The organism is Flavobacterium sp. (genome assembly GCF_040383245.1).
Lineage (GTDB): Bacteria > Bacteroidota > Bacteroidia > Flavobacteriales > Flavobacteriaceae > Flavobacterium.
In genome coordinates this window covers 1-57,671 of record NZ_JBEIDX010000007.1, presented here as the reverse complement: position 1 = coordinate 57,671, position 57,671 = coordinate 1, and the positions used below count along the sequence as shown (strand labels likewise).

The 57,671-nt window shown below is 31.9% G+C and carries 48 protein-coding genes and 1 tRNA gene (1 of these 49 running past the window's edge); 26 read left to right on the top strand and 23 right to left on the bottom strand.

Annotation, left to right across the window (positions count from 1 at the left end):
- From ftsZ to ABWO08_RS04750, 3 genes are all read left to right on the top strand, one after another.
- On the top strand, nt 1–292 hold the end of the coding sequence (gene ftsZ, locus ABWO08_RS04760) for a cell division protein FtsZ (RefSeq protein ID WP_353083911.1). The gene continues 1,631 nt to the left of window position 1, outside the view; only the last 292 of its 1,923 coding nucleotides appear in the window; its start codon lies beyond the left edge, outside the window; it ends in the stop codon at nt 290–292.
- A 133-nt stretch (nt 293–425) separates the two neighbouring features.
- Nucleotides 426–875: a GatB/YqeY domain-containing protein gene (locus ABWO08_RS04755; RefSeq protein WP_353083910.1), complete on the top strand. Its 450-nt coding sequence runs from the start codon at nt 426–428 to the stop codon at nt 873–875.
- A 23-nt stretch (nt 876–898) separates the two neighbouring features.
- A tRNA-Arg gene (locus ABWO08_RS04750) sits at nt 899–972 on the top strand.
- Between the two features lie 186 nt (nt 973–1,158).
- Here ABWO08_RS04750 and rpe read toward each other — a convergent pair.
- The 8 genes from rpe to purH all read right to left on the bottom strand — a co-directional run bounded on the left by rpe (nt 1,159) and on the right by purH (nt 10,171).
- Nucleotides 1,159–1,821, bottom strand: coding sequence for a ribulose-phosphate 3-epimerase (gene rpe, locus ABWO08_RS04745; protein WP_353083909.1), 663 nt, complete (start codon nt 1,819–1,821; stop codon nt 1,159–1,161).
- Nucleotides 1,822–1,869: 48 nt separating this feature from the next.
- A complete protein-coding gene (locus tag ABWO08_RS04740; protein WP_007804760.1) occupies nt 1,870–2,733 on the bottom strand; it encodes a sigma-70 family RNA polymerase sigma factor in 864 nt (287 codons plus the stop codon).
- Between the two features lie 85 nt (nt 2,734–2,818).
- Entirely contained in the window at nt 2,819–4,081 is a 1,263-nt protein-coding gene (rodA, locus tag ABWO08_RS04735; RefSeq protein ID WP_353083908.1) for a rod shape-determining protein RodA, read from the bottom strand.
- On the bottom strand, nt 4,081–6,042 hold the full coding sequence (mrdA, locus tag ABWO08_RS04730) for a penicillin-binding protein 2 (protein WP_353083907.1): 1,962 nt from the start codon (nt 6,040–6,042) through the stop codon (nt 4,081–4,083). Before mrdA ends, rodA begins: the two co-directional genes overlap by 1 nt.
- Nucleotides 6,039–6,545: a rod shape-determining protein MreD gene (locus ABWO08_RS04725; RefSeq protein WP_353083906.1), complete on the bottom strand. Its 507-nt coding sequence runs from the start codon at nt 6,543–6,545 to the stop codon at nt 6,039–6,041. Before ABWO08_RS04725 ends, mrdA begins: the two co-directional genes overlap by 4 nt.
- Complete coding sequence (gene mreC / locus ABWO08_RS04720; RefSeq protein ID WP_353083905.1) at nt 6,538–7,365, bottom strand: rod shape-determining protein MreC; 828 nt, start codon at nt 7,363–7,365, stop codon at nt 6,538–6,540. Before mreC ends, ABWO08_RS04725 begins: the two co-directional genes overlap by 8 nt.
- A gap of 56 nt (nt 7,366–7,421) precedes the next feature.
- On the bottom strand, nt 7,422–8,450 hold the full coding sequence (locus ABWO08_RS04715; protein WP_353083950.1) for a rod shape-determining protein: 1,029 nt from the start codon (nt 8,448–8,450) through the stop codon (nt 7,422–7,424).
- Between the two features lie 194 nt (nt 8,451–8,644).
- A complete protein-coding gene (gene purH, locus ABWO08_RS04710; protein ID WP_353083904.1) occupies nt 8,645–10,171 on the bottom strand; it encodes a bifunctional phosphoribosylaminoimidazolecarboxamide formyltransferase/IMP cyclohydrolase in 1,527 nt (508 codons plus the stop codon).
- 245 nt (nt 10,172–10,416) lie between these two features.
- Here purH and ABWO08_RS04705 point away from each other — a divergent pair, with 245 nt between their 5' ends.
- The 3 genes from ABWO08_RS04705 to ABWO08_RS04695 all read left to right on the top strand — a co-directional run bounded on the left by ABWO08_RS04705 (nt 10,417) and on the right by ABWO08_RS04695 (nt 14,150).
- Complete coding sequence (locus ABWO08_RS04705; RefSeq protein WP_353083903.1) at nt 10,417–11,298, top strand: phosphatase PAP2 family protein; 882 nt, start codon at nt 10,417–10,419, stop codon at nt 11,296–11,298.
- Complete coding sequence (gene eptA, locus ABWO08_RS04700) at nt 11,270–12,805, top strand: phosphoethanolamine--lipid A transferase EptA (RefSeq protein ID WP_353083902.1); 1,536 nt, start codon at nt 11,270–11,272, stop codon at nt 12,803–12,805. Before ABWO08_RS04705 ends, eptA begins: the two co-directional genes overlap by 29 nt.
- 94 nt (nt 12,806–12,899) lie before the next feature.
- Nucleotides 12,900–14,150, top strand: coding sequence for an ABC transporter permease (locus ABWO08_RS04695; RefSeq protein WP_353083901.1), 1,251 nt, complete (start codon nt 12,900–12,902; stop codon nt 14,148–14,150).
- A gap of 78 nt (nt 14,151–14,228) precedes the next feature.
- On the opposite strand, the gene accD is transcribed toward ABWO08_RS04695, so the two are convergent.
- The 3 genes from accD to tamL all read right to left on the bottom strand — a co-directional run bounded on the left by accD (nt 14,229) and on the right by tamL (nt 18,829).
- Nucleotides 14,229–15,083, bottom strand: coding sequence for an acetyl-CoA carboxylase, carboxyltransferase subunit beta (accD, locus tag ABWO08_RS04690; RefSeq protein ID WP_353083900.1), 855 nt, complete (start codon nt 15,081–15,083; stop codon nt 14,229–14,231).
- A gap of 71 nt (nt 15,084–15,154) precedes the next feature.
- Nucleotides 15,155–16,222 carry a class II fructose-bisphosphate aldolase gene (gene fbaA / locus ABWO08_RS04685; protein WP_353083899.1) on the bottom strand — a complete coding sequence of 356 codons (1,068 nt, stop codon included), beginning with the start codon at nt 16,220–16,222 and terminating at the stop codon, nt 15,155–15,157.
- Between the two features lie 51 nt (nt 16,223–16,273).
- Nucleotides 16,274–18,829, bottom strand: coding sequence for a translocation and assembly module lipoprotein TamL (gene tamL / locus ABWO08_RS04680; RefSeq protein WP_353083898.1), 2,556 nt, complete (start codon nt 18,827–18,829; stop codon nt 16,274–16,276).
- A 35-nt stretch (nt 18,830–18,864) separates the two neighbouring features.
- Here tamL and ABWO08_RS04675 point away from each other — a divergent pair, with 35 nt between their 5' ends.
- Nucleotides 18,865–19,596, top strand: a complete 732-nt coding sequence (locus tag ABWO08_RS04675) for a TrmH family RNA methyltransferase (protein WP_353083897.1) — start codon at nt 18,865–18,867, stop codon at nt 19,594–19,596.
- Here ABWO08_RS04675 and porT read toward each other — a convergent pair.
- From porT to ABWO08_RS04635, 8 genes are all read right to left on the bottom strand, one after another.
- Nucleotides 19,593–20,297, bottom strand: a complete 705-nt coding sequence (gene porT / locus ABWO08_RS04670; protein WP_353083896.1) for a type IX secretion/gliding motility protein PorT/SprT — start codon at nt 20,295–20,297, stop codon at nt 19,593–19,595. The genes ABWO08_RS04675 and porT overlap by 4 nt on opposite strands.
- 34 nt (nt 20,298–20,331) lie before the next feature.
- Nucleotides 20,332–21,063: a bifunctional demethylmenaquinone methyltransferase/2-methoxy-6-polyprenyl-1,4-benzoquinol methylase UbiE gene (gene ubiE / locus ABWO08_RS04665; RefSeq protein WP_353083895.1), complete on the bottom strand. Its 732-nt coding sequence runs from the start codon at nt 21,061–21,063 to the stop codon at nt 20,332–20,334.
- Between the two features lie 52 nt (nt 21,064–21,115).
- Nucleotides 21,116–21,598, bottom strand: coding sequence for a dihydrofolate reductase (locus ABWO08_RS04660; protein WP_353083894.1), 483 nt, complete (start codon nt 21,596–21,598; stop codon nt 21,116–21,118).
- 11 nt (nt 21,599–21,609) lie between these two features.
- Nucleotides 21,610–22,434: a thymidylate synthase gene (locus tag ABWO08_RS04655; RefSeq protein WP_353083893.1), complete on the bottom strand. Its 825-nt coding sequence runs from the start codon at nt 22,432–22,434 to the stop codon at nt 21,610–21,612.
- 62 nt (nt 22,435–22,496) lie between these two features.
- Nucleotides 22,497–22,856, bottom strand: a complete 360-nt coding sequence (locus ABWO08_RS04650; RefSeq protein WP_353083892.1) for a four helix bundle protein — start codon at nt 22,854–22,856, stop codon at nt 22,497–22,499.
- A gap of 47 nt (nt 22,857–22,903) precedes the next feature.
- Complete coding sequence (locus ABWO08_RS04645; RefSeq protein WP_353083891.1) at nt 22,904–23,518, bottom strand: bifunctional nuclease family protein; 615 nt, start codon at nt 23,516–23,518, stop codon at nt 22,904–22,906.
- 276 nt (nt 23,519–23,794) lie between these two features.
- On the bottom strand, nt 23,795–24,763 hold the full coding sequence (locus ABWO08_RS04640; RefSeq protein WP_353083890.1) for an electron transfer flavoprotein subunit alpha/FixB family protein: 969 nt from the start codon (nt 24,761–24,763) through the stop codon (nt 23,795–23,797).
- Nucleotides 24,764–24,800: 37 nt separating this feature from the next.
- On the bottom strand, nt 24,801–25,547 hold the full coding sequence (locus tag ABWO08_RS04635) for an electron transfer flavoprotein subunit beta/FixA family protein (protein WP_353083889.1): 747 nt from the start codon (nt 25,545–25,547) through the stop codon (nt 24,801–24,803).
- A gap of 247 nt (nt 25,548–25,794) precedes the next feature.
- Between ABWO08_RS04635 and ABWO08_RS04630 the strand changes: the two genes are divergently transcribed.
- The 6 genes from ABWO08_RS04630 (at nt 25,795) to ABWO08_RS04605 (ending at nt 34,846) form a co-directional block, all read left to right on the top strand.
- Nucleotides 25,795–26,772, top strand: coding sequence for a pyruvate dehydrogenase complex E1 component subunit beta (locus tag ABWO08_RS04630; RefSeq protein WP_353083888.1), 978 nt, complete (start codon nt 25,795–25,797; stop codon nt 26,770–26,772).
- Between the two features lie 68 nt (nt 26,773–26,840).
- Nucleotides 26,841–29,321, top strand: a complete 2,481-nt coding sequence (locus tag ABWO08_RS04625; RefSeq protein WP_353083887.1) for a DUF5686 family protein — start codon at nt 26,841–26,843, stop codon at nt 29,319–29,321.
- 109 nt (nt 29,322–29,430) lie between these two features.
- Entirely contained in the window at nt 29,431–32,010 is a 2,580-nt protein-coding gene (locus ABWO08_RS04620) for a sodium-translocating pyrophosphatase (protein WP_353083886.1), read from the top strand.
- 146 nt (nt 32,011–32,156) lie between these two features.
- Entirely contained in the window at nt 32,157–33,851 is a 1,695-nt protein-coding gene (gene lysS / locus ABWO08_RS04615; protein WP_353083885.1) for a lysine--tRNA ligase, read from the top strand.
- Between the two features lie 72 nt (nt 33,852–33,923).
- A complete protein-coding gene (locus ABWO08_RS04610) occupies nt 33,924–34,274 on the top strand; it encodes a hypothetical protein (RefSeq protein WP_353083884.1) in 351 nt (116 codons plus the stop codon).
- A gap of 131 nt (nt 34,275–34,405) precedes the next feature.
- Entirely contained in the window at nt 34,406–34,846 is a 441-nt protein-coding gene (locus ABWO08_RS04605; RefSeq protein ID WP_353083883.1) for a Spy/CpxP family protein refolding chaperone, read from the top strand.
- Nucleotides 34,847–34,926: 80 nt separating this feature from the next.
- On the opposite strand, the gene ABWO08_RS04600 is transcribed toward ABWO08_RS04605, so the two are convergent.
- Together ABWO08_RS04600 and ABWO08_RS04595 are read right to left on the bottom strand one after the other, a co-directional pair.
- A complete protein-coding gene (locus ABWO08_RS04600; RefSeq protein ID WP_353083882.1) occupies nt 34,927–37,635 on the bottom strand; it encodes a carboxypeptidase-like regulatory domain-containing protein in 2,709 nt (902 codons plus the stop codon).
- 141 nt (nt 37,636–37,776) lie between these two features.
- Nucleotides 37,777–38,688 (bottom strand): GLPGLI family protein, encoded by a 912-nt coding sequence (locus tag ABWO08_RS04595; RefSeq protein ID WP_353083881.1) that lies wholly within the window; start codon nt 38,686–38,688, stop codon nt 37,777–37,779.
- A 129-nt stretch (nt 38,689–38,817) separates the two neighbouring features.
- Between ABWO08_RS04595 and ABWO08_RS04590 the strand changes: the two genes are divergently transcribed.
- From ABWO08_RS04590 to lipB, 3 genes are all read left to right on the top strand, one after another.
- Nucleotides 38,818–39,609, top strand: a complete 792-nt coding sequence (locus ABWO08_RS04590) for a hypothetical protein (protein ID WP_353083880.1) — start codon at nt 38,818–38,820, stop codon at nt 39,607–39,609.
- Nucleotides 39,609–40,223 (top strand): deoxynucleoside kinase, encoded by a 615-nt coding sequence (locus ABWO08_RS04585; protein WP_353083879.1) that lies wholly within the window; start codon nt 39,609–39,611, stop codon nt 40,221–40,223. The genes ABWO08_RS04590 and ABWO08_RS04585 overlap by 1 nt, the downstream gene beginning before the upstream one ends.
- A gap of 63 nt (nt 40,224–40,286) precedes the next feature.
- On the top strand, nt 40,287–40,985 hold the full coding sequence (gene lipB, locus ABWO08_RS04580; RefSeq protein ID WP_353083878.1) for a lipoyl(octanoyl) transferase LipB: 699 nt from the start codon (nt 40,287–40,289) through the stop codon (nt 40,983–40,985).
- A gap of 17 nt (nt 40,986–41,002) precedes the next feature.
- Here lipB and rnhB read toward each other — a convergent pair whose 3' ends face one another.
- The gene (rnhB, locus tag ABWO08_RS04575) at nt 41,003–41,584 is read right to left on the bottom strand and encodes a ribonuclease HII (protein ID WP_353083877.1); all 582 of its coding nucleotides are present in this window, start codon (nt 41,582–41,584) and stop codon (nt 41,003–41,005) included.
- 198 nt (nt 41,585–41,782) lie between these two features.
- Here rnhB and ABWO08_RS04570 point away from each other — a divergent pair, with 198 nt between their 5' ends.
- The 5 genes from ABWO08_RS04570 to ABWO08_RS04550 all read left to right on the top strand — a co-directional run bounded on the left by ABWO08_RS04570 (nt 41,783) and on the right by ABWO08_RS04550 (nt 52,120).
- Nucleotides 41,783–44,821, top strand: a complete 3,039-nt coding sequence (locus ABWO08_RS04570) for a SusC/RagA family TonB-linked outer membrane protein (RefSeq protein WP_353083876.1) — start codon at nt 41,783–41,785, stop codon at nt 44,819–44,821.
- A gap of 13 nt (nt 44,822–44,834) precedes the next feature.
- On the top strand, nt 44,835–46,586 hold the full coding sequence (locus ABWO08_RS04565) for a RagB/SusD family nutrient uptake outer membrane protein (RefSeq protein WP_353083875.1): 1,752 nt from the start codon (nt 44,835–44,837) through the stop codon (nt 46,584–46,586).
- 93 nt (nt 46,587–46,679) lie between these two features.
- The gene (locus tag ABWO08_RS04560; protein ID WP_353083874.1) at nt 46,680–48,533 is read left to right on the top strand and encodes a S8 family serine peptidase; all 1,854 of its coding nucleotides are present in this window, start codon (nt 46,680–46,682) and stop codon (nt 48,531–48,533) included.
- A gap of 96 nt (nt 48,534–48,629) precedes the next feature.
- On the top strand, nt 48,630–50,576 hold the full coding sequence (locus ABWO08_RS04555) for a putative porin (RefSeq protein ID WP_353083873.1): 1,947 nt from the start codon (nt 48,630–48,632) through the stop codon (nt 50,574–50,576).
- 182 nt (nt 50,577–50,758) lie between these two features.
- Nucleotides 50,759–52,120 (top strand): pyridoxal-phosphate dependent enzyme, encoded by a 1,362-nt coding sequence (locus ABWO08_RS04550; RefSeq protein ID WP_353083872.1) that lies wholly within the window; start codon nt 50,759–50,761, stop codon nt 52,118–52,120.
- Between the two features lie 33 nt (nt 52,121–52,153).
- On the opposite strand, the gene ABWO08_RS04545 is transcribed toward ABWO08_RS04550, so the two are convergent.
- A complete protein-coding gene (locus ABWO08_RS04545) occupies nt 52,154–53,809 on the bottom strand; it encodes a GLPGLI family protein (protein ID WP_353083871.1) in 1,656 nt (551 codons plus the stop codon).
- 103 nt (nt 53,810–53,912) lie between these two features.
- On the opposite strand from ABWO08_RS04545, the gene ABWO08_RS04540 reads away from it, so the two are divergent.
- The 5 genes from ABWO08_RS04540 to rpsU all read left to right on the top strand — a co-directional run.
- Nucleotides 53,913–55,190, top strand: a complete 1,278-nt coding sequence (locus tag ABWO08_RS04540; RefSeq protein ID WP_353083870.1) for a DUF2851 family protein — start codon at nt 53,913–53,915, stop codon at nt 55,188–55,190.
- On the top strand, nt 55,183–55,404 hold the full coding sequence (locus ABWO08_RS04535) for a PspC domain-containing protein (RefSeq protein ID WP_353083869.1): 222 nt from the start codon (nt 55,183–55,185) through the stop codon (nt 55,402–55,404). Before ABWO08_RS04540 ends, ABWO08_RS04535 begins: the two co-directional genes overlap by 8 nt.
- 3 nt (nt 55,405–55,407) lie before the next feature.
- Nucleotides 55,408–56,289, top strand: coding sequence for a ComEA family DNA-binding protein (locus ABWO08_RS04530; protein ID WP_353083868.1), 882 nt, complete (start codon nt 55,408–55,410; stop codon nt 56,287–56,289).
- A 26-nt stretch (nt 56,290–56,315) separates the two neighbouring features.
- Nucleotides 56,316–57,485 (top strand): acyl-CoA dehydrogenase family protein, encoded by a 1,170-nt coding sequence (locus ABWO08_RS04525; protein WP_353083867.1) that lies wholly within the window; start codon nt 56,316–56,318, stop codon nt 57,483–57,485.
- A gap of 73 nt (nt 57,486–57,558) precedes the next feature.
- On the top strand, nt 57,559–57,671 hold a 113-nt coding region (gene rpsU / locus ABWO08_RS04520), incomplete at its 3' end, for a 30S ribosomal protein S21 (RefSeq protein ID WP_353083949.1).

The following is a 57,671-nucleotide window of genomic DNA, read 5'->3' as shown; positions in this document are numbered from 1 at the left end:
ATATGCAACCCATACCGAAGATATTTCTCCATTAGACATGACTATAGAAGAGACTTTAAAACTTCGCGCAGACGAGAGAAGAAGAAAATTAAAAGAGTTTAATTATAAGTTTCACAATAACCCTTCAAGAGTAGAAGAATTAGAGAGAGAACCAGCTTATAAAAGACTTGGAGTTGAATTATCAGATAATGGTGGTTTAAATTCTAATTCGAGAATGTCTTTAGGAACTGATAGTAATGATGATGTACAATTGCGTTCTAATAATTCTTTTTTACATGATAATGTAGATTAAACAAGTTAGTTATATTTTTTTTAACCCGAAGTTTCTACAGAGATTTCGGGTTTTTTTTTATCTTTACGCCTGCATTTGCGTAAGTTCAGTGCGTTTAATTTTAGCTTTAAATTTAATTTATAAATAAAAAAATATGAGTTTATCTGTAAAAATCATGGATGAAATGAAAAATGCCATGAGAACAAAAGACACCATTGCATTAGAAGCTTTGCGTGCTATTAAATCAGAATTATTGTTAGCGCAAACTTCAAGTGGGTCAAAAGAAGAAATTACAGAGGCAGAAGAAATTAAAATCTTGCAACGATTGGTTAAAATGAGAAAAGACAGCGCAGAGATTTTTACTACTCAAAACCGTCCTGATTTAGCTGAACCCGAATTGGCTCAAATTGTTGTAATTGAAAAGTTTCTTCCTGCGCAATTATCAGAAGGTGAAGTAGAGGCAATTGTTGCAAAAATTATTGCTGATACAGGAGCTGCAGGAATTGCTTCTATGGGAAAAGTTATGGGCTTGGCATCTGCTCAAATTGGCGGTCAAGCAGAAGGAAAAGTGATCTCAGCTATCGTTAAGAAGTTATTGGTATAATAAGACGTTAGCGCTAAGAAAAAGGCTGCGTAGTTCAACTGGATAGAATATCAGATTTCGGCTCTGAGGGTTGGGGGTTCGAATCCCTTCGCGGTCACTTGTACCAATAGCCTCTAAATTTAGTTTTAGGGGTTATTTTTTTACAACATATTTGATGTAAAAAATTCTAAAAAATCGGTAATTTCTTTGGAAAATAGATCTATAGAGTTCACGAATAAATAGAAAAAAATAAAAAAAAGTCCAAGTGTTAACTTGGACTTTTTTAATTTAATTTCTAAAATAATTATAATGAAGTAATTTTTTTCAAATCCGCTATCGTTGCAATAGGATCTTCTGCTTTAAAGACATAATTACCGGCTACTAAAACATCTGCTCCAGCGCGAACTAATTCGGCGGCATTTTTATTGGTTACTCCGCCATCAATTTCAATTAGAGTTGAAGCATTGTTTCGAACAATAAGCTCTTTTAATTGGGTTACTTTTTTATAAGTATTTTCAATAAATGATTGTCCTCCAAAACCAGGATTTACACTCATAATACAAACCATATCGATATCCTTAATAACGTCTTCTAAAAGGCTAACATTAGTATGCGGATTTAGCGCAACTCCAGCTTTCATTCCTTCAGCTTTAATGGCTTGTAGTGTTCTATGTAAATGAGTACACGCTTCGTAATGAACGGTTAGAATATCGGCGCCTAAGTTTTTGAATGTAGTAATATAACGATCCGGATCAACAATCATTAAATGCACATCGATAGTTTTCGTAGCATGTTTAGTGATTGCTTCTAATACGGGCATCCCAAAAGAGATGTTGGGTACAAAAACTCCGTCCATAATATCAATATGAAACCAATCGGCTTGGCTGTTGTTTATCATTTCGATGTCACGCTGTAAGTTTGCAAAATCGGCTGCAAGTACGGATGGGGCAATAAGAGTATTTTTCATTTTTATATAATTAAAAAACTCCGGTATGGAGCCGGAGTTTTATAAGGTTTAACCTAAATATGTTTTTAATATTTTACTTCTAGAAGTATGTTTTAATCTGCGGATTGCTTTTTCTTTTATTTGACGCACACGCTCACGAGTTAAATCGAAGGTTTCTCCAATTTCTTCCAAAGTCATTGGGTGTTGATCGCCTAATCCAAAATACAAACGAACCACGTCGGCTTCTCTTGGAGTTAAAGTCTCTAAAGAACGCTCAATTTCGGTACGCAATGATTCGTGAATTAATTCTCTATCAGGATTTGGAGATTCTCCAGATCGTAATACATCATAAAGGTTAGAATCTTCTCCTTCAACAAGCGGAGCATCCATAGAAAGGTGACGTCCAGAATTTTTCATCGACTCTTTTACGTCATTCACAGTCATGTCCAACTCTTTTGCAATTTCTTCTGCAGAAGGTGGTCTTTCGTTAGATTGCTCTAACAAAGCATACATTTTATTGATTTTATTAATCGAACCAATTTTATTTAATGGCAAACGAACAATACGAGATTGTTCTGCAAGTGCTTGAAGTATCGATTGACGAATCCACCATACCGCATAGGAAATGAATTTAAATCCACGAGTTTCATCAAATCGTTGCGCAGCTTTAATCAAACCTAAGTTTCCTTCGTTAATCAAATCAGGAAGCGTAAGTCCTTGATTTTGATATTGTTTAGCAACAGATACCACGAAACGTAAATTGGCTTTTGTTAATTTTTCTAAAGCGCGTTGGTCTCCAGCTTTAATTCGTTGCGCTAATTCTACTTCTTCATCTGCAGTAATTAAGTCAACTTTTCCAATTTCTTGTAGGTATTTGTCTAAGGAAGCAGTTTCACGGTTGGTAACCTGCTTGGTGATTTTAAGCTGTCTCATTTATTTTCCTTTGCTTTTTAATGGTTCAGTTTGTTATACGCTATACTTTGATAAAAAGTTACAAAAAGTTTAAATTAACTTTTAGCTACCATTCGTTTACTTTATTGGCGTCCATTTTTAAGAAAATGAACAACAATATGGTAAAGCCCCAAAGCCCGGATCCTCCATAGGAAAAGAAAGGAAGCGGAATACCAATAGTTGGGAAAATACCCACAACCATGGCGATATTTACAAAGAAGTGAATGAATAAAATTCCGGCTACACTATAGCCATAAATTCTACTGAATTTTGTTTTTTGCCTTTCGGCTAAATAGATTACTCGTAAAACCAAGGTAACAAATAATCCGATTACAATGACCGATCCAAAAAATCCCCATTCTTCACCAACGGTGGTGAAAATATAATCGGTATGCTGCTCTGGAACAAAACCTCCTTTGGTTTGAGTTCCTTCGAGATATCCTTTTCCAAACCAACCACCCGATCCAATTGCAATTTCCGATTGGTGAATGTTGTATCCAATTCCTTTCATATCAACTTGCTTTCCTAGCAGAATATTGAAACGATCTCGATGATGTTGTTTAAAAACATTATTAAAAACAAAGCTCACCGAAAAAGAGAAAATTGCTACTAAAACAAGCATAATTCCACTGGCTATGATGTTTCGTTCTATAAGTCTACTTCTTAAATAATTGATTACTAAGGCGATCGTTGCTATTCCAATAACGATATATGGATTATTAGTAATTAGCATTAAAATGAATAATAAAATAGCTGCAAATCCACTAAATAAATACCATCCTGGTAAGCCTTCTCTAAATAATACTACTAAGAAAACAATGTAGATTAAAGCACTTCCTGGGTCATGCCCGGCAATTAATACCATTGGAAAAAATACTATAGCCAATGCTACAATTTGGTCTTTTACAAGTTTTAAATTCACTTGAACATCCGATAAGTATTTAGCCAAAGCCAATGCCGTAGCTGCTTTAGCAAATTCTGACGGTTGTAAACCAAAAGATCCAAATGAATACCAGTTGGCCTGACCTTTAACCGATTTTCCAAATACATATAAACCTGCAATAGAAAGCACCGAAATGGTATAGATAATTGAGGAATATTTTTCATAAAATTTACCTTCAACAAAAAGTATAATTAAAACAAGTGGGAAGGTTAAGGCAATATATAAAAGTTGTTTTCCGTAAAACTGAGAAAGATCAAAAATAGTTGAATCTCCAGTAACTGCAGATAATGAAGAAGAGTAAATATTTAGCCAACCCATTAATACCAAGGTAATAAATAGTGCTACGCTAATCCAATCGATGTGGTTTGTAATACTCTGATTTTTCATTAGTGTTCCTCCTTATTGGAATCTTTTTTTTCTTCTTTTGAATCGTCTCCATTTTTAAATTTAGCAATGCTATCTTTAATTTTAGAATTCATTATAGATAAACTATCTTGATGTTTCTGCGGATATAATTTATTGTATTGATCTTTCAAACTTCCTTCTAACATTCGTTTTTCAAAATCAACTTTGGTAATTTTCTTTCTTAAATATTTTTCAATCATTAAAGAAGTAATAGGTCCTGCCCATCGTTTACCCCAATAACCGTTTTCTACAAATACTGCTATAGCAATTTTTGGATTTACTTTTGGTGCAAAGGCAACGAAAATAGAGTGATCCTGAAGTTTCACCCGCTTCCCGTTTACTTTTAAATAATTTTCGGCTGTACCCGTTTTTCCACAAATTTCAATTCCATCTAAACCTAGCCCCGAAGCAGTTCCGCCCGGTCCATAAACTGCATTCATTCCTTCAATTACGGGTTCAAAATGTTTTCGATTTATTGAAGTAACATGTTTAGTTCGGAATTTTTTATCTAAGAGTTCGCCTTTAATTTTTTTCACAATATGAGGGGTATAATAATAACCTCTATTAGCAACTGCTGCCATTAAATTGGCTAGTTGTATTGGCGTCATTAATACCTCTCCTTGACCAATTGCATTGGAAACAATTGTTTTACTATCCCAATGCCATCCTGGATATAATCTTTTATAGGTCTTGGATGTTGGAATTTTTCCTCGTTTACCAATAGGCAAATCATAACCCATGAAATCACCTAATCCAAAACTTTTTAAGTGATTACTCCAAACATCTACAGCATAGGAAGGGCTGTTGTATTTATTTATTGTTTTCATGTAGATACTTGAAAAATAAGTATTACACGATTGATAAATACCATCGTTTAATCTTTTTGCGCCACCTGTACAATGGCAACGCATAAATCGTCCTCTGGCATAACTAAATCCATGGTTACAGTTAAAAGAAGTATTTTGGTCAATTACTCCCTCTTGAAGCGCAACTAGTGCAGTCAGAATTTTAAAAGGAGAACCTGGAGGATATTCAGCCAATAATCCTCTATCGTATAATGGTTTTGCAATAGAATCGTTATGAAGTAAGGTATAGTTTTTAGATCTTTTTCTGCCTACTAGCAGCGCAGGATTATAATCTGGTGCACTTACTAAGGCAAGAATTTCTCCAGTTTTTGGTTCAATTGCAACAATCCCTCCCCATTTATTTACCATTAATTCCTCGCCATATTTTTGAAGTTCACCGTCAATGGTTAATGTAATGTCATCACCTTGTTTAGCAACCGTGTCGTATTTTCCTTCTTTGTAGGAAGCGATTTCTCTATTGAATTTATCTTTTAAAATGTATTTAACTCCTTTTTGGCCTCTCAGATAGGTTTCGTAACTTTCTTCAATTCCTTGTCTACCAATTAAATCACCTCCAATATAGTATGGATTTTTCTTTACGATGTTTTCATTTACCTGAGTGATAAATCCAAATACATTTGCACCATATGATACTTGGTAGTCTCTAAGTGATCTTTTTTGGATATAGAAACCGCTAAATCTTCTAATTTTTTCTTGAAAAGCAGCAAATTCCAATTTGTTTAATTGGGATAAAAATACCGAGGGAAGCATTGGGCTAAACACCTTTGCTTTTCTCATTTTTTCTTTATAAAAATCTTCAGTAATCTCTAACAAGGCACAAAATTTCTTGATATTTAATTCCTTTTCATTAACATCTTTTGGTATTACCATGATGTCATATGAAGGTTGATTAGCGATTAATAATCGTCCATATCGATCATATACATAACCTCTTTCGGGATATTCATATTTGATTTTGATTGCATTATTTTCTGATTTCAATTTAAATGTATCATCAATAATTTGCAAATAGAAAAGCCGAATAATCAACAAGCCGGCTGTTACAATTATTAGGGTAGGAAGTAAAGCTTTTCTCATCGTTTACTTGGCTTTATTAAGTAAATAATAAAAATACAAATAAGTGTGGTGAAAATGGTGCTAACTATTGTTCGAAGAATGATATTCCAAAAATAGCTAAGTGTAAAAATCTCTAATACAAACAAGGTAATGTGATGTATTACAACTCCGAGAAGTATGAATGAAAATCGTTCTGGCGTAAGTACATCATTGATTCGTACTGTTTGGTATTCATAACTTAAACCGAATGAGAATTTAAAAAGTGAAGGTCTAAAATAAGCAAGTAAAACACATGCTGCAGTATGAACTCCACCTGAATTGCAGAATAAATCCATTATAATTCCCAATAAAAAACTAGCGCCAAGTAAGGCGTATTTATTTCCATTAACTGGAAACAATAAAATAAATAAAAGGTAAGGATATGGATTAATAAACCCTAGAAAGTTTAAATTATTGAAAACAAGTATTTGAGCTGCAAGCAGCAAAATGAACCGAGCTATATTATATAGGATGGCACTATTCATCTTTTTTAGATTTGTTTTCTAAATTAGTAATTTCTGGTGTGTCCTTATTTTTGATAATATAAACATGACCTAAACTGGTCATGTCATTAAATAATTTTACATCTATGGTGTAGAAATTTGTTTGATTATCAATGTAAATTTTATCAATAGATCCAATATTTATATTTTCTGGAAATATTGTAGACTGCGCTCCGGTTACTATTGTGTCGCCCTTTTTAACAGATGCCAGTCTTGGCACATCAACCAATTGTACATAGCCCGTATTTTTTCCGTTCCAAGTTAAAGATCCAATATGGTTTGATTTTTTAATCTTAGCATTTATTGGAGATTCCGTGTTTAATATACTTAATACAGTGCTGTATTTTGGTGAAACATTTTCAATTACACCCACAATTCCAAGGCTATTAATTACTCCCATTTCTGGTTGAACCCCTTGTTTTGAACCTGAATCTAAAGTTAAAAAATTAACTTGAGAACTGTAAGAGTTCTTAATTACTTTAGCAATAATAATGTCAATTTTCTTAACACCATTAATTGAATCTATTGAAGGAACTTTTGTGCTGTCTTTAATATTGAAAAGCAAACTTTTAAGACGGGCATTTTCTTTAGCTAATTCTTCGTTTTGAATTTTTAAATCAAAATAACCTTCAATGTTATTTGTCATTTGGTATACTCCACCCGTAAATGAATTAGCAGAACTAATTATTTTACTTTTATGGTAAGAATGAGACTGAATCGTTAGTAATAAGGATATTAACATAAGCAGCAAAAACAGCATACGATAGCTGTTTTTAAATACAAAATTAAATATTTGCTGCATCTTTTAAGTATTCAGTGATTTGGAAATACGTTTTAAATTTTGGTGTTTACTAAAAACTATTTTATTAGGATACTTCTAAATTTAGGTATGTTTTTAAGCGCCATTCCAGTTCCTCTAACTACGGCTTTTAATGGATCTTCTGCGATATAAACAGGTAAATCCGTTTTTAATGAAATACGTTTATCTAAACCACGCAACATTGATCCACCACCTGCTAAATAAATACCCGTATTGTAAATATCGGCAGCTAACTCTGGAGGAGTTTGTGATAGGGTTTCCATAACTGCATCTTCAATTCTTTGAATTGATTTGTCTAAAGCTTTAGCAATTTCTCTGTAGGATACTTCAACTTGTTTTGGTTTACCCGTAAGTAAATCTCTACCTTGAACCGACATTTCATCTGGAGGAGAATCTAATGAATCGGTTGCAGCTCCAACTTGGATTTTAATTTTTTCTGCAGTGGTTTCTCCAACAAATAAATTGTGTTGGGTACGCATGTAATAAATAATATCATTAGTGAAAACATCCCCAGCAATTTTAACCGATTTATCACATACAATACCACCCAAAGCGATAACTGCGATTTCGGTAGTACCACCACCAATGTCAACAATCATATTTCCTTTAGGTTGCATAATGTCAATTCCAATTCCAATTGCTGCAGCCATTGGCTCGTGAATTAAGTATACTTCTTTACCGTTTACACGCTCACAAGATTCTTTTACCGCACGCATCTCTACTTCAGTAATTCCAGATGGAATACATACTACCATTCTTAATGCAGGCGTAAACATTCTTTTCTTTAATGCAGGAATGCTTTTAATGAACATGCTGATCATTTTTTCTGAAGCATCAAAATCAGCAATAACACCGTCTTTTAATGGGCGGATAGTTTTAATGTTTTCATGGGTTTTACCTTGCATCATGTTGGCTTCTTTACCAACAGCAATGATTTTTCCAGTTACTCTATCTCTTGCAACGATAGATGGGCTATCAATTACAACTTTGTCGTTGTGAATGATTAGCGTATTTGCGGTACCAAGGTCAATTGCAATATCCTCGGTCATGAAATCAAAAAATCCCATAATTATATAGATGGTGTTTAGTTCGTAAAATTTTTTAGCTAACAAAAATACTAAATTAAATGTTGCTTGAACGCATTAATTTAGAAAATCCAAAAGCAAATATTTTATGATTTTACTGATGAAATTTGAAATTATTTTTGTTTCGTAAATTAACGATTAATTTTCTAATTTCTTATCAGTTTTTTTTATTTTTTTTAATGCTTAAAATGACGCGTTCCTGTAAAGACCATTGCCAACTTATTTTCATTGCAATAATTAATGCTCAAATCGTCTTTAATTGATCCTCCTGGTTGAATAACGGCAGTAATTCCAGCTTGATGCGCAATTTCTACACAGTCAGGAAATGGGAAAAAGGCATCACTTGCCATTGAAGCGCCTTTCAATTCAAATCCAAAAGTATGTGCTTTTTCAATTGCTTGTTTTAATGCATCAACTCGAGAGGTTTGTCCAGTACCTGAAGCGATTAATGTATTGTTTTTTGCAAATACAATCGTATTCGATTTCGTGTTTTTACAAATTTTAGAAGCAAATAATAAATCTTCTACTTCTTGATTAGTAGGGCTAACTTGAGTAACCATTTTTAAATCTTCCTTAGAGTCAGTTATGTTGTTTCTATCTTGAACTAATAAGCCGTTTAAGCAGGTTCTTACTTGTCTTTCAGGTAAAGGAACTTCATTAATTGTTAGTATAATTCGATTCTTTTTTTCTTGTAATATTTCGATTGCTTGAGCATCATAACTTGGAGCGATTACTACTTCACAAAAAAGTGAATTTATTTCGGCAGCAGTTGCAGTATCAATTTTTCCATTCGCCATTAATACTCCACCAAAAGCAGAAGTAGGATCGCAGGCTAAAGCAGCAAGATAAGCCTCTTTCATATTATTTCTAGTTGCTAATCCACAGGCGTTATTGTGTTTTAATATAGCAAATGTAGGCTCGTTTTCTTTGAATTCAGCAATCAAATTCACCGCTGCATCTACGTCTAATAAATTGTTATAAGACAATTCTTTTCCGTGTAGTTTAGTAAACATAGCATCAAAGTCTCCAAAGAAAAATCCTTTTTGATGTGGATTTTCCCCATAACGCAACACTTGACCGTTAGCAATACTTTCTTTGTAATAGGTGTCTTCAGTATTGAAATAATTGAAAATAGCAGTGTCATAATTTGACGAAACATGAAAAGCTCTTGTAGCCAAATATTTTCTTTGTTCTAAAGTTGTTGCTCCGTTACCTTGCGTAATCATCTCTAAAAACAATTCGTATTCTTCTACTGAAGGAACAATAACAGTGTCCTTAAAGTTTTTTGCAGCAGCACGAATTAATGAAATTCCACCGATATCAATTTTTTCAATTATATCCGCTTCGCTTGCGCCTGATGCAACTGTTTTTTCAAATGGGTATAAATCTACAATTACCAAATCAATTTGTGGAATATCAAACTCCTTCATTTGCTCCACATCGGTTGGGTTGTCTTGACGGTTTAAGATTCCGCCAAAAACTTTAGGATGTAGTGTTTTAACTCGACCACCTAAAATAGAAGGGTACGAAGTAACGTCTTCTACTGCAACTACAGGAATTCCAAGGTTTTTTATAAAATCTTCGGTTCCGCCGGTTGAATAAATGGTTGCGTTTTGCTTGTGAAGTTGTCTCACAATTGGCTCTAAACCGGTTTTATCAAATACCGAAATAAGAGCAGATTGAATGGTTTTTGTAGTGTTCATTTTGATGTGTTGTTAAGCATGCAAAAGTAGTTTATTACATGGTATTAAGCAATTGCATTTTTATTTTTTTATAAAAAATACTTAACAATTGTTCAAATTAATTGACAATGTAATTTTGATAAAGAAGTATTGTAAATATATTTATATATTTGACATTTAAACGCTACTTTGATATAGAATTTCTAAGGAGAAATTAGATTTTTTCAATTCATATCAAGTGCCTTAAGAGTTTATAATTATTTTTTATGTTTAGTAAATTTATTGCATTAAATCCGGAAGTTAGTATCAGAATCAATTCGAATGTAATTGCAAATTATTCTAAACTCAAATTTTCTTTATTTGTAATTCCATTTTTCTTATTAATTGCAATTGCTTTATTTTTATATAGTCAAGATGCTATATCTGTTGAGGGGTACATAGGAGTTCAAAAGGATTTATTTTATTTTATTAATTCTAATTACGCTCAATTTCCACAAATTATTTACAATCTAACTCAAATAGGGGACGCCATGATTTTTATGTCGTTGCTTTCTATTTTTATTTTGTATGCTCCTAAATTATGGGAGAGTTTATTGTCTGCCTCCATAGTTTCGGCTTTGCTATCAAGTGTGTTAAAGAAACTATTTTTAATTCCGAGACCTGCTGCTGTTTTTGAACCGGATACTTTTATAATTATCGGAAATAAATTAGTAGGACACAGTAGTTTGCCTTCCGGTCATTCCATCACATTTTTTACCGTACTAACGGTTTTGTTATATGCTTTTATGCCTAAAAAAATAAGCAGTAAAATCATTTGGCATTTTTTTATTATCTCTATTGGATTGTTACTGGTGTTTACAAGAGTGGGTGTTGGAGCACATTATCCATTAGACACTATAAATGGAGCAATAATAGGATATATTTCGGGGCTTATTGGTATTTTTATCAGTCGAAAATATAAAATTTGGGAATGGGTAAATCAGGTGAAATACTATCCCGTTTTTATAATTCTGTTGTCTGTTTGTGCAGTGGTTACCCTGAATAAAATAAATGACGAAAATTTATTCATTTATTATATCACCTTACTTAGTTTGATTATTTCAATTATTAAAATTAGCTATGTTTACATTAAAGACATTAAAAAGTAATATCAAAATCACTCATTTTGTTGCAATACTGAGTGTTTTAAATTTTCTATTCTTTCACTTTCCGTTTTTCAAATTTGTTTTTAACAATCTAGATTACCAAAGTTTTAGTGGCATTACCATAATTATAAGTTTGATTATCTTAATGTTGGTTTTGAATGCTTTTATGTTCTACTTGTTTTTTTCAATTTCTAGTTATTTTGGAAAATTTTTATTGACCTTATTTTTCATTATTAATTCTATTTCGGTCTATTTTGTCAATACTTATGGGGTAATTCTAGATGAATCGATGATTGGTAATGTGTTGAACACCAAATTTGAAGAATCAAGCAGTTTTGTATCGGTGAAACTATTTGTTTACCTAATTTTTTTCGGAATAGTTCCTAGTATATTTATAATAAAAGCGAAGATTATTGCCGTTCCATGGAAGAATTTTTTAAAGACTATTTCGTTAACTTTATTGTTTCTTTTAACTATAATATTTGCAAATGCTAGCAATTGGCTTTGGATAGATAAAAATTCTAAAACACTCGGTGGGCTAGCAATGCCATGGTCTTATTCTGTTAACATTTCGCTTTTTTATGCTCATCAATATCAGAAAAATCAGAAAGAAATTATTTTACCAAATGCTACGATTAAAGACAATCAAAAATCGGTTGTAGTGTTAGTAATTGGAGAATCGGCTAGAAGTCAGAATTTCTCTTTATATGGATATGATAAAAATACCAATCCACTACTTTCAAAAATACCTAATGTAGTTCATTTAAATGCAACTTCTTGCGCTACCTATACTACAGCAGGAGTGAAGGGAATTGTATCGCATTCTGATTCGGGTGATTTATATGAAATTCTACCTAATTATTTATTTAGAAATAATGTTGAGGTGGTATGGCGAACTAATAACTGGGGTGAGCCGCCTGTTCATATTAAAGACTTTCAGGATAGGGCATTTTTAGCGCCAAATTGTGAAGGAGAAGGCTGTAATTATGATGAGTTACTTTTAACTGGATTAAAAGAACAAATTCAATCAAGTAAAAAAAATAAAGTATTAATTGTCCTACATGCAAGTACTAGTCATGGCCCGACTTACAGTAAGAAATATCCACCACAATTTGAAACATTTAAACCAGTTTGTAATAGCGTTGAATTAGGGAAATGTTCGCAAAAAGAACTGATTAATGCTTACGATAATACCATTGTTTACACCGATTATATTTTATCTAAAATCATTACTGATTTAAAAGAATTGAAAGACTATAAAAGTTCAATGATTTTTGTTTCAGATCATGGAGAATCATTAGGTGAAAAAAACTTGTATATGCACGGATTGCCTTTAAGTATTGCGCCTAAGGAACAGTATGAAATTCCATTTATTGTTTGGACTTCAGAAGGATCAAAAAAGGTTAAGTCGGTAAAATCGGTTACTCAATATCATGTTTTTCATAGTGTATTGAATTTCTTGAACATAGAAAGTCCAATATATGATGAGAATAAGAACCTGTTTCAATAATGCTGTATTAAAAAAATAAGTCTTATTATTTTTGTAACAAATGCCACTTTCTAATTACTAATGAACTAAATTTGATAAAGAAAAATTAGCTACTATGCTTGTATACCTTCGTTTACTAAAAGAAAGTTTTGGGTTTGCAATGAATGCATTAAGAAACAATAAGTTGCGAACTTTGCTTTCGCTACTTGGCGTTACTATAGGTATATTTTCAATTATTGCAGTGCTTGCTGCGGTAGATTCGTTGGACAGAAAAATCAAAAAAGATTTAAGTAGTTTAGATAAAAATACCATTTACTTATTCAGCGGATCTTTTGGTCCAACCTCTGTTCCAAAATGGAAAAGGGAACAATTTCCAGATGTAACTTACACCGAATATGAGTATTTAAAATCGGCTATGCCAGATGCTCAAGAAATGTGTTATCAATTGTTTGTAAATATGGAAACTATAAAATACGAAACCAAATCGGTTAGTAGTGTTAATGTCGTTCCGGTTTCACATGAATTTATTGATATTCAAGGTTTGGAGTTTTCAAATGGTAGGTTTTATAATGAATCGGAATCCAATTCAGGGACCCCAGTTGTGGTTATTGGAGATGAGTTGGCTAATAGTTTATTTGAAAATACAGATCCTATTGGCAAACAGGTGCGTTTATATGGACGCCGATTTACAGTAATTGGTGTGTTAAAAAAACAAGGTGAGGGAATGTTTGGCGATAGTAATGACACTTCGGTTTTTATTCCTGTAAATTTCTTGCGTAGGTTGTATGGAGATAACACCAATTATTATACTCCAGTAATCGTTATTAAACCTGTGAAAGGAATTGATATGGATGCTTTTAAAGCTGAATTAGCTCAAAAATTAAGAGCATTGCGTGGTGTTAAAACTGGTGAAATAGATAATTTTTTCATCAATGTATTATCAGGATTCACTGATTTATTAGATGGTATAATCGCTAATTTAAATTTAGGTGGGTGGATTATCGCTGGGTTTTCACTTCTTGTAGGCGGATTTGGAGTGGCCAATATTATGTTTGTATCAGTTAAAGAACGCACTAATTTAATAGGCATTCAAAAATCACTAGGAGCCAAAAATAGATTTATACTTTTTCAATTCTTATTTGAAGCTGTAATCTTGTGTTTAATTGGAGGTTTAATCGGAATTTTATTAGTTTGGTTTATATCAATGGGATTAACCAAAATGCTTGATTTTGAATTTGTATTAAGCTTCTCTAATGTTATGTTAGGTTCCGGATTAGCAATCTTAATTGGACTAATTGCTGGAATCTTACCTGCAATTTCTGCTTCTAAATTAGATCCAGTTGAAGCTATTCGTAGCGGAATGTAATTTAATTTAAATAATATTTAGATATAAAAAAACACAAAGCATTGCTTTGTGTTTTTTTTATTTGAATCAACGTTAATCTTATCTAATTTCTTGATTTAATATCAAGTCAATGTATAAATTAATTTTGTCTTTTAGCTCTTTTCTTGGAGCAATAAAATCTAAAAATCCATGTTCTAATACAAACTCTGCAGTTTGAAAACCTTCAGGTAAATCTTTTCCAGTTGTATCTCTAACCACACGAGGTCCTGCAAATCCAATTAAAGCACCTGGTTCAGAAATATTAATATCTCCAAGCATTGCATAAGAAGCAGTAGTTCCTCCTGTTGTAGGATCGGTACATAAAGAAATATATGGAATTTTAGCTTCAGCTAATTGCGCTAATTTTGCTGAAGTTTTTGCTAATTGCATCAATGAATAAGCAGCTTCCATCATACGAGCACCTCCCGATTTAGAAATCATGACAAACGGTACTTTGTTTTTGATAGAATAATCAATTCCACGAGCAATTTTTTCTCCAACTACAGCTCCCATAGATCCACCGATAAAAGCAAAATCCATACAGCAAACTACAAGCTCTTTTCCTTTCGATTTTCCAACGCCTGTTCTTACCGCATCTTTCAATTTGGTTTTGTCCATTACATCTTTCAATCGGTCTGAATATTTTTTGGTATCCACAAATCCAAGTGGATCTTTCGAAGTCATTTTGGCATCTAATTCTTTAAATTCATTATTGTCAAATAAGATTTCAAAATATTCTTTACTACCTCTTCTAACATGAAAACCATCTTCTGGACTAACCCAAAGATTGCGTTCTAATTCATCGGCATCTACAATTTTTCCAGTAGGTGATTTATACCAAAGTCCTTTTGGCACATCTTTTTTATCCTCTGTTGCAGTAGTAATTCCTTTTTCTGTTCTTTTAAACCAAGCCATAGTTTATAATTATGAATTATAAATTATAAATTATGAATTATGAAAATTTCGTAATTCGTAATCCGTAATTTTTATAATGTGTTTACGTTGTTTAAGTCAGCAAATGCTTGCTCTAATCTTGTGTTGAAAGTCACTTCTCCTTCACGAACCCATTTTCTTGGATCGTAATATTTTTTATTTGGTACATCTGCACCTTCTGGATTTCCAATTTGAGATTTTAAATACTCAATATTGTTTACCATATAGTCACGAATTCCTTCAGTGAAAGCAAATTGTAAATCGGTGTCGATATTCATTTTGATTACTCCGTAAGAAATTGCTTCTCTAATTTCTTCTAATGTTGAACCTGATCCTCCGTGAAAAACAAAGTCAACTGGATTTGCTCCTGTATTAAATTTTTCTTGAACATAATCTTGAGAATTTTTCAAGATTTTTGGAGTTAATTTCACATTACCTGGTTTGTATACACCGTGTACATTTCCAAAAGAAGCTGCGATTGTAAATCTTGGGCTTATTTTAGATAATTCTTCATATGCATAAGATACTTCAGATGGTTGTGTGTATAATTTTGAACTATCTACATCAGAGTTATCTACTCCATCTTCTTCACCACCAGTAATTCCTAGTTCTATTTCTAAAGTCATTCCCATTTTACTCATACGAGCTAAATAGGTTTTACAAATTTCGATATTTTCTTCAATTGGCTCTTCTGATAAGTCAATCATGTGTGAAGAGAACAATGGTTTTCCTGTTTCTGCAAAATGTTTTTCAGAGGCATCTAATAAACCATCAATCCAAGGCAATAGTTTTTTTGCACAGTGATCAGTGTGTAAAATAACAGTAGCTCCATAAGCTTCTGCTAAAGTATGGATGTGTTTTGCTCCAGCAATACCACCAGCAATAGCTGCTTTTTCACCAGCATTTGAAAGGCCTTTACCAGCATTAAATTGGGCACCACCATTAGAAAATTGAATAATTACAGGAGCATTTAATTTTGCTGCTGTTTCTAATACTCCGTTAATAGTGTTGGATCCTGTTACATTTACTGCAGGTAATGCGAATCCCTTTTGTTTTGCATAAGCAAAAATAGCTTGAACTTCATCTCCTGTAGCAACTCCCGGTTTAATGTTGTGTGACATCTTGTAGTTATATTTTTTAAATTAAGTTTACAAAAGTAATAATTTCTAAAATTAGAACGGATAATTTATACCAATATTTAATACTGATTTGGCTAAATTAATTTCTTTAAACCATTTTTCATTTTCTGAATTTGCAGGATTGTAGGTTTTAAATCCTACATCGAAACGCACAACAAATAGCCCTTGATCATATCGAAGACCAACTCCTGTTCCTAATGCAATGGAATTTAGCGAACTTATTCCGTTGAAGGTATAGGTGTCATCCTCAACATTGTCAAAAACATTCCAAATATTTCCAGCATCGGCAAATAAAGCTCCGTTAAATTTTCCAAAAATGTTATAGCGAAGTTCTGCACTCAAAGTAAGTTTTAAATTTGCTTCATTAAAATCATTCAATCCACCACTTTTTCCAGGTCCTAAGCTATATGGTTGCCATGCTCTAATGTCATTTGATCCTCCCGAAAAATAACTTCGAGAAAACGGTATACTATTGGAGTTTCCATAAGGAATTGCCAATCCGGCAAAGCTTCTAATTGCAAAAACTTTTTTGCCAGGTAATGGCCAATGTTTAATATATTCTACTTCTCCTTTTAAATATTGTGAATATTCCACCTCAAAAAAGGTACTTACTTCCCCTTGATTGTTCAGTTGCTTTGAAATTCTTGCTAGTAAAGAAAGAAAATTTCCTGCCGATTCAAATTTGGTTTTAAAGGCATGAAATGAATTATCGTAAAGATCTTTTCTAGTTGTTTGAGAATAGCTAATGCTTGTTGCAAAAATTAAATTATTTTCTGTTAATCTTTTTCGACGCTCTTCAATGCTTCGAATAGATTTTAAGTCATCTTCAGTTAATGAAATTATACTAGGATTTGCTAATGCATCTGCTGTAAAACCTGAAGTTCCACTTTCAATTATTAATTGATTGGTATCAGTTGAAAAATAATTTGGATTTACAGAAGCGTAATTATTTGCAATTGCGTTTAAAGCTCTATAAGAAGATTGATATATATTGAAATAATTGCTTGTATTTAAATTATTTACATATTGAATATTAAATAAATCAAGTCTAATAGATGAATTTGGTTTTGGTGTCCAATTGTATGAAAACGAACTAGTGAAATTTTGTTTATCCAATCCAATATTTGTTTGTTTGGCATAACCCACGCTAATTACCGTTGAAGGAATCATACTTTTTTGAATGATCTTATCCAGATTAAATGGGAAAAAGAGTCTAGGAAAACTCAATTTTGCGTCAACCCCGATTTCAGAAATATTGAAGAAATTATTGTTTGGATTTGCCAAGTCTTTAGAAGCTCCAACATTTCCTCTAAATCCTATTTGAAAAGTTTCTGCGCCATTAAAAACATTACGAATTCCAAGTGATGTATTGCCTGAAATACCAAAATCTTGAATGTTAGAATGAATAAAATCGGCAGAATAACCAAAACTAAATTTATCTCTAGGTTTTAAATATATGTTTGCAATTAATGCTTTGCTGTCTTTTGGGTCAATTTTATATTCAATTGTAGGGTAATTAAATACTCTTAGATTACTTAAATACTTTGTAGTAAGTTGAGTATTGATGTCAGAAAACAAACTCCCTTTAGTTATAAATACCGCATTTGTTATTGATTTTGGACGGTATTTAAGCTTGTTTTCACTGTAAAGCATGAAATCATTATACTGTAAACTATCTTTAATTGGCTTTTCTATTTTATTGGTTGCTCTATCGGTATATATAGCAACTTTACTTATCTTATATAGTTCAAAAGGAGCGGTTTTGGAAGAATCATTTTCTCTGTAGGAATAATCTTTTACAATTAATTTTACATTAACCTTTTTACTGGTGTTAATGGTGTCCAAAGCATAGGAAATGTAATTCTGCTGAAATAAATAAGCCCCATTGTTCCTAAATTCAGTTGTAAGTCGATTTCTTTCTTCTTCTAAATTTACAGTTGCATATTGCTTGTTTCTTTGAATTAATGAATTTGTAACTTTGGTTTTGTATAAAGAATCTAGTGCTGGAGTTTCTATTTGCGTGGATACGCTATCTATTAAATACGGTTTTTTAAGTGCGATTTGATATTTAATATTGGTTTTTTTCTTTTGAGTAGTATCGCTCGTAAAATTTGCTTTTACATCAAAAAATCCTTTGTTGTAATAATAAGCCTCTAATCTTTTTAGAGATTTTTTTGAATAATCTGCATCATAAATTACAGGTGCTTCACCAGTTTTTATTAAAAAATTACTCCATCCAGAAACAATAAATGATTTACCAAGTCGGTCAACTTGTTTTTGAGAAAGAAGTTTTGATAAATTGGCTTTTCGATTTGGTTTTTTATTTAGCCAATTAGCATAGGTTGAATCGGCATTTAATTTTGATAGATTAAATAAATTCAATCGTAATCGGTAGCCTAAAATGGAACTGTTGGGTTTTTGATACAATTGAAAAAACACATTTTCATCTTTAATTTCTTTGCCGTCAACAGAAATCTCGTTTTTCATCAACAAGCGTTTTCCCTCGGTTACTCGTTTTGTTGTGTTACAAGCAACAAATAAGAGTAGAATTAAAATAATAAATGATATTTTTGTAAGGTGTTTTTTCAAGAGATGCAAAATTTAATCCAAAAGTACATTTTTTTATGGTTAGTAAAAACCAAATTAAGCTAATTACTAGTTTGCAACAAAAAAAATTTAGACAACTTCATAAATTATTTATTGCAGAAGGGGTGAAAGTAATTCAGGAATTACTGGATTCTAATTTTGTTTTAGAGCATTTATATGTTACCGAATCTATTTTTGAATCCCTAAACAACGAATCTAAAACGTTAATTACTGAATCAGAATTAAAGAAAATATCTTGCCTGTCAACTCCAAATAATTGTTTGGCTTTATTTGCAATTCCGGAAACGGAAAAACCTATAGCAAGCGGATTAATAGTTGCCTTAGATGCTGTTAGAGATCCTGGAAACTTAGGTACGATTATTCGATTATGCGATTGGTTTGGTGTAGAGCAATTGTGGTGTAATGAGCAAACGGTAGATTTATATAATCCAAAAGTGGTGCAAGCAACTATGGGTTCGCTTGCAAGGGTAAAAGTGCACTATTTGGATCTTGAAAAAGAAATTCAAAAGTCAAATCTTCCTGTTTTTGGAACATTTATGGATGGTGAAAATATCTACCAAACAACGCTTCCAAGTGAGGGGATTTTAATTTTAGGAAATGAGGCAAATGGCATTTCAGGCTCAATAGAAAAGTTAGTTACTTCAAGGTTGGCAATACCAAGGTTTGGTAATTTACAAAAAACAGAAAGTTTGAATGTTGCTACTGCAACTGCAATATTTTTAAGTGAATTTAAAAGAAGTGCTTCCTAGTGGAAAGTGAAATTCACAAAAATACCTCTAGTTTTCATTGATTCAATATTTCCAGTCCATGGACTATCTGGGTTGTTGTCGCGAATTAATTCATCATTCAATCCAAAAACACCTCTAATAGAAGGTGAAAATTTAAAGTATTCTAAAAATAAATCGATCCCAAACCCAAGTTGGTAGTTTTGTGTCCAAGTTCTTAATCTAAATCGTTGTTGGTAATTGTCATCGGTAGATTTTGCATTACTAGCTAAATTTAAGGTAGATGAAACTCCGCCAACTAGAAAAGGTCTAATATTTCCTGTTCGTTTAGAAGAAAATTTTAATAATAAAGGAAAATCAATATATGTTGAGCGTATTTCTCTTTCAGAATCAATTTTTCGGGTAAATCCAGTGTAGTTAAGGCTTCTCTGTGCATAGTATAATCCGGGTTCAAATCTAAGATTTACATATTCAAATAATCTTAAATCTCCAACAATGCCTACGTTAAATCCTGAAGTTGCATTAACAATAATATCTGCTCCGGGGGTATTTATGTAATCAATTTTAAAATCATAAGAGTTAAAACCAAGAAAGTAGCCAAAGTAAACGCGTTGTTTATCGAAGTTCTCTAAATTAACTATTGGATCACTAGAAAAGATACCTTTTGTTTGCGCATTGATTTGCAAACAAATTAATAGAAAAAGAGAATAAAATAGTTTCTTCATAATACTGTAATTCCAGTCTTTTTTGAATGGAGAATTATTTTTTGGTTGCAGTGTAAATTGTTGCTACACCAAAAGTTTGTGGCATAGCCACCACATCTATAAACCCAATTTTTCGTAAAATATTGTTTAATTGTTCTCCAAATGGAAAAACTGATGCCGATTCAGATAAATAGCCATAGGCTACATTGTCTTTAGAAAATAGCTTGCCGATTACCGGCAATATGAATTTTGTGTAAAAACGATACCCTTGTTTAAAAGGAGTTTTAACCGGTACCGAAGTTTCTAAAATAACAAATATTCCGTTTGGTTTAAGGACTCTTAAAATTTCTTGTAGTCCTTTTTCTAATGTTTCAAAATTTCGGATTCCAAAAGAAACAGTGATAGCGTCAAAATGGTTGTCAGGAAAGGGCATATTTTCACTATCACCCAAAACCATTTCAATTACTGAATCTAATTTTTTTTCTGCAATTTTTTTCTTCCCAACTTCAAGCATTCCCGAAGAAATGTCTAATCCAATAATGTTTTTTGCATTTGTTTTAGCCATTAATATAGCCAAGTCACCAGTTCCTGTAGCAATGTCTAAAATAGTTTCTGGATTTTTTCCAGCTACTAATTGCAAAACTTTTTTACGCCATTTCACATCAATTCCAAAAGAAATCACACGGTTTAATCCATCGTAATTCCCAGAAATAGTATCAAACATTTGGGTAACCTGTTCTTTTTTTCCTAAAGAAGAATCTTTATACGGAGTGACATTTTTTGACATTATAAAAAGTGCTATTTAATCGCGCAAAAATACAAATAATAAATGGAACTGCTTATTTTTTTATATAAGTCTCAAAGGTGAAATCGTATTGGTGTTTTTCGTCTTTGAAATGCTTTTCAGAGAAAACTAAATTCCATTCGGAGGTATTAAATTCTGGAAAAAATGCATCGGCATCCAATTCAATATGAACGCGAGTAAGGTCGATTTTATCTGCAAATGGAAGTGCTTGCTCATAAATTTGGGCTCCACCAATGATGAAAACTTCTTCGTTTTGAGGGGAAATCTCCAAAGCTTCTTCTAAAGAATGTACAACAAGGCATCCTTCAACAAGATATTCTTCCTGTCGGGTTATGATAATATGGGTACGATTGGGTAATGGTTTTGGAAAACTCTCAAAAGTTTTTCTCCCCATTATAATGTAATGTCCAGAGGTAATTTGCTTGAACCGTTTAAAATCTTCAGGCAAATGCCAAAGCAAGTCATTGTCTTTTCCTAATGCATTATTTTCGGCTGCCGCAGCTATAAGTGTAATCATATTTTTATAAATTAAACTGCTACAGCTCCTTTAATATGAGGATGTGGATCATAACCTTCAAGGGCAAAATCATCAAAATCGAAATCTAAAATATTTTTTATTTTCGGATTAATTATCATTTTAGGTAACGCTCTACAATCTCTAGAAAGTTGCAATTCAAGTTGCTCAATGTGGTTGTTATAGATGTGTGCATCCCCAAAAGTGTGAATGAAATCGCCTGCTTCTAAGTTACAAACTTGCGCAATCATCATAGTAAGTAGGGCATAGGAAGCTATATTAAATGGAACTCCCAAGAAAATATCGGCACTTCGTTGGTACAATTGACAAGATAATTTTCCTTCTGAAACATAAAACTGGAAGAAAGCATGGCAAGGAGGTAATGCCACTTTTCCGTTAGCAATATTTTCTGCAAATGATTTGGTTGTATCAGGTAAAACCGAAGGATTCCATGCAGAAACTAGCATTCGTCGGCTGTTTGGGTTGGTTTTTAAGGTTTCGATTAGCTCAGTAATTTGATCGATTTCCTCGCTGTTCCAATTGCGCCATTGGTGTCCATAAACCGGACCTAAATCACCATTTTCATTAGCCCATTCATCCCAAATTTTTACTCCGTTTTCTTGTAAATACTTTATATTGGTATCCCCTTTTAAAAACCACAACAATTCATAAATTATTGACTTCAAGTGCAGTTTTTTAGTAGTTACCATTGGAAAACCTTCACTTAAATCAAAACGCATCTGATAACCAAATACACTTTTGGTTCCGGTACCGGTGCGATCGCCTTTTTGGGTTCCGTTTTCTAAAACATGCTTTACTAAGTCGTGGTATTGTTTCATATTAGGTATTTAATTTAGGTATAGGGTTTTGGGTGTTGGGTCCTGGGTGTTTTGTCCTGGTTTTATATTTGGGTTTTTACATATTTTATTAAAGATGAAATTCTCTTTTGTAAGAGTTCAATTGCTTCTAAATGAATTTTTGTTTTTTCAATTTTTAATAAATTTAAATCATTGCAAAGTAATAATTGTGTTTCTAATTCAAAACTAGATCCAAGACTAATTTGTAAATATCTTAAAAAGTCTTTTTGTGAATCTTTAGCAGATCCTTCAGCTATATTTGATGGGATTGATATAACACATCTTCTAATTTGAGATACCAATCCATATTTTTCATCTTCAGGTAAATCACCAGTTAGTTTATAAATGTCTTTTGCAAGAATTCTTGACTCTTTCCATACTTCTAGTTCTTTAAAATTCCGCATATTCATTTTTTTCTTAACCCTAAACCTTGAACCCTGAACCTAGCACCTTACAAATCCTCTCTTTTTGATATTTCGTCTCGAATTCTAGCCGCTTTTTCATAATCTTCTTCTTGAACTGCGACCTCTAATTGATCGTGCAATTCAATCATACTTAATTTTTTATATGGCGAGTGATTTTCCTCTTCATTTCCAAAGGTTTCTGGCTCAGTCAATGCGCCATCTTCCATGGTGGTATTTCCTTCAGTGTCTGCAGTGTTATAAAACCCTGCTTTTTCTAAAATATTTTCATAAGTAAAAATTGGTGCTTGAAAACGCAGTGCTAAAGCAATAGCGTCGGAAGTTCGGGCATCAATAATTTCTTCAATTTTATCTCGTTCACAAATTATGCTCGAAAAGAAAACACCATCAACCAGTTTGTGAATAATTACTTGTTTGATTACGATGTCAAAACGATCAGCAAAACTTTTAAATAAATCATGAGTGAGTGGGCGAGGGGGCTTAATTTCATTTTCTAAAGCAATGGCAATTGATTGTGCCTCGAAAGCACCAATTACAATAGGTAATTTTCGTTCGCCATCAACCTCATTCAAGATTAATGCATAGGCACCATTTTGCGTTTGGCTGTAAGAAATCCCTTTAATTGTTAGTTTTACTAAACTCATAATTTTGTCATTGCGAGGTACGAAGCAATCTCATCCCCGACTCTTAATTTGGTTACAAAGCATTCTTGTAAAAGATGAATTATTTACAACAAAGTTTGTCGCTTAGCCCTGATTGAAGCAAGTATCCTTTGTTGTTTTTCTTAAAACAATAAAGATACTGCGTAAAGCAGGAAAAGGCTTTGCAAAGTAACAAAAAAGTTTCGCTTCAAAAAACAAAAAAATAAGCTATCTGAAATTTTATTCGGATAGCTTATTAATTATTTATATAAAAGGATTTTAGCTATTTTGAGCCTTAAATTCTTTTAGTTTTTGAGTTAATCGAGGCACAATATCAAAAGCGTCGCCTACAATTCCGTAATCAGCAACTTTAAAGAAAGGCGCTTCTGGATCGGTATTGATTACTAATTTTACTTTAGAAGAGTTGATTCCGGCAATGTGTTGAATCGCACCTGAAATTCCGATTGCAATGTATAAATTGGTTGCCACTGGTTTTCCTGTTTGTCCAACGTGCTCACTGTGAGGGCGCCATCCAATGTCAGAAACTGGTTTAGAACAAGCGGTTGCAGCACCAAGTACCGAAGCTAATTCTTCAAGCATTCCCCAATTTTCTGGACCTTTCATTCCGCGTCCACCAGAAACTACTACATCGGCATCGGCGATGGTAACTTTTCCTGATGATTTTTCAACCGATTCTACTTTTACAGAAAAATCAGCATCGTTCAAGCTTGGCGCAAAATCTTCTTCAGATAAAGAAGCAGCATTTTCAACCAATCCAAATGAATTTTTACTTATTGCAAGGACTTTAATATCGGTTGCAATTTCGGTAATGTTGAATGCTTTATTTGAAAAAGCAGTTCTTTTAACTTGAAACGGACTTGTAGAAATTGGTAAGCCAACTACATTGCTCGCTAATCCCGCTTCTAAACCAATAGAAACTAAAGGAGCTAAATACAAACTATCTGTTGTAGAAGAAAGAACCACTACTTTTGATCCTTCTTTTTGAGCAGCTTGTTTAAGCACATCAGCATAAGCTTTTGCATTAAAATTGGCTAATTTATCGTTGGTTACTTTTAATACTTTAGATACACCATATTTAGATAATTCTGAAGCATCACCGCAATTTATGGTTACCGCTGTAACAGATGTTCCTATTGAATCGGCCACTTTTTTTGCGTAAGAAGCTAATTCAAAAGCTACTTTTTTGATTTTGCCTTCAGATGATTCTGCGTATATTAATATTGACATTTTATATTATTTTAAATGTTGAATTATAAATTTGAAATTAAATAACTTTTGCTTCGTTGTGCAAAGCGTTTACCAATCCGTCTATATCGTCTGCTGAGAATAATTTTACTGCAGATTTAGCAGCAGGTTTTTCAAATTTTACGATTTTAGTTTGATTGTCAGCTCCAACAGGCTCTAAAATTGTAAGTACTTTAGTTCTTGCGGTCATAATTCCACGCATATTTGGAATACGCAAATCTTTCTCTTCAACTAATCCTTTTTGTCCTCCAATAATTAAAGGTAGACTAGCTGAAATAATTTCTTTACCACCGTCAATTTCTCTAGCTGTTTTGGCAGAATTTCCATCAATTGTGATTTCGGTACATGAATTTACAAAGTTATAGTTTAGTAGTCCTGCTAACATTCCAGGAACCATTCCGCCATTGTAATCTAACGATTCTTTACCGCAAATTACTAAATCATAACCTCCAGCTTTGATCACTTCTGCCAATTGTTTGGCAACAAAAAAACCATCGGTTGGATTTGCATTTACACGAATTGCTTCGTTTGCACCTATCGCTAAAGCTTTTCTTAATGTTGGTTCGGTATCGGCTCCGCCAACATTTACAACAGTTACTGTTGCTCCTTGCTGTTCTTGAAACCAAATAGCTCTTGTTAAACCAAATTCATCATTTGGGTTAATTACATATTGTACGCCATTGGTATCAAATTCAGAATCGCCATTTACAAAGTTGATTTTTGATGTAGTATCGGGTACATGACTTATGCAAACTAATATTTTCATGGTATAAATTTTATTTTTTTCTGACTGTAAAAGTATAAAATATATTTCTATTTTTAATATGCGTGCATAATAAAAAAAATAAAATTATCCCTATTATATCGATTTCGCTGACGACCTATTCAATCCTTTGAATAAAAGATTTTATAAAGCACTTATTTGTATTGATATAATTTAAGTTTATTATGTTTTTTTATCATTTAAAATTTTTACTTTTGCTATCCAAAATTGACATTAAGAATTTCTATATATGAGAACTATACAATTTAGAGAAGCTATTGCTGAAGCGATGAGTGAAGAAATGCGTCGCGATGAATCTGTTTATTTAATGGGAGAAGAAGTTGCCGAATACAATGGTGCTTACAAAGCTTCCAAAGGTATGTTGGATGAATTTGGACCAAAACGTGTTATTGACACTCCAATTGCTGAGTTAGGTTTTGCCGGAATTGCGGTTGGATCTGCTATGAATGGATGTCGTCCAATTGTGGAATACATGACTTTTAACTTTTGCTTGGTTGGTATTGATCAAATTATCAATAACGCAGCTAAAATGCGTCAAATGTCGGCTGGACAATTTCCAATGCCGATGGTTTTTCGAGGGCCTACTGCTTCTGCAGGTCAATTAGGTGCAACACACTCGCAAGCATTTGAAAACTGGTTTGCAAATACTCCAGGGTTAAAAGTGGTTGTTCCTTCTACCGTTTATGATGCCAAAGGATTATTAAAAGCTGCTATTAGAGATAACGATCCAGTTATTTTTATGGAATCAGAACAAATGTATGGGGATAAAGGAGAAGTTCCAGAAGGAGAATATATTATTCCGCTTGGTGTTGCCGATATAAAAAGAGCAGGTACCGATGTAACTATTGTTTCATTTGGTAAAATCATTAAAGAAGCTTTTATTGCTGCAGATGAATTAGAAAAAGAAGGTATTTCTTGTGAAATCATCGATTTAAGAACGGTTCGTCCAATGGATTATGATGCGATTATTAATTCAGTTAAGAAAACAAATCGTTTAGTTGTTCTTGAAGAGGCTTGGCCATTTGCAAGTGTTGCTTCAGAGATTACATACATGGTTCAAGACAAGGCATTTGATTACTTAGATGCGCCAGTTCAAAGAATAACTACTGCCGATACTCCAGCGCCTTATTCTCCAACACTTTTAAAAGAATGGTTGCCTAATGCATCCGATGTTGTAAAAGCAGTAAAAAAAGTAATGTATAAATAATATTAAACTATTATATTTGGAGCTTCATCAGAGAAATCTTGATGAAGCTTTTTTTTATTTTATTTAGCATGTTTCAAAAATTTACTTGCCTTTTATTTTTCTGTTTTTCTACTATATTATTTTCTCAAACAAAAATAAGCGGTATTGTAGTTGATAAAAAAAACAAACCAATTTCCTATGCGAGTCTGGTTTTTAAAAGTTCAAATGAAGGAACGTTAAGTGATGAAAACGGAAAGTTTTATTTAGAATCCAAAAATACTTACACAGCTTTTAAAGTTGCCTATGCTGGTTATACCACAAAAGATGTAACCCTTTCAAAAACCGTAAACTACAATATGAAAGTGGTTATGGATGGGGAGATTGTCTTGAAAGATGTAGTGATTTACAAAGGCAAAACATCCAAAAAGAACAATCCAGCATTAGTAATTCTCAGAAAAATTTGGGCTCGAAAAAGAAAAAATGGTCTACGAATTTTTGATCAATATCAGTATGAAAAATACGAAAAGATTGAATTTGATTTAAATACTATTGATAGTGCTTTTATGAAAAGCAAGGTGTTTAAAGGAATGGAATTTATCTTTAATAAGCTTGATACTTCCAAAGTTACTGGAAAAACTTATTTACCAATATTTATTAATGAATCTTTATATGATGTTTATGGAGATAATAAGATAAATAAAGAAAAATCCATTTTAAAAGCAAATAAAAATTCGGGATTAGGAAATGGAGAAGGAGTAAATAATTTCATGAAGGATTTGTATAATGACTACAATATCTATAATAATCACTTAACTTTTTTTGACAAAAGTTTCACGAGTCCGCTTTCTACAACGGGTATAGATGTTTATAATTATGTGTTAAGAGACAGTTCCTACATTGATAATAAATGGTGTTATAATATTGAATTTTACCCTCGACGCAAAAACGAGCTTACCTTTAAAGGAGATTTTTGGGTAAACGATACCACATTTGCAATTAAAACAATTAATATGGCAGTTTCTAAAAGTGCCAATATTAACTGGATTAAAGATATTTTTATTGAACAAGAATTTGAAGTTCAAAACGATTCGGTATTTTTATTAACTCGTGATTATATAATGTCGGATTTTTCATTTAGTAAAAAAGAAGAGTCAAAAGGGGTATACGGGAAGCGAACTACCTTAGCTCGGAATCATAAATTTAACGAGCCTAAACCGGATAAATTCTATAGAGAAGAAGTTAATTTTTTAGATAATTCTGTATTCAAAAAAGATAATGATTATTGGGAGAAAAACCGATTTGAAAAATTAAATAAAGATGAGGTTGGAGTCTATAAAATGATTGACACCTTGAAAAAGGTCCCTAAATTTAAGCGTATGTATAATCTAGTTTCTATTTTAGGAAGTGGTTATATTAATTACGATTGGTTTGATTATGGCCCTATTCTTTCTACTGTAGGTTATAATGAGGTAGAAGGATTTCGTTTAAGAGTAGGAGGTAGAACCTATTTTGGACATAATGATAAATGGCGCGTTCAAGGTTATACTGCTTATGGATTTACTGACAATAAAATTAAATATGGCATTTCTGGTAAATGGATGTTAGAACCTAAAAATAGGGTAATTATTTCTGGCGGAAATCGAAGAGATGTTGAACAAATAGGAGCAAGTTTGATGAGTTCAAATGATGTTTTAGGAAGAAGTTTCGCATCTTCAAGTCTCTTTAGTTTTGGCGCTAATGGAAAACTAACCAATGTTAATTTTTCTAATTTATCAATTGAAATTGAGCCAATAAAAAATTTAATTTTTGAATCTAGTATTTCCCATAAAATATTAGAATCAGCATCGCCTTCGTTTAGTTTAGATTATTTTACAGATGACACCTATACTACGACTCAAAGTTCGGTCACACAATCAGAAATTGGATTTCAAATAGAATATACGCCAAATAAAAAAACTTCGGGCTACGGAGTGGAGCGATCCATTGTTGACAGCCCATATAGTAGGGTATTTTTTAATTTCAGCCAAGGAATTAAAGGGCTATTTAACAGTGATTTTGATTACAGTAAAGTACAATTGTTTTATAAACAACATATTTTAATTGGTCCATTAGGAAGAACCAATTTAACACTTGAATTAGGTCAGACTTTTGGAAAAATTCCATTAGGATTGATGAGTATCATACCAGGAAATCAAACCTTATTCATGATTAAAAATACGTTTAATAATCTAAATTTTTATGAGTTTGTGTCCGACAGATATGCTACGATTCAGTGGGAGCACAATTTTCAAGGAAGACTACTCTCTAGAATTCCGTTTATGAGAGATTTAAATTGGAGGGAAATAATTGGTGTAAAATCTGTTTATGGTGAAATTTCAAATGAAAACAATCTACTTAATGCCTCTGATTTATTGTATAGATCCCCAACTAATCCTTATTGGGAATATAGTGCAGGTATTGGAAATATTTTTAAAGTTTTAAGATTAGACGCTAGCTTTAGAGGAAATTACCGAGATATTCCAGAGTCTAACAATTTTACAATTAAGGCTCAAATTGGTTTTTACTTCTAAAACTATAAAAATTAGCTTTTTTTAATAGTAAAATTAGACAATTTGCATTAGTTCCTAAAAAATTGTTATTTTTGCACCCGATAAAATTTATAACAAATATTTTAAATTTATGGAATCATTGATGATTTATGTGCCTATTGTAATGGCACTGATTGGATTAGCTTTTATGGCAATCAAAAAATCTTGGGTTTTAAAACAAGATGCTGGGGATGGAAAAATGAAAGAAATTTCAGATTACATCTACGAAGGTGCCTTAGCTTTTCTTAAAGCAGAGTACAAATTATTAGCAATTTTTGTTGTTGTAGCAAGTATTGTTTTAGCTGGAATTACTTTTATTCCTGGAGTTAAAACAGATATATTAATTGTTGTAGCATTCGTTTTCGGAGCATTTTTCTCAGCACTTGCTGGAAACATGGGAATGAAAATTGCAACCAAAACTAATGTTAGAACTACGCAAGCAGCTCGTACAAGTTTACCTCAAGCATTAAAAGTTTCTTTTGGTGGTGGTACTGTAATGGGTCTTGGTGTTGCTGGTTTAGCAGTATTGGGATTAACTGGATTTTTTATTGTTTTCTATACCATATTTATGGGTGGAACATGGACTAATGGTGAAGACATGACCAAAGTTCTTGAGACACTTGCAGGATTCTCTCTTGGAGCAGAATCGATTGCTTTATTTGCTCGTGTTGGTGGAGGTATTTATACTAAAGCTGCCGATGTAGGTGCTGACTTAGTAGGTAAAGTTGAAGCAGGTATACCTGAGGATGATCCACGTAACCCTGCTACAATTGCAGATAACGTTGGAGATAACGTAGGTGACGTTGCTGGTATGGGTGCCGATTTATTTGGTTCTTATGTTGCAACAGTTCTTGCTGCAATGGTATTAGGTAACTACGTAATTAAAGATATGGGTGGTAAAATCGAAGACGCTTTTGGTGGAATCGGACCAATTTTATTACCAATGGCTATCGCAGGTTTCGGAATTTTATTCTCAATCATCGGAACCATGTTAGTGAAAATTAACAGTGATGATGCAAAAGAAGCTCAAGTTCAAAAAGCATTAAATATTGGTAACTGGGTATCTATTGTTTTAACAGCTGTTTCTTGTTATTTCTTAGTAGACTTAATGTTACCAGAAGTAATGACAATGGAATTCTTCGGAGAAGGAGCACAAAAGATTTCTTCAATGCGTGTTTTCTATGCTACATTAATCGGATTAGTAGTTGGTGGAGCTATTTCATCAGTAACTGAATATTATACAGGTTTAGGTACAAAACCAGTTTTGGCAATTGTACAAAAATCTTCAACAGGTGCAGGAACAAATGTAATCGCTGGTTTAGCTACTGGTATGATTTCTACATTTCCGACAGTATTATTATTTGCAGGTGCTATATGGGCATCCTATGCATTAGCTGGTTTCTACGGAGTGGCTTTAGCTGCTTCTGCTATGATGGCTACAACTGCTATGCAATTAGCAATTGACGCTTTCGGACCAATTTCTGATAACGCTGGAGGTATAGCTGAAATGAGTGAATTACCGAAAGAAGTTCGTACTCGTACAGACATCTTGGATTCAGTTGGTAACACAACTGCTGCAACAGGAAAAGGTTTCGCTATCGCTTCTGCTGCATTAACTTCATTAGCATTATTTGCTGCTTATGTAACTTTTACAGGAATTGATGGTATTAATATCTTCAAAGCTCCAGTATTAGCAATGTTATTTGTTGGAGGTATGATTCCAGTAGTTTTCTCAGCATTAGCAATGAACTCTGTTGGTAAAGCTGCCATGGATATGGTTTATGAAGTGCGTCGTCAGTTTAAAGAAATTCCAGGAATTATGGAAGGAACTGGCAAACCAGAATATGGTAAATGTGTTGAAATTTCTACTAAAGCTGCATTACGTGAAATGATGTTGCCAGGAGTTATGACAATTGGTTTCCCAATTGCAATCGTATTATTAGGTAAATTAGTTTACGGAGATAACAACCAATTAATCGCTGAAATGTTAGGTGGTTATATGGCTGGAGTTACTGTTTCAGGTGTGCTTTGGGCTGTGTTCCAAAATAATGCTGGCGGTGCTTGGGATAATGCTAAAAAATCATTCGAAGCTGGTGTTGAAATTAATGGAGAAATGACTTACAAAGGTTCTGATGCGCACAAAGCGGCAGTAACTGGAGATACAGTTGGAGATCCATTTAAAGATACTTCAGGCCCATCTATGAACATCTTAATCAAATTAACTTGTTTAATTGGATTAGTAATCGCTCCTATTTTAGGAAATGGTTCTTCATCTGAAGGAAAAGAAATGAAATGCGTTATCGAAATGAATTCTTCATGTTCTGAAGAAAATATGATCGGTAAATGTGATATGAGCAAATGTGCTACTATGACTAAAGACGAATGTGCAGCAATGTGTGATAGTCTTAAATGTTCACCAGAAGAAAAAGAAATGTGTTTATCTCACTATGATGCAAACGGTAAATTCGTTGCTGCAAAAGAGTGTGATGAAAAAGAAGGTGAGTCTTCTTGTTGTGCAAAAACAGAAGATAAAAAGGTTAAAGTAATTTTAGTAAATGAAAAAGGAAGTGCTAAAGCTACTGTAATTACTACCGAAAAAGGTAAAGCTACCACTCAAGTTTTCGAAGGATCTATTGATGAGGTGAAAGCTAAAGTTGAGTCAATGAAGTAATCTTCAATACCAATATACTTTTAAATGCCTCACTTTGTGAGGCATTTTTTTTGTACCATCTATATTAAATCTATCCAATAAAATATTAATTCATAATTCTACAATACCCAATCTTTTATTATCTTTGAACGCTTAAAAAATATCCTATGCAACTTTCAGAACAAGAAATCATTAGAAGAGAAAAACTAGATGCATTGCGTGCTCTAGGAATCAATCCTTATCCAGCCAATTTATTTCCAGTAACGCATACTTCTAAGCAAGTAAAGGAAAGCTTTGAGGAGGGTAAGAAGGTTGTGCTTTCTGGACGATTGATGAGTGTGCGTGATCAAGGAAAAGCTTGTTTTGCTGAATTGCAGGATAGTGAAGGTAGAATGCAATTGTACCTTAACAGAGATGTGATTTGCCCAGGTGAAGATAAAACTACTTACAATCAAGTATTTAAAAAATTAACCGACTTAGGAGATTTTATAGGGGTTGAAGGTGAATTGTTTACAACCCAAGTTGGTGCAAAATGTGTACGTGTGGATGGATTTACTTTTTTAAGTAAAACGTTACGTCCATTACCAATGCCAAAAACCGATGAAGAAGGAAATGTACACGATGCCTTTAACGATGCTGAATTAAGATATAGAATGCGTTATGTTGATTTAGTTGTAAATCCGCAAGTAAAAGAGGTCTTTATTAAAAGAACGAAGCTTTTTACTGCTATGCGTAATTATTTCAATGCAGCGGGTTATATGGAGGTTGAAACTCCCGTATTACAATCTATTGCGGGTGGTGCAGCAGCTCGACCTTTTATTACCCATCATAATAGTTTGGATATTCCATTGTATATGCGAATTGCAAATGAATTGTATTTAAAACGATTAATTGTAGGAGGATTTGACGGGGTATTTGAATTTTCTAAAAATTTCCGAAATGAAGGTATGGATCGTACCCACAATCCGGAATTTACAGCAATGGAAATTTATGTTGCCTACAAAGACTACAATTGGATGATGGAATTTACCGAAAACTTATTAGAGCATTGCGCTATGGAAGTGAACGGAACAACCGATGTTGTTTTTGGTGAAAATAAAGTTAGCTTTAAAGCACCTTTCGCTAGAGTAACTATGACCGATGCTATTAAAAACTTTACTGGTTTTGATATCTCTGGGAAAAGCGAAGCCCAACTTTTTGAAGCTGCAAAAGGCTTAGGAATTGATGTGGATGAAACTATGGGGAAAGGGAAATTAATTGATGAAATATTCGGAGCAAAATGCGAAGGAAATTTCATTCAGCCAACATTTATTACTGATTATCCAAAAGAAATGTCGCCGTTATGTAAAGAACACAGAGACAATCCTGACTTGACAGAACGCTTTGAATTAATGGTTTGTGGTAAAGAAGTTGCAAATGCCTATTCGGAATTAAATGATCCAATAGATCAAAGGGAGCGTTTTGAGGCGCAATTAAAGCTTGCAGAGCGCGGAGATGACGAAGCGACTCAATTTATCGATAACGACTTTCTAAGAGCCTTAGAATACGGTATGCCGCCAACTTCTGGATTAGGAATTGGAATGGACCGATTAATAATGTTCTTAACCAATAATGCATCCATTCAAGAAGTGTTGTTTTTTCCTCAAATGAGACCAGAAAAAAAACAAGTAGAATTATCTGAAGAGGAGAAAATGATAATTAGCCTATTAAAAGCTGAAAACAACCAGTCTTTGGCGCAATTAAAAGAGCGTTCTGCTTTAAGCGGAAAGAAATGGGATGCTGCAATGAAAGGTTTGTCTAAACTTGGATTGATTAAAGTTGTTGTAGAGGGCGAATCTAAAACAGTGGAATTAAAATCATAATTTCTTGATTTTTATACTATTTGTAAAAAAAAATATTAAATTAGCATCTTAAATAATCAACAAAAGAAAATTATGAAAAAAATCATTGCAATAGCAGCCTTATTTTTAGCATTTAGTTTTAATGCAAATGCACAAACACCTACAGCAGTTAAAGGATATAAAGTTGAAGTTATAACTCCAGAGAGTATTGCTAAAGATCATGAAGCTTTAACTAAAACCGTTACAATGAACGAAAGCTTAAAGAAAGATATGATGACACTTTTAAGCATGAGAATGGAATCAGTAAATGCAGCTGCTTCAATTGATGATAAAAAAGTGATATTTGCTAGATACGGACAAAAATTACTTGGAGGTTTCACTAAAGAGCAATTAACTCAATTAAAATCTAATGTAGAGTTATATACAAAATTGATTGAGTATTAATAAATATTCATATAAATAAAAAAAAGAGGTCGCAATTGCGAACTCTTTTTTTTTGCTTCATATTTTAAACGTTCTCTTAAACTATTTTAGTTTTTTGAAGTCAAAGAAGCATAACATTAAAAAATAGTAGTATGAAAAAATTATTTGTAGTGGCATTGTTATTAGTTGGAACATCAACTTTTGCACAGGAAAGAATGGGAGAAAATAATGATAAATTAACTCCAGAGCAACGTGTTAATCTTCAGGTTAAGAAATTAACTAAAGAATTAAATCTATCTGATAAACAAGCGCAAGAGTTAAAAGAAATTGTGGTAAAAGAAATCGAACAGAGAGAAGCGAGAAAAGCTGAAATTCAAGCGAGAAAAGCAGAAAAGAAAAGAATGGCTTCTGAGGATATGAATGCGCGTAAAATGAAATTTGAAGAAGAAAAAATGCAAGCTGAGGAGCGTATGAAAAAAATCCTTACTCCGGAGCAATTTTCAAAATGGACTGAAATTAGAAAAGCTAGAAAAGAAAAAATGGCAGACCGAATTGAGAACCTAAAGGGAGAAAAATTAGAAGACGGAAAATAGTTAATATTGAATATTTAAGGTTGGTTTAAACAAAAAAAACAGTTGCAATGCAACTGTTTTTTTTATTGGGTTAATTTAGATTATAAATTATATTTTAAACTAAAGATCACATATCTCGGTTGAACGGAATATTGTGAAGTCCGTGTAGAAAATTGCGAAAAACTATCGTCGTTTAAGGATGTTGTATTTAGTAAGTTTGTTACAGCTATTTTATATTCTAACTTACTGTCTTTCTTCTGATAAATTAAGCTAGCAGATAGAAAGTCATATTCGTTTTCAACTGTTTTTTCTTCATTATAATAATGGTAAAATTCATATTCAGAAACAAACGAAAAGCTTTCTAAAAAGTAATAATCCAATCTTGCAAATGGCTTGTCTGTGAAAAATTTAGAGTTGCTATAATCGTTAATTGTATACGAATAACCTAGCTCAATGTTGGGTAAATTCTTATAATTTGTTGAAGCCTTTATCGTGTAATTTTGAGTAAAACTTTCGTTAGATATGAAAATTCCATTTTGAATATTGTTGAACTTAGACCAATTCAAACTTGCGTTTCCTGAAGCTTTATAGTTTTTAAGAAATGAACGACCATAATTTCCAAATCCCGAAATAGTTTCGTCTGCAAAATTTGAATTAAATGGGGAAGAGGTTTGGTTTACTCCATTAAATAACGAACTCGATTTTACAGCGTCAACCGTTTTCGAATAGCTCGCAAACGCAGAGATATTTTCAAAATTAAACATGTTGTATTTAAAATAGCGTAAAGAATGTGTGGTTTGAGTTGCATTTTCAAGCCCTCTAAATCCTCTAGACAAACTGTTATAGCCATTTAAAATATATCCTTCTGCTAACTTATTTATATCAGTAAAATTATTTGTTAGTGCATAGTTATATGTTAAAGATTCTGCTTTCTTGATTTGATAAATTGCTAAGAAATCAGGCAATATTCTAAAAAACTTTAAATTAAAACTTGAACCTAATTGATTGTTGGTCATGTTATAAGAATGAAGACTTACCCCTGGAGTAAAGGTAAATTTTCCGGTAAGAATTTTATAATGCAATCCAACAAAAGAATCATTGAAGTGATAATTTACTTCATTTGTGTTTTCACTATTTGTTAAATTATTTGTGATTCCATTATCTAAAATTTGATATATGGATGAGTCAAAACTTTGATATGAATAGGTAGTTCCAATAGTTAAATTGATGTTGGTTTTGGGAGTAATTAAGTAATAATAATCAAATTTCGCATCCGTTTTATTCGTTTTTACAAACCGATATTGATTGATGTCATTTCTATTTTGTCCAGACACATATCCAGCTAGATTAAAGGGTTGTGTAAGTAAATTAGCATTATAAAATGGATCTTCCTCTTGAAATAAATGTTGCATTTCAAAAGCAAAAATATTCTTTTCATTTTGAGTATAATAAAGACTCAAATTTTGATTAATTGAAGTAGGGTTTTGGGTTTTATTTGTAAAAATTTCCTCGCTTAATGAATTATTTAATACTATTGATTCTCTTGTTAATTCATTTTCTTCGTCTTGTTTAGAAATTTTCGTTAATATGTCATAATCCAATTGAAAATTGGTATTAGGTTTATAAATGGTGCTTAATTTAAATAATCCTAAATTACTTTTTTGGTGTGCTATTTCATTTCGTTTTTCTGTTGAAGCAATTTGAGATGAATTAGGTTTTAATATGTTCGTTTGTGATATAGTTTCTAAATCAGTTGTTGATGCTGAAAGTATTCCAAATCCACTAATATTCCATGATGCAGAAGGATTGTATGCAAAGTTGGTTGCCCCAAATTTCGTTTCAATTTCTTTGGCTCTATTATTTCTTAAGGCACCAATCCCTAAGTCATTAGATGCTACATTAAAAGAACTTCCTCCTTTTCTCATCATTCCCCTAAATCCTCCAGTCATTTTGAAATAATCCTGAGTAGTTAAAGGCAATTCACCAATGTTATTAAAATTACTAATAATGTTTATACTATATTTTGGATTGTAATAAAATAATTTTGGATTAATTAAATAGCGATCAAATTTATTAGTATCGTCAAAACCGCCACCAGCATTAATGTCACCAAACCAAAAGTTCTTTTTGCCAGACTTTAATTTAATGTTCATTGCAACATTATCTTGGTTGTTTTCAACTCCTTTCAAGATGGAATTTTCATTATAATTTCGCAATACTTGAATTTTATCAATAGCATCAGAGGGAATATTTTTTACGCCAAGTTTGGTATCGCCATCAAAAAAATCTTTCCCTTCTACCATTAATTTGGTAACTTTCTTTCCTTCAACTTCAACCTCGCCATCGGCATTTACTTCTACTCCAGGAAGTTTTTTTAATACATCTTCTAGTTTTCTTTCCGTTCCTGATTTAAATGAATCCGCGTTATAAACAATAGTATCTCCTTTGATTGAAACTGGCATTTCTCTTACAATTTCAACATCGTTAAGTTCAATACCTCCCGAATTCATTGAAATATTTTGAATAATATTTTCCTCATTAGTGGTAATATTGATCTCTTTATTTTGCATTCCTATGAAGGTAAGTTTAATCACATAGGAAGTGTTTTTCTTCAAGTTTAATACAAATTTCCCTTTATTATTTGTAATTGCATAAGCATCCATTGCTTTAGTGGCGGTGTTAAGCGCCATTATATTCGCCATTTCAAGTGGTGCATTACCATTTTCGGTTACGACACCTTCAAATCGAATGTTTTGAGCAAATGAAATGAAAGAGGTGAAAAGTAATAAAAGGAAAATATTTTTTTTCATAATTTGTTATTTAGAATAAGAGTCTAATTTTAAATTTATTGCTGTTAGACGCATTATTTATTAAATAGTTTAACAACTATATTTTTTAAAAAAAGGAAGAATCTCTTATTGGGAGATTCTTCGATTTATATTTTGTTGTAATTAGCGGTTCATTCTCATTTCAAATGATCTTCCTCCGCCTTGGCCTTGGTTCATTTGACGGAATTCCTCCATTTTTTTTGTTACGGTTTCGTCATAATCTTTTTGAGAAATTGATTTTCCGTTATTTGAAGCTTTTATTTCTACTTTATCTTTTGGATTTAAGACAACTTTTGAACATAAAATTATGGTTTTCCCATCATTTACCTCAAGAATCAGTCCAGGTAATCCCCAGTATCCTTCTGGACCTTGGTTTACAGGAATTTCTGGAGTGTACCAAGCTGTAACTGTGATTTCTTTGGGCAACTCTATATCTTCCATAAAGTTGGTTTTCTTTTCTTTGCTTTCTGTTTTTGTAGAATCCGAATTGATTTCTTTCTTTTTGTCTTCCTCTCTTTTTGGACGGAAGTTTCTAAAATCGGTTTTACTTGCCGGAATCACAGTTGTTGCTTTATAACAAGTATAACCACCAATTTGTCTTGATTCACTTTCCATAACCCAATTATAAGTAACTAAAGAATCTTTAATTAAAAATTCTTTTCCCATAAATTCTTTGTCAACTGTGTAATTTCTATCTTTTACATTTTTGTAATAAGTTCCACCACCACCCATAAATGAGCTCATTACTCGCATGCCTCCACCACCTTGGCCCGGGCTATCTAGCTTTTCTTCTTCTTTATAAATCGATGCTTGTTTGTCAAAATTTAATATAAAAGTTTTTTCAAACATTTTTTTCATTCGCTCCTCAATCATTTTCTGCATGTCGGGAGTCATTTCTTTGTTGCCTTCAAATCTTTTTTTGAAGTCGGATGTACTTGTTTTTGATTCATAAACTGCCAAACCTTGAAAGTCTTTTTGGGCATAAGACGATAGAAATGACATGATTAATACAAATGATATAACTATTTTTTTCATATTGAATATTTTATTTGAATTTGCAAAAGCAAATATGACTATTGATTCTTTTATTTGTTACAAAAGTAAGTTAAATTTTTAACTACCCTTTTTGAAAATTTAAATTGTTTAATGTAATTTAGCATCCTAATGAAAAAACAACATTTTTTAATTTTTTTATTACTTGCTTTTATTACAAAAGGAACTAGCCAAGAGATAATCCCAATGGCTGTTGATTCTGTTTCTATAAAAGCTGATAATTTTTTTGGTTTTGACGGGTATAAAAATTATTACTATATTAAAAATAATGTAGTAATTAAAAAAAGTATCACGGGTACTATGCAGTTTCAAGATCTTTCCTTGGGAGAGGTAACAAAAGTAGATATTCTCAATCCATTGAAAATAATTGTATTTTACGAAAATTTTAATACTATTGTAGTTCTCGATAATCAGTTGAATGAAGTAGATCGAATTAATTTATCCGAACGAGCTAGGCCAATAGTTATAACTGCTGTAGGAGTTGCCGATCAAGATAAATTATGGTTGTTTAACTCAGTCGATCAAAAATTAGCTTTATACGATTTAAAGAGTAAATACTATCAAGAAATCGGCGTACCAATAAATGGACAAATTAATTATTATCAAACCGATTATAATTATTTTCAATGGTTATCAAATTATGGACAATGGTTAAGTTGTGATAGGTATGGTAAAATTAGGACAGTAAATGAATTAGATAGGGCTGATGCCTATCAAATTATTGGACCAAATAAAATATTGATTTTAAAAGACAATGCTTTATTTGTAAGAGATTTCATAACCAATAAGCAAACCAAAATTCAAATTGTTGAGAAATCCTTTAGAAATTTTTATTACAAAGACCAAATTTTATCTATTTTTACCAACGAAGGAAATACAAACTATAAAATAAACTTACCATAATGCATATAGCTGTAGCAGGAAATATTGGCGCCGGAAAAACAACCTTAACGCGTCTTTTAGCTAAACATTTTAAATGGGAACCACATTTTGAAGATGTAGTAGACAATCCCTATTTAGATGATTTTTACCATCAAATGGAAAGATGGTCATTTAATTTGCAAATATATTTCTTAAACAGTCGTTTTCGTCAAGTATTACAAATTAGAGAAAGCGGAAAGAAAATTATTCAAGATAGAACGATCTATGAGGATGCTCATATTTTTGCTCCAAACCTTCATGCAATGGGATTGATGACAAATAGAGATTTCGAAAATTATAAATCCCTATTTGAACTAATGGAAAGTTTGGTAAAAGCTCCAGATTTGTTAATTTATTTAAGAAGTTCTATTCCTAATCTTGTTGGACAAATACACCAGAGAGGAAGAGAATATGAAAATTCAATCTCAATTGATTATTTAAGTCGATTGAATGAGCGTTATGAAGCTTGGATTACTACTTATTCTAAAGGCAAATTATTAATAATTGATGTAGATAATTGTGACTTCTTAAACAATCCTGAAGATTTAGGAAACATTATTAATCGTATTGATGCTGAAATAAACGGATTATTTTAATATAATTTTTCATAATACTTTTCTCATAGCTCTTTTAACTAGTCTTTTTGCTTACAAGAAAAAATGAATAAAATAATTATTTTTCAAGATTTAGAAAAAAAAGATTATAAAGCCACTTGGGAATATCAAGAAACGCTATTTCAACAAATCGTTGATGTAAAAATTCAAAACCGAAAAGAGGAATCGCAAAAACCTACTCCAAACTATTTTCTGTTTGTAGAACATCCCCATGTTTATACTTTAGGTAAAAGTGGTGATTTTTCAAATTTACTTTTATCCGAAAAACAATTAGAACAAAAAGGGGCTACTTTTTATAAAATAAATAGGGGAGGCGATATCACATATCACGGACCTGGTCAAATTGTTGGATATCCTATTTTAGATCTTGAAAATTTCTTCCCCGATATTCATAAATATTTGCGTTTTCTAGAAGAGGTTATTATTTTAACTCTAGCAGAGTATAATATAATTGGCAAAAGAAGCGAAGGTGAAACGGGAGTTTGGCTTGGAGTTGGAACGCCTTTTGTAAGAAAAATATGCGCTATGGGTGTTCGGGCATCACGCTGGGTTACCATGCATGGTTTTGCTTTAAATGTAAATGCCGATTTAGGATATTTTGACAATATTATTCCATGCGGAATAAAAGGTAAAGCAGTTACTTCTTTAAATGTTGAACTTGGTATGGATAAAGTTGACGAGAAAGATGTGAAAGAAAAAATCCTAAAACATTTTATTCATCAATTTGAATGCACCTTTATATAAGTTGATTTTTTTGTAGATTAATCTTCCAATAATTTAAAAGTCATTCGGTGGTATTTACAGGGACCATATTTTTTTATGGCAGCCCTATGTTCCTTAGTCGGGTATCCCTTATTTTGCTTCCAATTGTACATTGGAAATTCCTCATGAATTTTATTCATAAAAGCATCTCTATAGGTTTTTGCTAATACCGAAGCTGCCGCAATGCTCATATATTTTGAATCCCCCTTTATTATGGTACTATGAGGAATGTTTTCAACAGGTTTAAATCGGTTTCCGTCAACTATAATATAATTAGGAGTAGGTTTTAATTTAAATATGCTTTCTTTCATAGCTTGAATAGAAGCATTTAATATATTTATTTCATCAATAATATTAGGTCCTAAATGAGTAACTGCAAATGTTACAGACAGCTCTTCAATAAACGGTTTTAGCTTTTCTCTTGTTTTTTCAGACAGCTTCTTTGAATCATTTAATAATTCTAAATTAAAATCCTGGGGAAGCATTACAGCAGCTGCAGTAACCGGTCCGGCCAAGCATCCCCTGCCTGCTTCATCGGTTCCGCATTCAAATTCAAATTCTGAAAATCTTAAATTTAACATAAAATTATAAGGAATAAAAAAAGTACATTTTTGTTTGTAATCACATATGAATAGGCGTGTTATAATATCAATTGGACTACAAATTTAAGTAACAATAATAATTTAACATAAAAAAAACTAAATATTTAGAAAAAACATTTGTTTAATTAAGAAATAATTAAGAAGTTTGCAAGCTAACTAACTCAAATAAAATTAAAAATGAGATCGAAGTTCAAATGGATTTTTACGCTATTACTAGCGTTATCAATGCAGTTTTCGTTTGCGCAAGAGAAAACTGTTACGGGTACAATTACCGATGGTAAGTTACCTTTATCTGGCGCTAATGTTGTAATCAAAGGTTCAGCTAAAGGCGTTTCAGCAGATTTAGATGGAAAATATTCCATCAAAGCAAAACCAGGTGATGTTTTAGTAGTATCTTTTTCTGGATATGAAAAAAAATCAATTACTGTAGGTTCTGCAAATAATTACAAAGTAGTTTTAAAAGAAACTTCTAAAGTATTAGAAGATGTTGTAGTTAATGGATATAGAAATTCCACTAAAAAGAAAGATGCAACTGCATCTAAAACGATTAAAGCTGCAACAATTGAAAATCAGCCAAATGCCTCATTTATTCAAACTCTTCAAGGTCAAATAGCGGGTGTTAATATTTCTACAGGTACAGGACAGCCAGGATCTAAAAGTACAGTTATTATTAGAGGTGTAGGTTCAATAAATGGTGATACAGATCCTTTATATGTAATTGATGGAATACCATCTTATGCAGATAATTTTAGATCTATTAACCCAAATGATATTGAGTCAACTACTGTTCTTAAAGATGCAGCTGCAATTTCAGTTTATGGAAATAGAGGTGCTAATGGAGTAATTATTGTAAAAACCAAAAAAACTGGTTTTGGTGAAACTAAAACTAAGTTTAGATATTCATCAACTTCAACGTTTACACAGTTGCAACAGCCAAGATATAAATTTGCAAATTCTAGTCAATTGTTGAGTTTAGAAAAAACTTATGGAGCTGGATTTGGTTCTATATTAACTGATTCTGAAATTCAAGCTTTGTCTAATATAAATACCGATTGGGTGAAATATTTTTTCTTAAATGCAGAAGGTACAAATCATCAATTTAGTGTTGAGCAAACTGGAAAAAATTTAAGTTCATATTCTTCTGTAAGTTATACAGATCAAAAAGGTATTTTGAATACAACTGGTTTAAAAAGATTTACTTTAAAAAATAACTTAAATGGTAAGTCTGAAAATGGAAAATTTAGATATGAAACAAACTTGACTTTAGGTTTTTCTAAAAATAATGAAGCTACTAGTTTAGGTACAGGAGGAATAAATAGAAATTATGTTCTTGGTGCCACTCTAGGAATGCCATATTTGAGTCCTAATGATTATAATGGCTCTCAAGATTTAGTGGATTTATATCAAGGTAACCCAACTTTATTATATACACCATTATTTTTAATGGATAAATTAGCTACATATGATAATAATACAGACGAAACTAGAGTTTTGGCTTCTGCCGATTTATCATATAATATTACAAAAGATTTGAATTTTAAAGTAAGACCTGGAACGGAATTGGTTTTAACACGATTTACACAATCGGAACATCCAATTTCATTCAATGCATTATTATTTAAAAATCCTTCTGCTGAATTTGCAGGATTTGAAGATGTAAATAATAGGAGAGAATTTTCTTTTAATAACTTATTTCAATTAAATTATACAAAAGATATTGGAAAGCACTCATTTAATTTAATATTAAATAATGAGTATTTTATTAATCAAATGAATTTGAATAATACAAGACAATTAGGTTTAAATCCTCAGACTTTTGTTTCGGGTACCGGTTCTGGTTATCTAGACGACATTGCAGCACATGATTTTTATGGAGCTAGAGGAAGTGTTAGTAAATTAAAATATAATTTAATTTCTTACTTTGCAATATTTGATTATGATTTTGACAACAGATTTGGAGTTTCTGCATCATACAGAAAAGATGGTACAAGTAAGTTTATTGGTCCAAGAAGATGGGGTGATTTTTGGTCTGTTGGTGCCAGATGGAACTTAGATAATGAGTCTTTTATTCAAAAATTGGATATATTCCAAACATTGAAATTAAGAGCGTCTTATGGAATAGTTGGTAATCAGTTTATTGTAAATGGAACTCAATTTGCTGGGATTAACCCTCCATTAAATATGGATACATATGGAATCGCATCTAATGTTTATGATGGTCAAAATGGTAGTTCTATTTCTTTTGGTGATGCTGACTTACGATGGGAAACAACCAAAACAGCAAATATTGGATTAGATTTTGCAGTATACAAAAATAGAATTCGTGGTTCATTTGATGTATATGAGAAAAAAACAATTGATCTTTTTGATAGAAATGATACTTCATATATTATTGGTACTGATGGAATTCAAGGAAATTCACCAATAGTTGTTACAAATAAAGGACTTGAAGTTGATTTAGCCTTTGATGTAATAAAGAACGAAAATCTTAAGTTAACTTTAAGAGGTAATGGTTCATTCAACGAAAATAGAATTAGTAATTTCCCGGATCCTGGATTTAGAGATGATGGATTAGTAATTCAACAAAATGGTGGACCAGCAAATCAATGGTATGTAATTCCTTATGCAGGAGTTAATCAGACAAATGGAGAATTATTGTTTTTAGATATTAATGGTAATCCTACTGAAACTCCGAGTGTAGATAGAGATAGACGTGCAACTGGTAAATCTGCTATTCCTGTAATTCAAGGTGGATTTGGTTTTGATTTTAGTTATAGAGGTTTTTTTGCTAGTTCTACAATGACATTTGTTCAAAGAGTTTGGAGATTTGATTATGATTTAGAAGGATTATATGATCCAACTGCAATTGGTCAATTTGTTGTTTCTCCTGATTTATTAAATGCTTGGACTCCAACAAACACAAATACTGATATACCATCCTTAAATGCTGCGAACAAAGGTTCTGATGCTGATTCAGATAGATTTTTAAGAGATGCTTCATACTTGCGTCTTAGAGATATTAGAATTGGTTATGATGTACCTAAAAAATTCTTAGAAAAAACATACTTTAGCGGTGTTTCTTTTTATGTACAAGGTCAAAACTTGTTTACTATTACTTCTTGGACAGGTTTTGATGCAGAAAGTAATAGATCAGCTGACCAAGGTCAATATCCAACACCAAAAATTTATTCATTTGGACTAGATTTGAAATTTTAATAAAATAAATAAGATGAAAAAAACATTAATATTATTATCAGTATTCTTTGGAACATTTTTTGTTTCATGTGATGAAGACTTGTTAGACCCATATACACCGGGCGCATTGACTCAAGAGTTAGCTATAACTAACTCTTCTCAATTAAAACTATTGTTATTATCCTCATATTCTTTAATAACACCAGTTTCTGAAATTGAATTTAATTCTATTTTTACCGATGAAGTTGGTATTGCTCCTGGAAATGGAGGGCAAGGTTTAGGAGGGAATTACGATTTTCTTTTAAATTCAAGTTCAGGTTCTCCAATTGGAATATGGGCTACACATTATTCTGCATTATCATACATTAACAGAGTAATTAAATTTTCCAATACAATTACTATTGTTGATTCTGCTGATCAACAATTAGTTGATCAAATTGTTGCTGAAGCACTAACTTTGAGAGCATATTGTCATATTCAATTAATTTCATATTTTTCTACTAACCCAAAAGATTTAAATGCTTTAGGCGTTATGTTATCTAACGATGTTTATCCATCTAACACCGAAAAAGCAAGAGCTACAAATGGAGAAATATATCAACAAATTGAACAAGACTTGAATTCTGCCATAACAAAATTTGGATCTGCTACTTTAGACCCTATTTATGCAAGTAAATATTTTGCAATTGCACTAAAAGCTAGAGCTGCAGCATTAAAAGGAGATTACACTAATGCACTAGTATATGCTAATGATGTAATTAATAATTCTGGTATTGTTTTATCTAATGCAACAGATAACAGAAATATTTATTGGTCAGATAATCAAAGTAATAATTCAGAAGTAATTTTTAAATTAAAAAAACTTAATGGACAAACTAAAATTGGAACAATTTGGGCAAGTGTAAATGCAACTTCTACCGGAGGTGCATACTTTGATATGAATCGTGGATTATTTAAATTATTACAACCTACTAATTTACCTTCTGCTTCATCTGCTACAATTACTTCTATTTCTGCAGGAAAAAATGTTAGAATACCTAATCATGGACTATCAGTAAATGACATGATTGTATTAAATTCTGATTATGGCACTTCAGCTACAAATAAGCTTAAAGAAGGTCATTCATATTTTGTTTTTTCTGTTGTAGATGCAAATACTGTTACACTAAGTAATCTATTTGGAGGTACTCAAAGAACAAACCTTGTTAATAATGCTTCTTTAAATATTAATTGTAAAACAAATTATGGTGATACCAGATATAGTACTATGATTGCTTATTCATCTTTAATAGATGTAGATTATTTAACATCTCCTGATTTTAGAACATCTGATTTCTTAGTTATATCTAAATATCCGGGAACAACTGCAAATGGTAATTTAGTTAATGATATTAAAATATGCAGAATTTCTGAAATGTATTTTATTAAAGCAGAAGCTGAAATTCAGGCAGGATTACTTACAACTGCAGCAAACACTTTAAAAGCAATCCGTGATAAAAGATATTCAAAACCACAACCTGCTACTATTTATGCTAATGCTGAAGAAGCATGGAAAGATGTTCTTAAAGAAAGAAGAATAGAGTTTGCATTTGAAGGTTTTAGATTTATTGATTTAAAAAGACTAGGATTATTAGCAAACGAAGGTATTGTTAGAGATAGTAGAGATTGTGAAATTAATGGTGCATGTAGTTTACCAGTAACTGATTATCGATTTACACTACCTATTCCTATTTCAGAAATTACTGCAAATGGGGCAATAAGTGGTCAACAAAATCCACAATATTAAAAAATTAATTTTTTTTAAAAGGCAGTAATTTATTACTGCCTTTATTTTTTTATAATATATTTGCAATATATATACAACATTAATTTTTGCTTTATGAAAAAATTTATATTAATTATTCTTCCATTTATTTGCTTTTCCCAAAATATTGATTCTAGAAAAAAGATTCGTTCATTTACATCATCAGTAAATCAATTACAGTTGATAAATGATCTAAATACTTTGAATCAAGAAAGGTTGCAAAATATTAACTTATTTAAAGCTTTATATCCCTCTATTAATCCATTAAATTTATACGATTATAAAGATGGAATTCCATATTTTTATTCAGAATTTAATGATCGTTCTTCAATAACAATTTCTGCTAATTCATTATATCCTGGTGGATCTTTAGGTCTTAATGTAACAGGTTCTAGTATTTCTTGTGGAGTATGGGATGGTGGAAAAGTTAGAACTAATCACGTTGAATTTACAAATAGTAGAGCATATCATGTCGACAGTTCTACTTCACTTAGTAACCATGCTACACACGTAACAGGAACAATTATTGCTGCTGGTGTTTCACCATCAATAAAAGGAATAGCTTATAACGGATATGCCAATTCATACGATTGGACAGATGATTTAATTGAAATGAATGAATTTGCTAATTCAGGTGGATTAGTTTCAAATCATTCTTATGGTTATGCCGTTGGAAGTAGTACCCCAAATTGGATTTTTGGTAATTATGATTCAACTGCTAGAAGTATAGATAATTTATGTTACACTTATCCTTATTATTTGCCAGTTATTGCTGCTGGAAATGATAGAAATGACACTGACATTCAACAGGTTAATGATAATGGTGGATACGATATGTTAAAAACTTCTGGTTGTGCAAAAAATTCAATTACTGTTGCTGCAATTAATGAAGTTATGAATTATCAAGATAATTTTTCAGTAACGATGAGTAGTTTTAGTAATTTCGGTCCAACAGATGACGGGAGAATTAAACCTGACATCTCTGCCAAAGGTGTAGGTACAAATTCTTGTATTTCAACTTCCAATGGTTCTTATGCTGTATATAGCGGAACATCTATGGCTGCGCCTGCAATTACAGGATTAATTATGTTGTTACAAGAACATTTTTTTAATACAACTGGATTTTATATGAAATCTTCAACAGCCAGAGGTTTACTATGTCATTCTGCTCTAGAATCTGGTATAGAAAATGGACCAGATTATTCATTTGGATGGGGCTTAGCAAATGGAAAATTTGCCGCAACAATAATTAGCAACATCGGTACAAGTTCAATTATTGAAGAAAATACATTATTACAAAACGAAGTATTTACTAAAACATTTTCTATTTCAAATATTGAAGATATTCAAGTTTCAGTTTGTTGGACCGATCAGCCAGGTAATACTAACTCTGCAGGATCATTAAATAATAGAGTTCCAAGGTTAAAAAACAACTTGGATATTAAAATAATTAAAGATGGCGTTATTTATTTTCCTTGGAAATTAGATCCTGAGAATCCTGAGAATCCTGCAACAAATACTTCAGATAATGATGTAGATAACTTTGAAAAAATTGATATTTATAGTGCTGAGCCAGGATTATATACAATTCAGGTCTCACATAAAGGTATTTTAAATTCAGGAAGCCAGGTTTTTTCATTAATTGCTAGTAGTACAGAAGGATTATCATTAAATACTAGAGATTATGATTTTGATAATTCAATTTTTGTTTATCCAAATCCTGTTAAAAATATTTTAAATTTTAATTTAATAAATATGAATGAAATTGAATCAATTATAATTACAGATGTAACTGGAAAGCAAATTATAAATAGTGCAGTTTCTTTATCTCATAAAGCTATTGATGTTTCAAATCTTGAATCTGGTGTTTATTTTATTAAATTTATTTCAGATTATAAAACAATAATTAAAAAATTTATAAAAGAATAATATTTAAAAAAGACCGCCTCAAGGCGGTCTTTTTTTTACCTTTATTTTATGATTTACTTTATAAACTTTCCTTATTTTTGTCCCTTTCAATAAGCTATGAGAGTTTTATTTTCTATTCTAATGTTGGTGTTGTCCTTAAATCTTTTTTCACAAGAAAAAGAAATTACGGATAAGCCTAAAAGCTTAATTAAAACACAGGCTCAAAGAGCCAAAGAAAAAGCTCAAAAAGCTCCAATAACTTCTTACAAAATTTATTCAATTGAAAGAGATACTATCATTTTAGATACTACTTTATCAATAAAAAAAGATTACGAATTAAATTTCCTTCGGAAGGATTTATTTGGTTTAATGCCTTTTCCTAATGAAGGACAAACCTATACAACATTAGATTTTGGTTTAACTAATTTTTCTCCCTTTCCAGAATTTGGCTTTAAGGCAAAACACATGAATTATATTGAGGCCAACGATATTAATTATTATTCAGTTGCAACACCATTAACAGAACTATATTATAAAAGCGTAATGGAGCAAGGTCAAAATGTAGACGCTTTAATTACTTTAAACACATCCAAAAATTTAAATTTTTCAATTGCTTTTAAGGGTTTGCGTTCTATAGGTAAATACATTAATCAATTATCTAGTACTGGTAATTTTAGGTTTACCACAAGTTATAATACTAAAGACAATCGCTATGGATTTAACTTTCATTTTACCGGTCAAGATTTATTAAATGGTGAAAATGGAGGATTAACTCAGCCAGAATATTTTGACGATAATGATCCATTATATGATAATCGACCAAGATTACAAGTATTTTTAATAGATGCTAAATCTTTCTTAAAAGGTAAACGGGTATTTATTGATCAAACATTTCGAATTAATTCAAAAGATCATCAAAATAATCTATTGATTACAAATCAATTAAACTACGAACATAAGGTTTTCGAATTCAACCAAGCTACAATAAGTTCAACCATCGGAATTAATGGATCTCCATTTAATAGATTTGGAGCGGCATCTTTAAATTCAAATATTAATGATCAAACTTTTTATGATAAATTATATAATAAAATAGGAGCAATCTATGAAAATAAAGCATTAGGTAAATTTCAATTTTTTGTAGAAAATTTTATTTATAAGTCATTTTCAGGAATTGATAAAACAGTAGGAAATATAATTATACCTGGTCAATTGCAATCCGTTATTAACACTATAGGCGGGCAATACGATTACAGAAAAAATAAATTTAACGGAACGGTAGTTTTATCAAATTCTATTTCGACACAACCACTTCGTAATTTAGATGCTAATTTAACCTACACAATCAACCCAAAAAATAGCCTTTCTTTTCAGTATCAAAATATAAGCAAGTCACCAAATAATAACTACATTTTAAACCAAAGTTCTTACGAGAATTACAATTGGTATAACAGTTTTAAAAACGAAAAGATTAATAATTTATCTGTAAACGCTAGTACACAATGGGTAAATGCCTCGGTGCAATTCACAAATTTAAATGACCACCTATTTTTTCAAGACACCAAAAATCAAGTAAATCAGCAATTGGTAACTCCACAGCAATACTCAGGAAGCATCAATTATGTTTCATTTAAAATTGCCCGAGAATTCAAGTATAAAAAATGGGGATTAGATAATACTTTTCTATTCCAAAAGGTAGATCAAAAAGACACCATTCTTAATGTACCACAAATTACCTTACGCAATTCGCTTTATTACTCCGATTATGTGTTTAAGAGAGCCATGTTTTTACAAACCGGAATCACAATCAACTATTTTTCTAAATATTATGCCAACGATTACAATCCAATCTTAGGAGAGTTTTTTGTTCAAAAAGATAAGCAAATTGGTAATTTCCCAATGCTTGATTTCTTTGTAAATGCTCGAGTAAAACAAACTCGAATTTTCCTTAAAGCTGAGCACTTTAATTCCTCTATGACCGGAAATAAGTTTTATTCGGCACCAAATCTTCCCTTTCATGATTTCATGATTCGATTTGGATTAGTTTGGAATTTCTTCCAATAATTTTTTTTGAAACCTAAACTTTCGGCATTTTAGTAAACTGAATTCCTGCTGTCCGTTCAATCTTTTTCTTTTAGAAAAAGGATGACACTGCCATCAGGGTTAATCAGCAATCATTTAGATAAATTTTGCAGTATTGCAAAACCACTTATTTATCAATATCTTTGCTAAATTAAACAGACATTATGAATTATTCTGAAAATATATTAGGAACTATTGGTAATACTCCATTAGTTAAGCTAAACAAAGTGGTTGAAGGAATTGATGCTTTGGTACTTGCAAAAGTAGAAACCTTCAATCCAGGAAACTCTACCAAAGACCGTATGGCTCTAAAAATGGTAGAAGATGCCGAAGCCGATGGACGATTAAAACCAGGCGGAACCATTATTGAAGGAACTTCTGGAAATACCGGAATGGGATTGGCGCTTGCTGCAATCGTGAAAGGATACAAATGTATTTTCGTAATAACAGATAAGCAATCCAAAGAAAAAATGGATATTCTTCGTGCTGTTGGAGCAAAAGTGATTGTTTGCCCAACGGATGTTGAACCAACAGATCCGCGTTCCTATTATTCGGTTTCTAAAAGATTAGGAACAGAAATTCCTAATTCTTGGTATGTTAACCAATATGATAATCCAAGTAACGCTTTAGCACATTACCAACAAACTGGTCCTGAAATTTGGGAACAAACCGAAGGGAAGATTACTCATTTTGTGGTTGGTGTTGGTACAGGAGGAACTATTTCGGGTATTGGGAAATATTTAAAAGAAAAAAATCCAAATATTAAAATTTGGGGAATTGATACTTACGGTTCGGTTTTTAAAAAATACCATGAAACAGGGATATTTGACGAAAACGAAATCTATTCCTATATCACTGAAGGAATTGGAGAAGACATTCTTCCAGAAAATGTAAATTTTTCTGTTATTGATGGTTTTACCAAAGTAACTGATAAAGATGCAGCTGTTTATACACGTAAAATTGCTTTAGAAGAAGGAATTTTTGTAGGAAATTCTGCAGGATCTTGTGTAAAAGGATTACATCAATTAAAAGAGCATTTCACTAAAGACGATGTAGTAGTAGTTTTGTTTCACGACTCAGGAAGCCGTTATGTTGGAAAAATGTTTAACGACGATTGGATGCGTGAAAGAGGATTTTTAGATGAAGAAGTTACTAAAGCAGAAGATGTAATCAAAGAACATATAGACAAACCATTAATTATTGCACGTACTGAAGAGTTGGTTTCACATGCAATTGATAGAATGCGTAAATATAAAATTTCTCAAATTCCGGTGATTGATATTACAGGGTTTGTAGGTTCTGTAGATGAAACCGATTTATTTCAAAGTTATGTTACAGATAAAAATGTGGCCGACAAACCAATTCGTGAGGTTATGGGTAAACCATATCCTGTTGTAAAATTAGGAACGCCAATAGAAGAAGTTTCTAAATTATTTACCAAAGACAACCAAGCAGTTTTGGTTGATTTAGATAACGGAAAACACCACATTATTACCAAATACGATATTATCGGATCAATTAAATAATATTAAAACCTACAATGAAAATTGTAGGTTTTTTTAATTACCTAGCAACACTCCCGAAACGTTCCAAGAACTAAAGCTCGGACCTTCGTTTGCACCTTGTGGAATTTTCACTTGCACGGTGTGCGTCCCAACTTTTAAATCTCCTAATTCTATGTAAACTGGATTGGTCATGGTGCCCGGGCACCAATTGGAACGACTGTAATCAGAAGACGATAATCCGTTAGGAAAATTCCCTGAAGCCGGATTATATAAGCGATATGATCCGCAGTCTTCACGCCAAGGCGTAAAATGAAATACTTCTTTTTCATCTAAATAAATGGAGTTTCTTTTAGGCACAAATTCATCTCCGTTTTCCCAACCTCCATGTCCTGTGGTGATGTAACGAATACGGGCATTTTTCATGTCTTTTTCAAGATTAAAAGTTACTTCTAATCCCTTTTCTGAGCTAAATAAAGTGCCGTATTCTTGTCCGGCCATTTCCATAACATTATTAGTATTAAATAACGGAATAACCTCCGAAGGCTTTGCAATTGTAACTTCTTCCTCTGGGTGAATGGTTAGGTTTACACTTACTTTATGTCCGCCTTTGTCATAATTTCCTATAAAAGTTCCAATGTAAACTTCTTGGTTGGTCATGGCTGCCGTCAACTCCGAAATATCTTGTCTGTAATTCACGCGCTCTTCCCATATTTTATCTTTTAGGGTAATGGTATTGTATTGTTTAATTCCAAACGGAGTAAAAAAGCGCATTAATTCTAATAAAGGAGAATAGGTTTCTGTAGCAGCAATTCCTTGATATAACTTACCATTTCCATTATCATAAATAGGTAACGCTTTTACACCATTTTGTAGTCCCTCAAAAAAGGAATTACTTTTTTGCATCGGAATAATAAATACCGATCCAGTTCGGTCATAAGCATCGCCATTAGATTGCTCGGTAACATCAAGAAACACCTGACTTCCTTTTGCAATAGCAGGAATAGAAATTTTACGTACCGCAATGGTTCCATTTGCAAATCGCATAATGCTGTCGTTAGATTTGGATGCATCTGAAAAATTTATGATTTCCTCTTTAAATACCGGGATAGTGGTAAATCTGCTTTTCCATAATTCATCTCGATAAGTCAATAAATCCAAGACTTTTTCTGATTTTGAAACTTCCGGAATTTGTTTGGTTTTCTCCAGTTTTGTTGCAGAAACGATGAAGTTTCCATTACGGTTGGTTTCCAATACCAATCCTAAATTTTGTCCTAAAACTGAAGGTCCACCTTTTATGTTTAATTCATTGGTATACCAAATTTCAATGGTATTGGAGTTGATTATGGTTTTCGCTTTTTTACAAGTATATCCAAGTATCTTTTTTACATCATCCAATAACTCAAAAGTTTGTTTTGCGATTGAAGTGCTATCTAAGGTTGCAATTAGTTTGTTTTCTTTCAGCTTTGCTAATTGATTTATGTTATTCGTTTTCCTATCAATTAAAGAAAATTCAAATGGAAAAGTTGCCTTATTTTCAAGTATAGATTGAGAAGTAATAAGCGTTTGATTTGAATTCGAAAAAACAATTACGGGATCTTGATTTTCAATTAATTTTCCGTTGGAGCTTTTTGTGTAAGTAATTTTATAATTGGTTTGTCCGAATAAAGTTAGGGCAAATAAGCTAAATGCGAAGGTTACTATTTTTTTCATTTTTTGAAATTAAGAATACAAATATAAGAGTTGAAATTTTAGTATTGAAAATTTGTGTAATTCACTTTATTAAAGTAACTTAGAGAAAGGTGATTGGAATAATATGAAGGAAGATTTTATTCATTACATATGGAAATACAAGAAGTTTAACTTCTCGAATATAAAAACTTCCGATGGAGAAGAGTTAACCATACTAAATTCTGGAGATTATTTGCAAAAAGAAGGCCCCGATTTTTTCAATGCACAAATTATTATAGCAGATCAAAAGTGGGCAGGGAATATTGAAATACATGTTAAATCATCCGATTGGTATTTGCACCACCATGAAAAGGATATTAATTATAATAATGTTATTTTGCATGTGGTTTGGAATCACGATACGCCAATTTATCGAAAAGACAATTCTGAGATCCCAGTTTTTGAAATAAAAAATTATGTTTCCCAAGATGTACAGCATACTTATAAAGAGCTTTCCACAAAAAAATCTTGGATTTATTGCGAAAACCAAATAAAAAATATTGATTCTTTTGTACTTGCTAATTGGCAAGAACGCTTGTTTTTAGAGCGATTAGAAGAGAAAGCAAAGCCAATTCAGGAATTACTGATTGAAACGCATCAGGATTGGGAAGCGGTATTGTTTTACTTATTGGCAAAGAATTTTGGTTTAAATACCAACGGCGACGCATTTTATAAAATTTCCAAATCACTCACTTTTTCATTAATTCAAAAGGAATCCTTAGAAGTTATCTATTTAGAGGCTTTACTTTTTGGTCAAGCCAATTTGATACCTGATGATGTGGAGGACAATTATCCAAAGGAGTTGAAAGATTGGTATGATTATTTGGCTATTAAATATAAATTGAATAAACCAACTCTTGAAAACATTCAGTTTTTTCAGCACCGCCCCGATAATTTTCCAACCATTCGTTTAGCACAATTGGCCATGCTTTATCATTTGCAAAGGAATTTGTTTTCTAAAATAATTTTTGCCAAAAATCTTACAGAAATCCAATCTTTATTCGATTTGTCGGTAAATGGATATTGGAAAACGCATTATAATTTTGACAAACCAAGTCCAAAAAAAGGAAAATCACTTTCTAGGGAATTCATTAATTTACTGATAATCAATACTATTATCCCGATTAAATTTGCTTATGCTCAAAATCAAGGAAAAGAAAGTGCCGAAATCCTCATTGATTTATTAGCTACTATTCCTGCAGAGAAAAATAACATTATTGAAAAGTTTAGTACCTTTGGGATTAAATCAAAAAATGCCTTTCAAACGCAAGCCCTATTACAATTAAAAAACAACTATTGTAATTCCAAAAAATGCTTGCATTGTGCAATAGGTTTGGACTTGTTAAAAATAAAAAATGATTAATTCGATTCGATATTTTTTTGAAAAACATGGCTTTCATGTGTCGTCACGATTGGCAGATAAGCTTGGTATGCGCGCCAATAGTGTTCGTTTGTTTTTTATTTACATTTCTTTTGTAACCGTTGGATTGGGTTTTGGCATCTATTTAACTTTAGCTTTTTGGATTAAATTGAAAGACTTGATTCGTGCTAAACGTTCTTCTGTTTTTGATTTGTAGATTTTGGAATCTACAACTTTCATAAAATCCCTATTTAATTTTTCAAAAGACCAACGAACCGGAGTTCTCGTTTTGTTTTTTGTGATTATTGTATTTCAAGTTGTTTATTGCTTTGTTGATTTTAATGAACCACATAGTTTAACTGTAGAGGAAAAACAATGGATTGCAATGCAAAAGGATTTAATTTCAACTAAAGATTCCGGATATACTTCCCATTATAAAGTTTATCCTTTTAACCCAAATTTTATTTCGGACGAAAAAGCCTACCGCTTCGGAATGACTTTGAATCAAATTCAACGACTGCGTGATTTTCGCAAACAAGGAAAATTTGCCAATTCGGCAAAAGAATTTCAACGAGTTACCGGTGTTTCTGATTCGGTTCTAAAAGTGATGGCTCCACGGTTTAAGTTTCCTGATTGGGTAACTAATCCTTCAACCTCTACTTATTCAAAATCGAATTGGAAAGAGTTTCCAAAAAAGCAAGCAATTGCTATTTTGGATATTAATCAAGCTACCAAAGAAGATTTAATGAAGGTAGTTGGAATTGGCGATGCTATATCAGATCGAATATTAAAGCAAAAAGAGCTGCTGGGCGGTTTTGTTTCTATGGATCAAATGACTGAAATCTGGGGTTTATCTCCCGAAGTTATTTATGATTTGAATAAATATTTTGTGATAAAATCAAATCCTAATACTAAGAAAATTAACATTAATTCGGCTTCAATCAAAGAATTAGGTCAATTTTATTATTTTAGATATCCACTTTCTAAAAACATTGTAACTTATAGAAGCATGAATGGTGTGATAAAAATTGAGGATTTGTCAAATATTAAAGGTTTTCCTTTGGATAAAATCAAAATAATTGCTTTATATTTGGAATTCTAAAAAGTTACACTATTAAAGCCCCACTTATGAATTCGTCATACTTTACAGAAGAGCATGAATTATTTAGACAAAGTTTAAAAGATTTTCTGCAAAAAGAAGTAGTCCCGCATATTGAAAAATGGGAAAAAACAAGCACAATCGAACGTTTTATTTGGAAAAAATTTGGTGAAATGGGCTTCTTCGGAATTGCATATCCTGAGGCTTACGGTGGAATGAATTTAGATTTATTTTATACCGTTGTTTTCTTAGAAGAACTTCAAAAAATAAAATCTTCGGGTTTTGCTGCAGCTATGTGGGCACATGCTTATTTGGCAATGACGCATTTAAATGCTGAAGGAGATGAGAGAATAAAGCAAGATTATTTAGCGCCAAGTATTTCTGGAGATAAAATAGGAGCGCTTTGCATTACAGAGCCTTTTGGAGGAAGTGATGTTGCAGGCATGCGAACAACAGCTGTGAAAAAAGGCAATAAATACATTCTAAACGGTTCTAAAACATTTATTACGAATGGGGTATATGCCGATTATTATGTTGTGGCTGCAAAAACAAGTCCGGAACTTGGAAATAAAGGAATTAGTATTTTCTTAATGGATACCAATTTAGATGGGGTTTCAGCAACAAAATTAGATAAATTAGGTTGGAGAGCTTCCGATACCGCTGAAATTGCTTTTGATAATGTAGAAATTCCAGAAGAAAATTTAATGGGTGAAGAAGGAAAAGGTTTTCCTTATATCATGCAACATTTTGCATTGGAACGATTAATCATGGCGGTTAATGCACATGCAAGATCAGAATATGCTTTAGAATATACTATAGATTATATGTCACAAAGAGAAGCTTTCGGAACTAAAATTAATAAGTTTCAAGCACTTCGACATACAATGGTAGACCATGCTACAGAAGTGGAGCACTGTAAAATATTTAATTATGCTGCTGTGGCTCGATTAAATAAAGGAGAATATGTAGTGAAAGAAGCTACTATGGCGAAACTAAAATCTACCAAAGTTGCTGATGAAACTATTTATAGTTGTTTGCAAATGCTTGGCGGTTATGGTTATATGGAAGAATATCCATTAGCGAGATTGTTAAGAGATAGTCGTCTAGGTCCTATTGGCGGTGGAACTTCAGAAATTTTGAAAGAGATTTTATCCAAAATGATCATTGATAATCAAAATTATCAGCCTGCGGTGAAATAATTCACATTTTATAATTCATAATTCAAAAATAATTATTACATTTGTACCCTTAACGAGAGGAGGTGTCTATATTATGTTAATTATACCAATTAAAGACGGAGAAAATATCGATAGAGCATTAAAGCGCTATAAAAGAAAATTTGATAAAACAGGAACTGTTCGTCAGTTGCGTGCACGTCAAGCTTT

Bases quoted from the DNA above. Each gene is read 5' to 3' on its own strand.
- ABWO08_RS04755 (WP_353083910.1), top strand. From the start codon at position 426: ATGAGTTTATCTGTAAAAATCATGGATGAAATGAAAAATGCCATGAGA.
- rpe (WP_353083909.1), bottom strand. From the start codon at position 1,821: ATGAAAAATACTCTTATTGCCCCATCCGTACTTGCAGCCGATTTTGCA.
- ABWO08_RS04740 (WP_007804760.1), bottom strand. From the start codon at position 2,733: ATGAGACAGCTTAAAATCACCAAGCAGGTTACCAACCGTGAAACTGCT.
- rodA (WP_353083908.1), bottom strand. From the start codon at position 4,081: ATGAAAAATCAGAGTATTACAAACCACATCGATTGGATTAGCGTAGCA.
- mrdA (WP_353083907.1), bottom strand. From the start codon at position 6,042: ATGAGAAAAGCTTTACTTCCTACCCTAATAATTGTAACAGCCGGCTTG.
- ABWO08_RS04725 (WP_353083906.1), bottom strand. From the start codon at position 6,545: ATGAATAGTGCCATCCTATATAATATAGCTCGGTTCATTTTGCTGCTT.
- mreC (WP_353083905.1), bottom strand. From the start codon at position 7,365: ATGCAGCAAATATTTAATTTTGTATTTAAAAACAGCTATCGTATGCTG.
- ABWO08_RS04715 (WP_353083950.1), bottom strand. From the start codon at position 8,450: ATGGGATTTTTTGATTTCATGACCGAGGATATTGCAATTGACCTTGGT.
- purH (WP_353083904.1), bottom strand. From the start codon at position 10,171: ATGAACACTACAAAAACCATTCAATCTGCTCTTATTTCGGTATTTGAT.
- ABWO08_RS04705 (WP_353083903.1), top strand. From the start codon at position 10,417: ATGTTTAGTAAATTTATTGCATTAAATCCGGAAGTTAGTATCAGAATC.
- eptA (WP_353083902.1), top strand. From the start codon at position 11,270: ATGTTTACATTAAAGACATTAAAAAGTAATATCAAAATCACTCATTTT.
- ABWO08_RS04695 (WP_353083901.1), top strand. From the start codon at position 12,900: ATGCTTGTATACCTTCGTTTACTAAAAGAAAGTTTTGGGTTTGCAATG.
- accD (WP_353083900.1), bottom strand. From the start codon at position 15,083: ATGGCTTGGTTTAAAAGAACAGAAAAAGGAATTACTACTGCAACAGAG.
- fbaA (WP_353083899.1), bottom strand. From the start codon at position 16,222: ATGTCACACAACATTAAACCGGGAGTTGCTACAGGAGATGAAGTTCAA.
- ABWO08_RS04675 (WP_353083897.1), top strand. From the start codon at position 18,865: ATGGTTAGTAAAAACCAAATTAAGCTAATTACTAGTTTGCAACAAAAA.
- porT (WP_353083896.1), bottom strand. From the start codon at position 20,297: ATGAAGAAACTATTTTATTCTCTTTTTCTATTAATTTGTTTGCAAATC.
- ubiE (WP_353083895.1), bottom strand. From the start codon at position 21,063: ATGTCAAAAAATGTCACTCCGTATAAAGATTCTTCTTTAGGAAAAAAA.
- ABWO08_RS04660 (WP_353083894.1), bottom strand. From the start codon at position 21,598: ATGATTACACTTATAGCTGCGGCAGCCGAAAATAATGCATTAGGAAAA.
- ABWO08_RS04655 (WP_353083893.1), bottom strand. From the start codon at position 22,434: ATGAAACAATACCACGACTTAGTAAAGCATGTTTTAGAAAACGGAACC.
- ABWO08_RS04650 (WP_353083892.1), bottom strand. From the start codon at position 22,856: ATGCGGAATTTTAAAGAACTAGAAGTATGGAAAGAGTCAAGAATTCTT.
- ABWO08_RS04645 (WP_353083891.1), bottom strand. From the start codon at position 23,518: ATGAGTTTAGTAAAACTAACAATTAAAGGGATTTCTTACAGCCAAACG.
- ABWO08_RS04640 (WP_353083890.1), bottom strand. From the start codon at position 24,763: ATGTCAATATTAATATACGCAGAATCATCTGAAGGCAAAATCAAAAAA.
- ABWO08_RS04635 (WP_353083889.1), bottom strand. From the start codon at position 25,547: ATGAAAATATTAGTTTGCATAAGTCATGTACCCGATACTACATCAAAA.
- ABWO08_RS04630 (WP_353083888.1), top strand. From the start codon at position 25,795: ATGAGAACTATACAATTTAGAGAAGCTATTGCTGAAGCGATGAGTGAA.
- ABWO08_RS04625 (WP_353083887.1), top strand. From the start codon at position 26,841: ATGTTTCAAAAATTTACTTGCCTTTTATTTTTCTGTTTTTCTACTATA.
- ABWO08_RS04620 (WP_353083886.1), top strand. From the start codon at position 29,431: ATGGAATCATTGATGATTTATGTGCCTATTGTAATGGCACTGATTGGA.
- lysS (WP_353083885.1), top strand. From the start codon at position 32,157: ATGCAACTTTCAGAACAAGAAATCATTAGAAGAGAAAAACTAGATGCA.
- ABWO08_RS04610 (WP_353083884.1), top strand. From the start codon at position 33,924: ATGAAAAAAATCATTGCAATAGCAGCCTTATTTTTAGCATTTAGTTTT.
- ABWO08_RS04605 (WP_353083883.1), top strand. From the start codon at position 34,406: ATGAAAAAATTATTTGTAGTGGCATTGTTATTAGTTGGAACATCAACT.
- ABWO08_RS04600 (WP_353083882.1), bottom strand. From the start codon at position 37,635: ATGAAAAAAAATATTTTCCTTTTATTACTTTTCACCTCTTTCATTTCA.
- ABWO08_RS04595 (WP_353083881.1), bottom strand. From the start codon at position 38,688: ATGAAAAAAATAGTTATATCATTTGTATTAATCATGTCATTTCTATCG.
- ABWO08_RS04590 (WP_353083880.1), top strand. From the start codon at position 38,818: ATGAAAAAACAACATTTTTTAATTTTTTTATTACTTGCTTTTATTACA.
- ABWO08_RS04585 (WP_353083879.1), top strand. From the start codon at position 39,609: ATGCATATAGCTGTAGCAGGAAATATTGGCGCCGGAAAAACAACCTTA.
- lipB (WP_353083878.1), top strand. From the start codon at position 40,287: ATGAATAAAATAATTATTTTTCAAGATTTAGAAAAAAAAGATTATAAA.
- rnhB (WP_353083877.1), bottom strand. From the start codon at position 41,584: ATGTTAAATTTAAGATTTTCAGAATTTGAATTTGAATGCGGAACCGAT.
- ABWO08_RS04570 (WP_353083876.1), top strand. From the start codon at position 41,783: ATGAGATCGAAGTTCAAATGGATTTTTACGCTATTACTAGCGTTATCA.
- ABWO08_RS04565 (WP_353083875.1), top strand. From the start codon at position 44,835: ATGAAAAAAACATTAATATTATTATCAGTATTCTTTGGAACATTTTTT.
- ABWO08_RS04560 (WP_353083874.1), top strand. From the start codon at position 46,680: ATGAAAAAATTTATATTAATTATTCTTCCATTTATTTGCTTTTCCCAA.
- ABWO08_RS04555 (WP_353083873.1), top strand. From the start codon at position 48,630: ATGAGAGTTTTATTTTCTATTCTAATGTTGGTGTTGTCCTTAAATCTT.
- ABWO08_RS04550 (WP_353083872.1), top strand. From the start codon at position 50,759: ATGAATTATTCTGAAAATATATTAGGAACTATTGGTAATACTCCATTA.
- ABWO08_RS04545 (WP_353083871.1), bottom strand. From the start codon at position 53,809: ATGAAAAAAATAGTAACCTTCGCATTTAGCTTATTTGCCCTAACTTTA.
- ABWO08_RS04540 (WP_353083870.1), top strand. From the start codon at position 53,913: ATGAAGGAAGATTTTATTCATTACATATGGAAATACAAGAAGTTTAAC.
- ABWO08_RS04535 (WP_353083869.1), top strand. From the start codon at position 55,183: ATGATTAATTCGATTCGATATTTTTTTGAAAAACATGGCTTTCATGTG.
- ABWO08_RS04525 (WP_353083867.1), top strand. From the start codon at position 56,316: ATGAATTCGTCATACTTTACAGAAGAGCATGAATTATTTAGACAAAGT.